Source organism: Aquibium sp. ELW1220 (assembly GCF_030398385.1).
In the GTDB taxonomy this organism is placed as follows: Bacteria; Pseudomonadota; Alphaproteobacteria; order Rhizobiales; family Rhizobiaceae; genus Aquibium.
This window is the reverse complement of sequence record NZ_JAOAOQ010000026.1, coordinates 1-53,171: the sequence shown is the minus strand read 5'-3', so window position 1 is coordinate 53,171 and position 53,171 is coordinate 1. Positions and strand designations below refer to the sequence as shown.

At 66.7% G+C, this 53,171-nt stretch carries 63 protein-coding genes (1 of these 63 running past the window's edge); 38 read left to right on the top strand and 25 right to left on the bottom strand.

Annotated elements, in window-relative coordinates:
* The 4 genes from N1F91_RS20765 to hemN all read right to left on the bottom strand — a co-directional run.
* Positions 1-53 carry the beginning of an HlyU family transcriptional regulator gene (locus N1F91_RS20765; protein WP_289995104.1) on the bottom strand. It extends 241 nt beyond the left edge of the window, so 53 of the gene's 294 nt are visible here — the first part of the coding sequence; the start codon lies at positions 51-53; its stop codon lies off the left edge, out of view.
* Positions 54-179: 126 nt separating this feature from the next.
* Positions 180-689 (bottom strand): GNAT family N-acetyltransferase, encoded by a 510-nt coding sequence (locus N1F91_RS20760; RefSeq protein ID WP_289995102.1) that lies wholly within the window; start codon positions 687-689, stop codon positions 180-182.
* Positions 686-1,108, bottom strand: coding sequence for a secondary thiamine-phosphate synthase enzyme YjbQ (locus N1F91_RS20755; RefSeq protein WP_289995100.1), 423 nt, complete (start codon positions 1,106-1,108; stop codon positions 686-688). Before N1F91_RS20755 ends, N1F91_RS20760 begins: the two co-directional genes overlap by 4 nt.
* Before the next feature lie 70 nt (positions 1,109-1,178).
* Positions 1,179-2,546: an oxygen-independent coproporphyrinogen III oxidase gene (gene hemN / locus N1F91_RS20750; RefSeq protein WP_289995099.1), complete on the bottom strand. Its 1,368-nt coding sequence runs from the start codon at positions 2,544-2,546 to the stop codon at positions 1,179-1,181.
* Positions 2,547-2,691: 145 nt separating this feature from the next.
* On the opposite strand from hemN, the gene N1F91_RS20745 reads away from it, so the two are divergent.
* On the top strand, positions 2,692-3,417 hold the full coding sequence (locus N1F91_RS20745; protein WP_289995143.1) for a Crp/Fnr family transcriptional regulator: 726 nt from the start codon (positions 2,692-2,694) through the stop codon (positions 3,415-3,417).
* Positions 3,418-3,532: 115 nt separating this feature from the next.
* Positions 3,533-3,961 (top strand): hypothetical protein, encoded by a 429-nt coding sequence (locus N1F91_RS20740; RefSeq protein ID WP_289995098.1) that lies wholly within the window; start codon positions 3,533-3,535, stop codon positions 3,959-3,961.
* 22 nt (positions 3,962-3,983) lie between these two features.
* Here N1F91_RS20740 and N1F91_RS20735 read toward each other — a convergent pair whose 3' ends face one another.
* Complete coding sequence (locus N1F91_RS20735; RefSeq protein WP_289995097.1) at positions 3,984-4,520, bottom strand: hemerythrin domain-containing protein; 537 nt, start codon at positions 4,518-4,520, stop codon at positions 3,984-3,986.
* A 187-nt stretch (positions 4,521-4,707) separates the two neighbouring features.
* Between N1F91_RS20735 and ccoN the strand changes: the two genes are divergently transcribed.
* The 4 genes from ccoN to ccoP are packed head-to-tail and all read left to right on the top strand — an operon-like array spanning position 4,708 to position 8,106.
* The gene (gene ccoN, locus N1F91_RS20730) at positions 4,708-6,336 is read left to right on the top strand and encodes a cytochrome-c oxidase, cbb3-type subunit I (protein ID WP_289995096.1); all 1,629 of its coding nucleotides are present in this window, start codon (positions 4,708-4,710) and stop codon (positions 6,334-6,336) included.
* A gap of 12 nt (positions 6,337-6,348) precedes the next feature.
* Complete coding sequence (ccoO, locus tag N1F91_RS20725) at positions 6,349-7,080, top strand: cytochrome-c oxidase, cbb3-type subunit II (protein WP_289995095.1); 732 nt, start codon at positions 6,349-6,351, stop codon at positions 7,078-7,080.
* Between the two features lie 11 nt (positions 7,081-7,091).
* On the top strand, positions 7,092-7,241 hold the full coding sequence (locus N1F91_RS20720) for a cbb3-type cytochrome c oxidase subunit 3 (protein ID WP_289995094.1): 150 nt from the start codon (positions 7,092-7,094) through the stop codon (positions 7,239-7,241).
* Position 7,242: 1 nt separating this feature from the next.
* A complete protein-coding gene (ccoP, locus tag N1F91_RS20715) occupies positions 7,243-8,106 on the top strand; it encodes a cytochrome-c oxidase, cbb3-type subunit III (RefSeq protein ID WP_289995093.1) in 864 nt (287 codons plus the stop codon).
* On the opposite strand, the gene N1F91_RS20710 is transcribed toward ccoP, so the two are convergent.
* The 3 genes from N1F91_RS20710 to N1F91_RS20700 all read right to left on the bottom strand — a co-directional run bounded on the left by N1F91_RS20710 (position 8,076) and on the right by N1F91_RS20700 (position 9,215).
* The gene (locus N1F91_RS20710) at positions 8,076-8,525 is read right to left on the bottom strand and encodes a PIN domain-containing protein (protein WP_289995092.1); all 450 of its coding nucleotides are present in this window, start codon (positions 8,523-8,525) and stop codon (positions 8,076-8,078) included. The genes ccoP and N1F91_RS20710 overlap by 31 nt on opposite strands.
* Positions 8,515-8,796, bottom strand: coding sequence for a ribbon-helix-helix protein, CopG family (locus N1F91_RS31160; protein ID WP_354670555.1), 282 nt, complete (start codon positions 8,794-8,796; stop codon positions 8,515-8,517). The genes N1F91_RS20710 and N1F91_RS31160 overlap by 11 nt, the downstream gene beginning before the upstream one ends.
* A 101-nt stretch (positions 8,797-8,897) precedes the next feature.
* Positions 8,898-9,215, bottom strand: a complete 318-nt coding sequence (locus tag N1F91_RS20700) for a ribbon-helix-helix protein, CopG family (protein WP_289995089.1) — start codon at positions 9,213-9,215, stop codon at positions 8,898-8,900.
* A gap of 171 nt (positions 9,216-9,386) precedes the next feature.
* On the opposite strand from N1F91_RS20700, the gene ccoG reads away from it, so the two are divergent.
* The 5 genes from ccoG to N1F91_RS20675 all read left to right on the top strand — a co-directional run bounded on the left by ccoG (position 9,387) and on the right by N1F91_RS20675 (position 14,157).
* Positions 9,387-10,964: a cytochrome c oxidase accessory protein CcoG gene (gene ccoG, locus N1F91_RS20695; protein WP_289995087.1), complete on the top strand. Its 1,578-nt coding sequence runs from the start codon at positions 9,387-9,389 to the stop codon at positions 10,962-10,964.
* Positions 10,961-11,458, top strand: coding sequence for a FixH family protein (locus N1F91_RS20690; RefSeq protein ID WP_289995086.1), 498 nt, complete (start codon positions 10,961-10,963; stop codon positions 11,456-11,458). Before ccoG ends, N1F91_RS20690 begins: the two co-directional genes overlap by 4 nt.
* On the top strand, positions 11,455-13,728 hold the full coding sequence (locus N1F91_RS20685; RefSeq protein ID WP_289995084.1) for a cation-translocating P-type ATPase: 2,274 nt from the start codon (positions 11,455-11,457) through the stop codon (positions 13,726-13,728). The genes N1F91_RS20690 and N1F91_RS20685 overlap by 4 nt, the downstream gene beginning before the upstream one ends.
* Positions 13,725-13,868, top strand: a complete 144-nt coding sequence (gene ccoS, locus N1F91_RS20680; RefSeq protein WP_289995083.1) for a cbb3-type cytochrome oxidase assembly protein CcoS — start codon at positions 13,725-13,727, stop codon at positions 13,866-13,868. The genes N1F91_RS20685 and ccoS overlap by 4 nt, the downstream gene beginning before the upstream one ends.
* Positions 13,869-13,938: 70 nt before the next feature.
* Complete coding sequence (locus tag N1F91_RS20675; RefSeq protein WP_289995082.1) at positions 13,939-14,157, top strand: DUF2945 domain-containing protein; 219 nt, start codon at positions 13,939-13,941, stop codon at positions 14,155-14,157.
* Positions 14,158-14,178: 21 nt separating this feature from the next.
* On the opposite strand, the gene N1F91_RS20670 is transcribed toward N1F91_RS20675, so the two are convergent.
* The gene (locus N1F91_RS20670) at positions 14,179-14,964 is read right to left on the bottom strand and encodes a transglycosylase SLT domain-containing protein (RefSeq protein WP_289995080.1); all 786 of its coding nucleotides are present in this window, start codon (positions 14,962-14,964) and stop codon (positions 14,179-14,181) included.
* Positions 14,965-15,214: 250 nt separating this feature from the next.
* Between N1F91_RS20670 and parE the strand changes: the two genes are divergently transcribed.
* Positions 15,215-17,284 (top strand): DNA topoisomerase IV subunit B, encoded by a 2,070-nt coding sequence (gene parE, locus N1F91_RS20665; RefSeq protein WP_289995079.1) that lies wholly within the window; start codon positions 15,215-15,217, stop codon positions 17,282-17,284.
* Between the two features lie 135 nt (positions 17,285-17,419).
* Here the strand turns inward: parE and N1F91_RS20660 are convergent, their stop codons facing one another.
* Together N1F91_RS20660 and N1F91_RS20655 are read right to left on the bottom strand one after the other, a co-directional pair.
* Positions 17,420-18,214, bottom strand: a complete 795-nt coding sequence (locus N1F91_RS20660) for a DUF533 domain-containing protein (RefSeq protein ID WP_289995077.1) — start codon at positions 18,212-18,214, stop codon at positions 17,420-17,422.
* 233 nt (positions 18,215-18,447) lie between these two features.
* Positions 18,448-19,590, bottom strand: a complete 1,143-nt coding sequence (locus N1F91_RS20655) for a DUF2336 domain-containing protein (protein WP_289995076.1) — start codon at positions 19,588-19,590, stop codon at positions 18,448-18,450.
* Positions 19,591-19,764: 174 nt separating this feature from the next.
* On the opposite strand from N1F91_RS20655, the gene N1F91_RS20650 reads away from it, so the two are divergent.
* Together N1F91_RS20650 and N1F91_RS20645 are read left to right on the top strand one after the other, a co-directional pair.
* Positions 19,765-20,217: a MaoC family dehydratase gene (locus N1F91_RS20650; RefSeq protein ID WP_289995075.1), complete on the top strand. Its 453-nt coding sequence runs from the start codon at positions 19,765-19,767 to the stop codon at positions 20,215-20,217.
* Positions 20,217-21,083 carry a CoA ester lyase gene (locus N1F91_RS20645; RefSeq protein WP_289995074.1) on the top strand — a complete coding sequence of 289 codons (867 nt, stop codon included), beginning with the start codon at positions 20,217-20,219 and terminating at the stop codon, positions 21,081-21,083. The genes N1F91_RS20650 and N1F91_RS20645 overlap by 1 nt, the downstream gene beginning before the upstream one ends.
* 10 nt (positions 21,084-21,093) lie before the next feature.
* On the opposite strand, the gene N1F91_RS20640 is transcribed toward N1F91_RS20645, so the two are convergent.
* The 6 genes from N1F91_RS20640 to N1F91_RS20615 all read right to left on the bottom strand — a co-directional run bounded on the left by N1F91_RS20640 (position 21,094) and on the right by N1F91_RS20615 (position 24,725).
* Positions 21,094-21,390 carry an AzlD domain-containing protein gene (locus N1F91_RS20640; protein ID WP_289995073.1) on the bottom strand — a complete coding sequence of 99 codons (297 nt, stop codon included), beginning with the start codon at positions 21,388-21,390 and terminating at the stop codon, positions 21,094-21,096.
* Positions 21,390-22,145: an AzlC family ABC transporter permease gene (locus N1F91_RS20635; protein ID WP_289995071.1), complete on the bottom strand. Its 756-nt coding sequence runs from the start codon at positions 22,143-22,145 to the stop codon at positions 21,390-21,392. Before N1F91_RS20635 ends, N1F91_RS20640 begins: the two co-directional genes overlap by 1 nt.
* Before the next feature lie 127 nt (positions 22,146-22,272).
* Positions 22,273-22,593: a YnfA family protein gene (locus N1F91_RS20630; protein WP_289995070.1), complete on the bottom strand. Its 321-nt coding sequence runs from the start codon at positions 22,591-22,593 to the stop codon at positions 22,273-22,275.
* Between the two features lie 25 nt (positions 22,594-22,618).
* A complete protein-coding gene (locus N1F91_RS20625; protein WP_289995069.1) occupies positions 22,619-23,230 on the bottom strand; it encodes a pyridoxamine 5'-phosphate oxidase family protein in 612 nt (203 codons plus the stop codon).
* A gap of 37 nt (positions 23,231-23,267) precedes the next feature.
* Positions 23,268-24,227: a hypothetical protein gene (locus N1F91_RS20620; protein WP_289995068.1), complete on the bottom strand. Its 960-nt coding sequence runs from the start codon at positions 24,225-24,227 to the stop codon at positions 23,268-23,270.
* Positions 24,228-24,371: 144 nt separating this feature from the next.
* A complete protein-coding gene (locus tag N1F91_RS20615) occupies positions 24,372-24,725 on the bottom strand; it encodes a DUF971 domain-containing protein (RefSeq protein ID WP_289995067.1) in 354 nt (117 codons plus the stop codon).
* 197 nt (positions 24,726-24,922) lie between these two features.
* Between N1F91_RS20615 and moaA the strand changes: the two genes are divergently transcribed.
* From moaA to N1F91_RS20565, 10 genes are all read left to right on the top strand, one after another.
* Entirely contained in the window at positions 24,923-25,918 is a 996-nt protein-coding gene (gene moaA, locus N1F91_RS20610) for a GTP 3',8-cyclase MoaA (protein WP_289995142.1), read from the top strand.
* A gap of 11 nt (positions 25,919-25,929) precedes the next feature.
* The gene (locus N1F91_RS20605; protein WP_289995066.1) at positions 25,930-26,397 is read left to right on the top strand and encodes a hypothetical protein; all 468 of its coding nucleotides are present in this window, start codon (positions 25,930-25,932) and stop codon (positions 26,395-26,397) included.
* 91 nt (positions 26,398-26,488) lie between these two features.
* Positions 26,489-27,409: a DMT family transporter gene (locus tag N1F91_RS20600; protein WP_289995064.1), complete on the top strand. Its 921-nt coding sequence runs from the start codon at positions 26,489-26,491 to the stop codon at positions 27,407-27,409.
* Between the two features lie 10 nt (positions 27,410-27,419).
* Positions 27,420-28,667 carry a multidrug effflux MFS transporter gene (locus N1F91_RS20595; protein ID WP_289995063.1) on the top strand — a complete coding sequence of 416 codons (1,248 nt, stop codon included), beginning with the start codon at positions 27,420-27,422 and terminating at the stop codon, positions 28,665-28,667.
* Between the two features lie 107 nt (positions 28,668-28,774).
* Complete coding sequence (gene mobB, locus N1F91_RS20590; RefSeq protein WP_289995141.1) at positions 28,775-29,281, top strand: molybdopterin-guanine dinucleotide biosynthesis protein B; 507 nt, start codon at positions 28,775-28,777, stop codon at positions 29,279-29,281.
* Positions 29,282-29,440: 159 nt separating this feature from the next.
* Entirely contained in the window at positions 29,441-30,226 is a 786-nt protein-coding gene (locus tag N1F91_RS20585; protein WP_289995062.1) for an ABC transporter substrate-binding protein, read from the top strand.
* A 94-nt stretch (positions 30,227-30,320) separates the two neighbouring features.
* On the top strand, positions 30,321-31,034 hold the full coding sequence (locus N1F91_RS20580; protein WP_289995061.1) for an ABC transporter permease: 714 nt from the start codon (positions 30,321-30,323) through the stop codon (positions 31,032-31,034).
* Positions 31,031-31,858, top strand: a complete 828-nt coding sequence (locus N1F91_RS20575; protein WP_289995059.1) for an ABC transporter permease — start codon at positions 31,031-31,033, stop codon at positions 31,856-31,858. The genes N1F91_RS20580 and N1F91_RS20575 overlap by 4 nt, the downstream gene beginning before the upstream one ends.
* 358 nt (positions 31,859-32,216) lie before the next feature.
* Positions 32,217-33,086 carry an NAD(P)-dependent oxidoreductase gene (locus tag N1F91_RS20570; protein WP_289995058.1) on the top strand — a complete coding sequence of 290 codons (870 nt, stop codon included), beginning with the start codon at positions 32,217-32,219 and terminating at the stop codon, positions 33,084-33,086.
* Between the two features lie 6 nt (positions 33,087-33,092).
* Positions 33,093-33,824 (top strand): DNA alkylation repair protein, encoded by a 732-nt coding sequence (locus N1F91_RS20565; protein ID WP_289995057.1) that lies wholly within the window; start codon positions 33,093-33,095, stop codon positions 33,822-33,824.
* On the opposite strand, the gene N1F91_RS20560 is transcribed toward N1F91_RS20565, so the two are convergent.
* From N1F91_RS20560 to N1F91_RS20545, 4 genes are all read right to left on the bottom strand, one after another.
* Positions 33,814-34,788 carry a hypothetical protein gene (locus N1F91_RS20560; RefSeq protein ID WP_289995056.1) on the bottom strand — a complete coding sequence of 325 codons (975 nt, stop codon included), beginning with the start codon at positions 34,786-34,788 and terminating at the stop codon, positions 33,814-33,816. The two genes, N1F91_RS20565 and N1F91_RS20560, sit on opposite strands and share 11 nt — an antisense overlap.
* 50 nt (positions 34,789-34,838) lie before the next feature.
* Positions 34,839-35,333 (bottom strand): Lrp/AsnC family transcriptional regulator, encoded by a 495-nt coding sequence (locus N1F91_RS20555; RefSeq protein ID WP_289995055.1) that lies wholly within the window; start codon positions 35,331-35,333, stop codon positions 34,839-34,841.
* A 97-nt stretch (positions 35,334-35,430) separates the two neighbouring features.
* Positions 35,431-36,057, bottom strand: coding sequence for a uracil-DNA glycosylase family protein (locus N1F91_RS20550; protein ID WP_289995054.1), 627 nt, complete (start codon positions 36,055-36,057; stop codon positions 35,431-35,433).
* An 8-nt stretch (positions 36,058-36,065) separates the two neighbouring features.
* Positions 36,066-36,677 carry a glutathione S-transferase gene (locus N1F91_RS20545; protein ID WP_289995053.1) on the bottom strand — a complete coding sequence of 204 codons (612 nt, stop codon included), beginning with the start codon at positions 36,675-36,677 and terminating at the stop codon, positions 36,066-36,068.
* A 121-nt stretch (positions 36,678-36,798) separates the two neighbouring features.
* On the opposite strand from N1F91_RS20545, the gene N1F91_RS20540 reads away from it, so the two are divergent.
* Positions 36,799-38,313 carry a HAMP domain-containing sensor histidine kinase gene (locus N1F91_RS20540; RefSeq protein ID WP_289995052.1) on the top strand — a complete coding sequence of 505 codons (1,515 nt, stop codon included), beginning with the start codon at positions 36,799-36,801 and terminating at the stop codon, positions 38,311-38,313.
* Between the two features lie 25 nt (positions 38,314-38,338).
* Here the strand turns inward: N1F91_RS20540 and N1F91_RS20535 are convergent, their stop codons facing one another.
* Positions 38,339-39,328 (bottom strand): nicotinate-nucleotide--dimethylbenzimidazole phosphoribosyltransferase, encoded by a 990-nt coding sequence (locus tag N1F91_RS20535; RefSeq protein ID WP_289995051.1) that lies wholly within the window; start codon positions 39,326-39,328, stop codon positions 38,339-38,341.
* Positions 39,329-39,497: 169 nt separating this feature from the next.
* Between N1F91_RS20535 and N1F91_RS20530 the strand changes: the two genes are divergently transcribed.
* Both N1F91_RS20530 and N1F91_RS20525 read left to right on the top strand, forming a co-directional pair.
* Positions 39,498-39,737 (top strand): DUF1289 domain-containing protein, encoded by a 240-nt coding sequence (locus tag N1F91_RS20530; protein ID WP_289995048.1) that lies wholly within the window; start codon positions 39,498-39,500, stop codon positions 39,735-39,737.
* The gene (locus tag N1F91_RS20525) at positions 39,737-40,438 is read left to right on the top strand and encodes a TIGR02281 family clan AA aspartic protease (protein WP_289995047.1); all 702 of its coding nucleotides are present in this window, start codon (positions 39,737-39,739) and stop codon (positions 40,436-40,438) included. The genes N1F91_RS20530 and N1F91_RS20525 overlap by 1 nt, the downstream gene beginning before the upstream one ends.
* Before the next feature lie 7 nt (positions 40,439-40,445).
* On the opposite strand, the gene N1F91_RS20520 is transcribed toward N1F91_RS20525, so the two are convergent.
* The 3 genes from N1F91_RS20520 to dusA all read right to left on the bottom strand — a co-directional run bounded on the left by N1F91_RS20520 (position 40,446) and on the right by dusA (position 44,496).
* Positions 40,446-41,279 (bottom strand): sulfite exporter TauE/SafE family protein, encoded by an 834-nt coding sequence (locus N1F91_RS20520; RefSeq protein WP_289995046.1) that lies wholly within the window; start codon positions 41,277-41,279, stop codon positions 40,446-40,448.
* Between the two features lie 161 nt (positions 41,280-41,440).
* Positions 41,441-43,348 carry a methyl-accepting chemotaxis protein gene (locus tag N1F91_RS20515; protein ID WP_289995045.1) on the bottom strand — a complete coding sequence of 636 codons (1,908 nt, stop codon included), beginning with the start codon at positions 43,346-43,348 and terminating at the stop codon, positions 41,441-41,443.
* Positions 43,349-43,482: 134 nt separating this feature from the next.
* Positions 43,483-44,496, bottom strand: coding sequence for a tRNA dihydrouridine(20/20a) synthase DusA (dusA, locus tag N1F91_RS20510; RefSeq protein ID WP_289995044.1), 1,014 nt, complete (start codon positions 44,494-44,496; stop codon positions 43,483-43,485).
* Positions 44,497-44,609: 113 nt separating this feature from the next.
* Between dusA and N1F91_RS20505 the strand changes: the two genes are divergently transcribed.
* The 11 genes from N1F91_RS20505 to N1F91_RS20455 all read left to right on the top strand — a co-directional run.
* On the top strand, positions 44,610-45,704 hold the full coding sequence (locus tag N1F91_RS20505) for a tyrosine-type recombinase/integrase (RefSeq protein ID WP_289995042.1): 1,095 nt from the start codon (positions 44,610-44,612) through the stop codon (positions 45,702-45,704).
* Positions 45,705-45,810: 106 nt separating this feature from the next.
* Complete coding sequence (locus N1F91_RS20500) at positions 45,811-46,026, top strand: helix-turn-helix domain-containing protein (protein WP_289995040.1); 216 nt, start codon at positions 45,811-45,813, stop codon at positions 46,024-46,026.
* Positions 46,023-46,604: a DNA N-6-adenine-methyltransferase gene (locus N1F91_RS20495; RefSeq protein WP_289995038.1), complete on the top strand. Its 582-nt coding sequence runs from the start codon at positions 46,023-46,025 to the stop codon at positions 46,602-46,604. The genes N1F91_RS20500 and N1F91_RS20495 overlap by 4 nt, the downstream gene beginning before the upstream one ends.
* Before the next feature lie 89 nt (positions 46,605-46,693).
* Positions 46,694-46,951, top strand: a complete 258-nt coding sequence (locus N1F91_RS20490) for a hypothetical protein (protein WP_289995037.1) — start codon at positions 46,694-46,696, stop codon at positions 46,949-46,951.
* Positions 46,932-48,242, top strand: coding sequence for an AAA family ATPase (locus N1F91_RS20485; RefSeq protein ID WP_289995035.1), 1,311 nt, complete (start codon positions 46,932-46,934; stop codon positions 48,240-48,242). The genes N1F91_RS20490 and N1F91_RS20485 overlap by 20 nt, the downstream gene beginning before the upstream one ends.
* A gap of 248 nt (positions 48,243-48,490) precedes the next feature.
* Positions 48,491-48,703 carry a hypothetical protein gene (locus N1F91_RS20480; RefSeq protein ID WP_289995031.1) on the top strand — a complete coding sequence of 71 codons (213 nt, stop codon included), beginning with the start codon at positions 48,491-48,493 and terminating at the stop codon, positions 48,701-48,703.
* 17 nt (positions 48,704-48,720) lie between these two features.
* Complete coding sequence (locus N1F91_RS20475; RefSeq protein WP_289995029.1) at positions 48,721-49,179, top strand: hypothetical protein; 459 nt, start codon at positions 48,721-48,723, stop codon at positions 49,177-49,179.
* Positions 49,180-50,123: 944 nt separating this feature from the next.
* The gene (locus N1F91_RS20470) at positions 50,124-50,777 is read left to right on the top strand and encodes a hypothetical protein (RefSeq protein WP_289995028.1); all 654 of its coding nucleotides are present in this window, start codon (positions 50,124-50,126) and stop codon (positions 50,775-50,777) included.
* Positions 50,778-52,007 carry a phage portal protein gene (locus N1F91_RS20465; protein ID WP_289995025.1) on the top strand — a complete coding sequence of 410 codons (1,230 nt, stop codon included), beginning with the start codon at positions 50,778-50,780 and terminating at the stop codon, positions 52,005-52,007. It abuts the gene before it with no gap.
* Complete coding sequence (locus tag N1F91_RS20460; protein WP_289995024.1) at positions 52,008-52,514, top strand: HK97 family phage prohead protease; 507 nt, start codon at positions 52,008-52,010, stop codon at positions 52,512-52,514.
* A gap of 14 nt (positions 52,515-52,528) precedes the next feature.
* On the top strand, positions 52,529-53,171 hold a 643-nt coding region (locus tag N1F91_RS20455; RefSeq protein ID WP_289995021.1), incomplete at its 3' end, for a phage major capsid protein.

The following is a 53,171-nucleotide window of genomic DNA, read 5'->3' as shown; positions in this document are numbered from 1 at the left end:
CCGCTGCCCTCGCCGCCGCCACCGATGCCGAACAGTTTCTTCAAAAAGGACATCGTCTAGTCTCCCGGTTCCAGGCACCGGCCTTCCGCCGCGCGATCACCACGCAACCTAGCCTCCCGCCGGCGCGGGGACCAGTCCCGACGGACCGAAAGGCGCGGTCACGGCAGCAAGCAGCGCGTTCAGTCGCCGCCGCCGAGATGACGTTCGCCCTCGTCTGCAAGCGACTCGAAGGGATCGAGCGTCAGCGCGAAGACTGTCGACGGCACGCGGACGTTGGCGATCGAGCGGTACCATGTCTCGGCTGCGTGGTTGGCTGTATCGACGCCCCACCAGATGTGCTGGCGACCGGCGCGGCGTGTCTCGGCCGCCATGGCGGCGAGCAGCGCCCGCCCGAGTCCGGCACCGCGATGCTCGGCATCGACATGAAGGTCGCTGAGATAGAACCCCGGAGAGGCGTAGCCGGACTCGTGCGTGGGCGAGGCCGCAGCATAGCCCGCGATCGCGCCATCCGGCGCTGCGGCCACCAGAACGACCATCGGCAGGTCGGGTGCGAGGAAATGCGCCGCCACGTTCTGCGGCGTGATCGCGCCCGGATCATATCCATGGTGAGTCGCGAGCGCCTTCACCTGCCGGTAGAGTTCGTCCCGATCGGCCGGACCGGCCCTGCGAATCGCAAAAGGTCCGGTCATGGCGATAGATGCAGCACGATCTCGCGCCGGTGCGGGCGCCGACGATGCTCGAAGAGATAGATGCCCTGCCACGTCCCGAGCAGCATGCGTCCACCGGATACCGGGATGGACAGCGAGGTCGCCGTCAGCGCCGCCTTGATGTGCGCCGGCATGTCGTCGGGACCTTCGGTGGTATGGACGATCCAGTCCATCGAAGGCGCGTCGGCCGGGGGCACGAGCCGCGCGAAGAATGCGTCGAGGTCGCGCCGGACGTCGGGATCGGCGTTCTCCTGGATCAGAAGCGAGCAGGAGGTGTGGCGCACGAAGACGGTCAGGAGCCCCTCGTCCACGCCGCATGCGCGCACGAAATCGGCGGCCCTGCCTGTGAACTCGGTGAGGCCGGATCCATCGGTATCGATCGTCAGGCGCGTCTGCGGCATGTCGGTTCCCGTTCGAGCGTCGTCTTGCACGGCGCCGACGGGGCGTGTCAACGCGGGCGGCGCATCCGCATCAGACCGCTGCGGAGTGGCGGGCCTGCCCGGTTTCGAGATAGGCGTCGAAGCGCGCGGCGATCGTGCGCACGAGCGGGCGGTGATCCTCCGGAACGACGAACAGATCCTCCTCGCGCCGCAGCACCGGATCGGGTCCCGCCTGGGCCAATCCGGCCGCGATCGCCACCAGCGGCGTCGCGGTCGCGCCGAAGCGCTGCCTCGCCTCGCGCGCGTCGAAGGCGAAGTTGCACATCAGGTTCTCGATCACCCAGCCACGGGCGCGATCCTCTTCCGTGAAGGCGACCCCGCGAACCGTGGCTAGCCCGCCGTCGTCGACCATCCGCTGATAGAACCCGGTCGCCGGCTGGTTCTGCGCATGTCCCTGTCGGAAGCGGCTGATCGACGAAGCTCCGAGGCCGATCAGCGTCTCGCAGGCATCTTCCGTATAGCCCTGGAAGTTGCGCTTGAGGCGTCCGTCGCGGGCGGCAACCGCCATGCCGTCATCCGGCCGGGCGAAATGGTCGAGGCCGATCCGCTCGTATCCGGCGGCCTCGATCATGCGGGCCGCCATCAGCGACTGCTCGTAGCGCGCCTGCGCGCCGGGCAGCGCCTCTTCAGGGATCATCGTCTGGTGCTTCTTGAACCAGGGCACATGCGCATAGCCGAACAGCGCGATTCGATCCGGCAAGAGGCTCAGCGCCTGCGCCACCGTCGCGGCGAGCGTGTCGCAATCCTGGTGCGGCAGGCCGTAGAGGAGATCGAGGTTGACGGAGCCGACGCCCCGCGCGCGCAGCCCTTCCACCACATCGCGGGTGCTTTCGAAGCTCTGCTCGCGGTTGATTGCCGCCTGCACCTTCGGATCGAAATCCTGGACGCCCAGGCTCGCCCGCGTCATGCCGATGCCGGCGAGCGCGTCGAGGCGGTCGGCCGTCATGTCGTTGGGGTCGATCTCGACGCTGATCTCGGCATCGGCCGCGAGGATGAAGCTCCGTCGCAGCGTATCGCCGAGCCTGTGCATGTCGGCCGGAGAAAGCATGGTCGGCGAGCCGCCACCGAAGTGGATCGCGCCCACCCTTGCCCGGCCGGAAACGAGCGCGCCGACTGTCGCGATCTCGCGGCAGAGCGATGTGACGTAGGCGGCCACAGGATCATACTGGCGGGTCTGCTTGGTGTGGCAGGCGCAGAACCAGCACAGGCGATCGCAGAAAGGCACATGGAGATAGAGCGACAGGCTGTCGCCGTCCGGGATGGCGCCGATCCACGCACGCACGGCCTCGCCCGTGACGCCCGCGTGGAAATGCGGCGCCGTCGGATAGCTCGTGTAGCGCGGCACCGCCTCGTCGAGGCGGACGTCCTTCCTGTTCTGCATCGCTGGCCCGTCTTGCATCGCTGGCTCCAATCCGTCGGGCGAAATCTGACAAAGGAGGGCCGTGCCGGCCTTGATTTCGGTCAAGACGGTTGCGGATGAGACAATCTGGCGCGAGATTGGTCCGGCGATCTCCGCTATGGAGGTGGCAGCTTCGGGCGGCGAGATGACAGACAGGCTGGATATCCATACGAGCGGCATCCCCGCGCTCTGCGCTGCCTGCGAGGCGCGGCATCGCGGCGTCTGCGGCGCGCTGGAGCCCGAGCAGCTCGTGGCGCTGTCGAGGACGTCATCGAAGCAGCGCGTCCAGCCGGGCGCCGAGCTCGTCGGCGACGAGGAGACCGTCGACCATTATTCCAACATCCTGTCGGGTGTCGTGAAGCTGACCAAGACGCTGTCCGACGGGCGCCAGCAGATCGTCGGGCTGCAGTTTGCGCCCGATTTCCTGGGGCGACCGTTCCGGACGGAAAGCGCCGCCAATGCCGAAGCGGCGACAGAAGTCTCGCTCTGCTCCTTTCCGCGCGCCACGATCGAGCGGATGCTGCGCGAGAGCCCGCAGCTCGAGCACCGCATCCTGACCCAGACCCTGAAGGAACTCGACGAAGCCCGAGACTGGATGGTCACGCTCGGTCGCAAGACGGCGGCCGAGAAGGTGGCGAGCTTCCTCCTGCTGATCGCCCGCAACATCGATCCAGGCCGTTCAGCCGGCCATGCCGTCAGCTTCGACCTGCCGCTGACGCGCGCCGATATTGCCGACTTCCTCGGCCTGACCATCGAAACCGTCAGCCGGCAGCTGACGCGGCTGCGCACCGACGGCGTGATCTCGATCGAGCACAACCGACAGGTCTCGGTCGCCAATCTGTCGCGGCTCGAGGCCCGATCCGGAATCTGACCTTTTCAAGATGGATCACCCCCGGCCCGTCACGACAACGTGTCGGAGCCCTATGCCGCGGGCCCCGTTGTCCTCCCAGCCACGAGGCTAAACCTCACAACAGGGAGAAACTTACATGAAGATTCATATTCTTGCCGCCACCGCACTGGTGGGCATCGCAGGCGTCGCGCACGCCCAGAACAACGCGAACTCCTCGGCCCAGACAGGCCCGCAGATCGATGCGGTCGACGCCATGATCGAAGGCAACCGGATCACGAACATAACGGTCGAGATCAACCGTCCCGGCTATCTCGTCATCCACAACGACGGCGTCGGCGCTCCGCCGGCCTCGCTCGGCCATATCGCCCTGACGCAGGGGCGCACTGGCAACATCAGCATCGAGGCCGACGGGCCGCTCGACCCGGCCAGCAATCTGACGCTCATGCTGCACTACGAGACCAACGACAACCAGACCTACGATTTCGGTCCGGGCAGCACGGACGTCGACACCCCGGTGATGAACGGCGACGCCGCGGTGGTGGTCCCCGTCAAGCCGGCGATGTAGTCGGTACCGACCACAGCGAAATCTACGGGCGCCCTCGGGCGCCCGTTCTCACGTCCGCACGCCATTCGTCCGTCATCACCCCGATCGCCGGCAGGACGTGGTCGCGCTCGAAGGCGACGTGGCGGCGGACGGCTTCGAAGAACGCCCGCAGCATGAATCCCACCGCCTCCGGATTTTCGATCGGATCACCGTGGCCGATCGCCAGCAGAACCTCCGAGAGATCCTGAGCGGCGCATTCGTCCTCGACATGCTCCGTCTTCAGACGGCTCACGGTGGCGAGCGAGCCGCTCGCGCGGGCCTGCGCCGCCTCGAAGGCCGGGTAGACCACCTCCTCCTCATATTCATGGCAGCGCCGGAGAAGCGGCACCAGCGCGCTGGCGATCTCGAGGCAGCGGAATCGGTCGACGTCATCCGGAAGTCGATCCGCGATATCCTCGAGGGCCTCGCACAGCCGCAGCTTCGAGTGGTGCGCGTTGGTCATCTCCACGCAGGGCGTCAGTCCGTCGCGCCCGCATGCGCCCGAAACCGGGCACGTCTGCGGCAACTCGCACGCTTCCATGGCAGGCCTCCTCTCCTCCTCGGTTACTGTCCGGTCTCGCGTCTGCTGCATGACGGTGATCCTGTCAGAGCCACACTCAGACGGTATTGACCTGGATCAAGGCACCTCGACCCCCGAATGCGCGACACGGAAGGCGGAGCGGCTCCTCAGAGTCGCACGTCCGTCAATAGCGCAAGCGGGGATCGAAATGAGATACGGCGCGGAAATCGTGGGGATAGGCGTCTTTGCCTTCCTGGCGTTGCTCGGCGCGGCCTTTGCGGCCGACGTCGCCTTTCAGCAACATATGTGGGTATTGTTCGCCGTGCTGGTCATCAGCGCGGCGATCCTGATGAGAAACATCTCCTTCGCGCCGAAGGCGGCGGCCAGCATCCCCTTCCGCGAAGGGGACACGGCCTACATGGACGACGTGGTGCGCTACGGCACCATTGCAACCATGTTCTGGGGTGTCGTCGGCTTGCTCGTCGGCGTCGTTGTGGCGCTGCAGCTCGCCTACCCGGACCTCAACATCGAGCCCTGGTTCAATTTCGGCCGCATGCGGCCGCTGCACACCTCGGCCGTCATCTTCGCCTTCGGCGGCAACGCGCTGATCGCAACCTCCTTCTACGTCGTTCAGAGGACGTCCAGGGCCCGGCTCTTCGGGGGAAACCTGGCCTGGTTCGTCTTCTGGGGCTACCAGCTGTTCATCGTCATGGCCGCGACCGGCTACCTGCTGGGCATCACCCAGAGCCGCGAATATGCCGAGCCTGAATGGTATGTCGACCTGTGGCTGACGCTCGTGTGGGTCGCCTACCTGCTGGTCTTCCTCGGAACGATCATCAAGCGCAAGGAACCCCACATCTACGTCGCCAACTGGTTCTACCTGTCCTTCATCGTGACGATCGCGATGCTGCACGTGGTGAACAACCTGGCGATGCCCGTGTCGTTCGTCGGCTCGCAGAGCTACTCGGCGTTTGCCGGCGTCCAGGACGCGCTGACGCAGTGGTGGTACGGCCACAACGCGGTGGGCTTCTTCCTCACGGCCGGCTTCCTCGGCATGATGTATTACTTCGTGCCCAAGCAGGCCGGACGCCCGGTCTATTCCTACCGGCTGTCGATCATCCACTTCTGGGCGCTGATCTTCCTCTACATCTGGGCCGGTCCGCACCACCTGCACTACACCGCCCTGCCCGACTGGGCGCAGACGCTCGGCATGGTCTTCTCCATCATGCTGTGGATGCCCTCCTGGGGCGGCATGATCAACGGCCTGATGACGCTCTCGGGCGCCTGGGACAAGCTGCGCACCGACCCCATCATCCGCATGATGGTGCTGGCCATCGCCTTCTACGGCATGTCGACCTTCGAGGGTCCGATGATGTCGATCAAGGCGGTCAATTCGCTCAGCCACTACACGGAATGGACCATCGGCCACGTTCATTCGGGCGCGCTCGGCTGGGTCGGCATGATCTCCTTCGGCGCCATCTACTACATGGTCCCGAAGCTGTGGCAGCGCGAGCGGCTCTATTCGCTGCGCCTCGTGACCTGGCACTTCTGGCTCGCAACCCTCGGCATCGTGGTCTACGCGGCCGTGATGTGGGTCGCCGGCATCCAGCAGGGCCTGATGTGGCGCGAGTACGACGATCAGGGCTTCCTAGTCTACTCCTTCGCCGAATCCGTCGCCGCGATGAAGCCCTACTACATCGTCCGCGCCATCGGCGGCCTGATGTATCTCGCCGGAGCCATCGTCATGGCCTGGAACGTCTACATGACCATCCGCGGCTACCAGCGCGAGGAAGAGCCGATCGGCGGCTACGTTCCCGCTGCCCAGCCGGCCGAATAAGGAGAAGCGACAATGGCATTGCTCGACAAGCATGCGATCCTCGAGAAGAACGCGACCCTGCTCCTTGCAGGGTCCTTCCTGGTGGTCACCATCGGCGGCATCGTGGAGATCGCGCCGCTCTTCTACCTGGAGAACGTGATCGAGAAGGTGGAGGGGATGCGTCCCTACTCGCCGCTCGAACTGGCCGGCCGCAAGATCTACGTCCGGGAGGGCTGCTACGTCTGCCACAGCCAAATGATCCGCCCCTTCCGCGACGAGGTCGAACGCTACGGCCACTACAGCCTGGCGGCGGAATCCATGTACGACCACTCCTTCCAGTGGGGCTCGAAGCGGACGGGGCCCGACCTGGCCCGCGTCGGCGACCGCTACTCCAACGAATGGCATGTCCAGCATCTGATCGAGCCGCGCTCGGTCGTGCCGGAATCGATCATGCCCAGCTACGCCTTCCTCAAGGACACGCCGCTCGCGGTGAACGAGTTCGAGACGCATCTCGTCGCCAATGTCCGCGTCGGCGTGCCCTATACCGAGGACATGCTCGCCAATGCCCGCGCCGACCTGGTCGCACAGGCCGACGTCAACGCCGACACGTCCGCGCTCCTGGAGCGCTATCCCAAGGCGAAGGTCGGCGACTTCGACGGCAATCCGAATGCGCTGAGCGAGATGGATGCACTCGTCGCCTATCTCCAGATGCTCGGCACGCTGGTCGACTTCTCGACCTATGACGAAGCCGCCGGCTACCGCTGAGGAGAAGCGCGATGGACTATCACACGATGCGTGAATTCGCCGACAGCTGGGGGCTGCTCTTCCTGACCCTGTTCTTCGTCGGCGTCGTGCTCTTCGCCTTCCGGCCGGGCAGCAAGAAAAGCGCCGAAGAGGCCGCCCAGATCCCACTCAAGGACGACTGACATGAGCAAGGAACATATCGATGAAGTCTCCGGCGTCTCCACGACCGGACACGAGTGGGACGGAATCAGGGAACTGAACAACCCGCTGCCGCGGTGGTGGGTGTGGACCTTCTACGCCACCATCGTCTGGGCGATCGGCTACATGATCTTCTATCCGGCCTGGCCGCTGATCAATTCGGCCACCACCGGTGTGCTCGGCTACTCAAGCCGTGCGGAAGTTCGCGCAGAGCTCGACGCCGCGCAGGCGGCCAAGGGCGACTACGTGGCCGCGATCCAGTCGATGGATCTCGCCGGCATCATGGCCGACGACAACCTGCGCCAGTTCGCCACCGCGGCGGGTGCTGCGGCCTTCAAGGTCAACTGCATCCAGTGCCATGGTTCGGGCGCGCAGGGTTCGCCCGGCTATCCCAACCTGAACGACGACGAGTGGCTGTGGGGCGGCGACATCGAGGCGATCCACCAGACCATCACGCATGGCATCCGTTTCGCGGCTGACGACGACACCCGCCTCTCGGAGATGCCGGCCTTCGCCGACATCCTGGAACCCGACCAGATCAAGCAGGTCGCAGCCTATGTCGTGTCCCTCACCGGCACGCCATCGGATGCCGCCCTGGCCGAAACCGGCCAGACGGTCTTCGCCGAGAACTGCGCCGCCTGCCATGGCGACGACGCCACCGGCATGCGCGACCTCGGTGCGCCGAACCTTGCCGACGCGATCTGGCTCTATGGCGGAAGCGAAGCCGAGATCGCGCAGCAGATCCGTGCGCCGAAGCATGGCGTCATGCCCGGCTGGACCGCCCGCCTCGGCGACGCGACGGTCAAGGAACTCGCCGTCTACGTCCACTCGCTGGGCGGCGGGGAATAGGGGGGCGTCTCTTCAGAAAGATGACGCAACGCAATTCCGGCCGGGGCGCGAATGCCCCGGTCGTTCGTCAGCAGCACCTCGCACCGGAGCGCTTCCGCAGTCGCGACGTGGAGAGCATCAAGCAGCTTCATCCTGAGGGCTGCTCCGAGTTCGGCGGCACGCCGCACGAGCGGGCGCGTCACGTCCGCCACCTCCAGCAGTTCCGTACGGTCAAACAGATCGAGATAGGTCTGAGCGAGCCTTCGATCCTGCCGCAGAGCGCCTGCAAGGCATTCACCGACCGTCAGTTCGCTCGTCACCAGCACATGCCCTTCCCGAATCAGCCCCTCGAGCGCTGAAGCCGCACGCGTCTTCAGCGGTGCCACGCCCTCAATGAAGTAGATGATGACGTTGCTGTCGATGTAGGCTCTACCGCCCATGGCCGCGGTCGCCCCGGATGGCAGCCAGGTCCGCGTCAATGTCGACCTGCGTTCGCTGCCGTCCGAGTTTCTCCGCTCGCTCCGCCACCGCGTCGAGGACGGCGAGGCGCCTTTCGATGGCAGAGGCGTCGGCCGAAGACTCCCGCGGCAGGTGACCTTCGAGGGCATCGATGACGATCTTTCCGCGCGACCGGCCGGTCCGGGCAGCGGCACGGTCGACCCGCGACAGAAGGTCATCGTTCAGTTCGATCTCTAGCCGACGCGCGCACATGGACGTCTCCTTCACCGGCCAGGATAGCGCATCTGCGGTTCGGGAGCCAGAATGTGCGCGACACCGGGCCTGACAGCGGATGTCAGCTGCCGGACCGGGCGCTATTCGCGATCCGGTCCGCGATCGTCCCGATCCAGGCGGTCGAGAACGGCGAGCGCGGCAGGAACGTCGGCCGTGGCAGCAAGCGCACGAAACCGCGACTCGGTGTCGAACGAGGCGATCGCCTCGCAGGCCATGCGTTCCACCAGCTTGTTCACGCTCATCCCGCGCTGCTTTGCCAGGCCTTTTAGCCGCTCCGCGGCTTCGTCCGGAAGTCGGATGGTCAAAGAGCTCATCGCAGATGCTCCAGAGGCGCGCGACGCACTCCTCCAGCCCCCCAGCCCGGAGACGGACAGGCTGGTATCCAGCACGATATCCATCGTTTTATGATGGCACATGTGCCGGCATTCGCGAACAGGCCCGAGGAAGGCCGATGGTCCGTCCGCGCGCCGTGCGACATCCGCACCCTCCCCCGTTTGACACCGATCAAGGCCCGGACCCGAACTGCATGGGAGAAGCCGGTCAAACAGGCCAGCTCAGAGTGCCCGCCGATGAACGTGATCGCAAAGAATCCTGCCTCGTCAGAGGCGATCGAACGGCTCGATGCCGAAGCCGTCAACTCCGCGAAGGTGCGCCAGCCGCTCTACGCGCCGCGCAAGAAGATCTTCCCCAAGCGGGCCAGCGGCAGCTTCCGCCGCTTCAAGTGGCTGATCATGCTGGTGACGCTCGGCATCTACTATGTCACGCCATGGCTGCGCTGGGACCGCGGCGCCTACGCACCGGACCAGGCCGTGCTGGTCGACATCGCGAACCGGCGATTCTATTTCTTCTTCATCGAGATCTGGCCGCAGGAATTCATCTATGTGGCGGGGCTGCTGGTGATGGCCGGCGTGGGCCTGTTCCTCATCACCTCGACGGTCGGGCGCGCCTGGTGCGGCTATACCTGCCCGCAGACGGTCTGGGTCGATCTCTTCCTCGTGGTCGAACGCGCGATCGAAGGCGATCGCAACGCGCGCATCAAGCTCGACGCAGGACCCTATTCTCTCGACAAGATCGGCAAGCGCGTGGCCAAGCACGCGATCTGGATCGCCATCGCGGTCGCCACCGGCGGCGCCTGGATTTTCTACTTCGCCGACGCGCCGACCCTGCTCGTCGACGTCGTGACTGGGCATGCGGCGCCGGTTGCCTACATCACCGTCGCCGTCCTGACCGCGACCACATACGTGTTCGGCGGGCTGATGCGCGAGCAGGTCTGCACCTACATGTGTCCGTGGCCGCGCATCCAGGCGGCCATGCTCGACGAACATTCGCTGACCGTCACCTACAACGACTGGCGCGGCGAGCCCCGTTCGCGCCATTCCAAGAAGGCCGCGGCGGCGGGCGATGTCGTCGGCGACTGCGTCGACTGCAACGCCTGCGTGGCGGTGTGCCCCATGGGCATCGACATCCGCGACGGCCAGCAGCTCGAATGCATCACCTGCGCGCTGTGCATCGATGCGTGCGACAGCGTCATGGACAAGACCGGCAAGGAGCGCGGCCTGATCTCCTACGCCACGCTCAGCGACTACAACGCCAACATGGGCATCGCGACCGCTGGCGGCACGGCGGCGATCAACCCCAGGCTCGTGCGCGACGAGACCGGCAGGCTGGGTGACAAGGTCGCCCATTTCCACCTGCGCAAGATCTTCCGGCCGCGCACCTTCGTCTATTCCGGTGCCTGGGCGCTGATCGGCATCGGCCTCGTGGTGGCGCTGCTGTCGCGCGACCGGCTGGAGGTCAACGTGCTGCACGACCGAAACCCGCAGTTCGTGACGCTCTCGGACGGGTCGATCCGCAACGGCTACACGGTCAAGCTGCTCAACATGATCCCCGAGCCGCGCGTCATCGTCGTGTCGATCGACGGGCTGCCGGGCGCCGTGATGACGGCCACGGGCATCGATCAGCCGGAAGGCCGGTCGATGGCGGTTCCGGTCGAGCCCGACCGGCTGCGTACCATCAGGGTCTTCGTGACCCAGCCGCAGGACCAGGTCGACGGGACCGCCCAGTCCTTCCGCTTCGTGGTCGAGGACAAGTCCAGTTTCGAAGCAGACACATACACGGCGAACTTCTACGCCCCGGAGACACGATGATGCGTCAGCCCGCTCCTTCCGCCGAATTCACCGGCCGCCACATGCTCCTGGTCATGCTCGCCTTCTTCGGCGTGATCATCGCCGTGAACGTCACCATGGCGACGCTTGCCAACACGACGTGGTCGGGCCTCATCGTCAAGAACTCCTACGTCGCCAGTCAGCATTTCAACGCCCAGGCGCAGGCTGCCCGCGCGCAGACGGCCCTCGGATGGACCGGGACCATGGGCTACGAGGCAGGAACCTTCCGCTACACGCTCGCCGACGCCGCCGGCGCGCCGGTCGGGATCGACGCCTCGGAGGCCTTCTTCCGCCGCCCGGTCGACGACCGTCACGACCAGACGATCCCGATGGCGCCCGCAGGTCCCGGCGCGATCGCCGGAACCGTCGACCTCAAGGACGGGATCTGGATCGTCGAGATCGCCGCCGCAGCCGGCCTCGACACGCCCTACCGCGAGGTGAAGCGCATCGCGGTCAAGGGGGGCGTCCTGCAATGAGCTGCTGCGCGCCCGGAACGGAAGCAGCCGGCGAGATCGACCGCGCCGAGAGCGCAGGTCCGTCCGCGGAAGAAGTGATGCTGTCCAGCCGCGAGATCGGCCAGGGGCTGCGGCAGACCGACCTGTCGGTGCCCGGCGTCCACTGCGGCGCCTGCATCCACGCGATCGAAACGGCGCTGGGCAAGCTCGACGGGGTGGAGACGGCGCGAGTGAACCTGTCCGCCAAGCGCGTCTCCATCCGCTGGCGCGAAGGCAGGCTGCCGCCGCTGGTCGAGACGCTGAACCGGCTCGGCTACGCCGCCCACCTCTTCGACGGTTTCGGCGAGACGAAGGACGGCGAGTTCTCCCGGCTGGTCCGCGCCACTGCGGTCGCGGGCTTTGCGGCCGCCAACATCATGCTCCTGTCCGTTTCGGTCTGGTCCGGAGCCGAGGACGCCACACGCGACCTGTTCCACTGGCTATCGGCGCTGATCGCCATTCCCGCGCTCGTGCTCGCCGGCGGCATCTTCTACCGCTCGGCCTGGAACGCGCTGAAGCACGGCTCGATGAACATGGACGTGCCGATCGCGCTCGGCGTGACGCTGGCCTACGGCCTCAGCCTCTACGAGACCATCAATCACGGCCACCACGCCTATTTCGACGCCGCCGTGTCGCTGCTCTTCTTCCTCCTCATCGGACGCACCCTCGACCACGTCATGCGCGAGCGCGCCCGCACGGCCGTCACCGGCCTTGCACGCCTCGCCCCGCGCGGCGCCATGGTGATCCGCACGGATGGCAGCCGCGACTACCTGCCCGTCGGCGAGATCGAGCCCGGCATGCGCCTGCAGGTCGCTGCCGGCGAGCGCATCCCGGTCGACGGCGACGTCGACAGCGGGGTGTCCGATCTGGACTGCTCGCTGGTCACCGGCGAAAGTGCGCCGCAGCCGGTCCGCGCCGGCGAGCCGCTGCGCGCCGGCATGCTGAACCTCACCGGCCCGCTGGTCATGACCGTGACCGCGCGGGCACAGGATTCCTTCCTCGCCGAGATGATCCGCCTGATGGGCGTGGCCGAGGGCGGGCGGGCGCGCTACCGGCGGATCGCCGACCGCGCGTCGGCACTTTACTCGCCGGTGGTGCACCTGACGGCGCTGCTCACCTTTGTCGGCTGGCTCCTCGTCTCGGGCGACCTGCATCGCGCCACCACCATCGCCATCGCGGTGCTGATCATCACCTGCCCCTGCGCGCTCGGGCTCGCGGTCCCGATCGTCCAGGTTGTCGCCGCGCGGCGGCTGTTCGAGGCGGGCATCATGGTCAAGGACGGTTCGGCGATGGAGCGGCTTGCCGAGATCGACACGGTGGCCTTCGACAAGACGGGCACGCTCACCATGGGACGCGCCAGACTGGCGAACCGCGCCGAGATCCAGCCGGCGACACTGGCGATCGCAGCGGCGATCGCCGCGCATTCGCGCCATCCGCTGTCGAAGGCGATCGCCTCGGCGGCAGCCGGGCTGCCCGCCTCGACGCCGGCCTTCGACAGGATCGCCGAGGTTCCCGGCTGCGGCGTCGAAGCCCGCGACTCGACCGGCACCTGGCGGCTCGGACGCGCGGCCTGGGCGCTGGACGGCGCCGCGGACGACGATCGAGGCGCTCATACCGTGCTTGCGTTCGACGGAAAGCTGCTCGCCTCCTTCCGCTTCGAGGACCAGACCCGACCGGACGCGCAGCACGCTGTGGACGAACTGGCGGCGGCAGGCTGCGGCGTGGAAATCCTCTCGGGCGATGCGGAGGGTCCGGTCGCCGGCCTCGCCGCGCGGCTCGGCATCGCAGCGTTCCAAGCCCGGATGATGCCCGCCGAAAAGGCAGAGCGCCTCGCCGAACTGGCCGCGGAAGGCCACAAGGTTCTGATGGTAGGCGACGGACTGAACGATTCGCCCGCGCTTGCCGCCGCACATGTATCCATGGCGCCGTCGACGGCCGCCGACGTCGGCCGCAACGCCGCCGACTTCGTCTTCCTGCGCGACAGTCTCGGCTCGGTTCCGCACGCCCTGACGATGTCGCGGCGCGCGGGCGTGCTGATCCGGCAGAACCTCTGGCTCGCGGTCGTCTACAACGCGATCGCCGTGCCGATCGCGATCCTCGGCCACGTCACGCCGCTGGTCGCGGCGATCGCCATGTCCGCGTCGTCGATCCTCGTCATCGCCAACGCCATGCGGCTCAATGGGGGATCGACCCGGTTCTCCCTTCGTCCCGCCCGCAGCGCCGCCGCGCCACTGTCTGCGAGGATCGCATGACCGGCCTCGTCTACCTGATCCCGATCGCGCTGTTCCTCGGCGCGCTCGGCCTTGCCGGCTTTCTCTGGAGCATCAGGAGCGGCCAATACGACGACATGGATGGTGCCGCGGAACGCATCCTGCACGACGACGAGCCGTGACGTCGGAAAGCCGCCTGCCGGAACATTCCAGCACGCGGACGCTTTCTGCTGGAAACCGGCAGGAGCCAACATGGACCGATACGAAAAAGGTACACGCGTTTCGTGGCGGTGGGGTGCCCATACGGCGAGAGGCCGTATCGCCCGCATCTTCGAGCATGACGTCTCGCGCACCATCAAGGGGACGCAGGTGAAGCGGCATGCTTCAGCGGACGAACCGGCCTACATGATCGAGCAGGAAGACGGTGCGCGCGTCCTGAAGAGCCACTCGGAACTCAGCAAGCTCGCGTGAAGACGACAGGCGGGCGGCGGCTCAGCCCGGCTGGCGCCGACGCACCCGATCGCGGCCGAGGCCGGTCTCGTCAAGCAGCCCCGCCCGCTTGGCATCGTAGTAATAGCCGCGCGAATAGAGGCGGATGGCGTGATCCTTGTCGCCGCCGGCGACGAGATAAGCGCCGCGAAGGTAGCGTACCGCATAGCGGAGGTTGGTTTCGGGATCGAGCAGGCCTTCCGGCTTGCCCTGGTAACCGAGACCTTTGGCCGTCGCATGGCGGATCTGCATGAGACCCCAGTTGCCGCTGTTGTAGGCGGTGGGGCGATAGTTGCTCTCGCGCCGGACGACGCGATGCACCAGGTCCTTCGGCACGTCATACGCGTCGGCATAGTGGGAAATCAGCCGGTCGAGCTTGGCGCGTTCGTCGGATAGCTGCCCGGCCTTCGGCGCATAGGCCACCTCGACCGCCGGCTTGGCCGGGGCGGGCTGGACGAAGGCATTGGCGGCAGGGTCCGGCGCGGCTTCCTTCGCCGGGGTCGGCGACGGCACCTCGGCAACACCCTTCACGGCCGCGACGGCGGCCTTCGCTGCATCGGAGGCCAGCCTGGCGGCATCGGTCGTCACCGCCGCGAGAGACACCGGCTGTGACGCCTCGGCGGCGGGCTCTCCGGCGGGCTGTTCGGAGGCAACCGCCATTTCCTGGGGAGCCTCCACGGGCGCGAGCGTCAGCATGTCGGACGCGCTGATGCCAGACGTGGAGCAGGCCGTCAGCGCCGTCGCAGCCACAAGACAGGCGCTGAGCGCGGCTAGTCGCGATGGCGTCATCGCCCATCAAACCTCGTGTTTCGCGTCCCTGCGGCCTGCTTAGCGGACGCACGGGCGGCCGGCAAGCACCGCCGAATCGCCCGGAAATCGGGGCGGTACCGTGCCATGGCGCCGGACCGGTTAGCGGATCGTCAACACAATGCCACGAAATGTCGGGGACAAGAAGCCGAACGGAACGGGAACCGATATCGTCGGAGGGGCGGTCCGTGGCAGTATTGAATGTGATTCGCTGACCGGATATCTCCAAGGCATGGACGACAGCACAGACCTCTTCGCCGCGCTCGACCGGGCGCAGCCGCAGGACAAGATGGCCATCGAACGCCGACCGACCGCGCCCCGGCCCACCGCCGCGCGCCCGCAGACGACGGCGCCGAAAGATGCCAGCGACAACTACAGCGCCGCCGACATCGAGGTGCTGGAGGGGCTGGAGCCGGTGCGGCGCCGGCCGGGCATGTATATCGGCGGCACCGACGACAAGGCCATGCACCACCTCTTCGCCGAGGTGATCGACAATGCCATGGACGAGGCGGTGGCCGGCCACGCGACCTTCATCGAGGTGGAACTCGCCGCCGACGGCTACATCACCGTCACCGACAACGGCCGCGGCATCCCCGTCGACGCGCATCCGAAGTTCAAGGACAAGTCGGCGCTCGAGGTCATCATGACCACGCTGCATTCGGGCGGGAAGTTCGATTCCAAGGTCTACGAGACCTCGGGCGGCCTGCACGGCGTCGGCGTCTCAGTGGTCAATGCGCTGTCGGACGATCTCGAAGTGGAAGTGGCGCGGGGGCGGAAACTCTACCGCCAGCGCTTTTCGCGCGGCGTTCCCCAGGGCGGCCTGGAGTTCCTCGGCGACGTGCAGAACCGGCGCGGCACGCGCGTGCGCTTCCATGCCGACGAGCAGATCTTCGGCCAGGGCGCGAAGTTCGAGCCGGCGCGGCTCTACCGCATGGCGCGGTCGAAGGCCTATCTGTTCGGTGGCGTCGAGATCCGCTGGTCCTGCGCGCCGGAGTTGATCCCGGCCAAGGACCCGACACCCGACAAGGCGGTGTTCCACTTCCCCGGAGGCCTGAAGGACTATCTGCAGGCTTCGCTCGGCGACGACTTCCAGGTCACGCGCGAAATCTTCGCCGGCAAGACCGAGAAGACCGGCGGCCACGGTGCGATGGAATGGGCGGTCACCTGGTTCGGCGGCGACGGCTTCGTCAATTCCTATTGCAACACCATCCCGACGCCGGAAGGCGGCACGCACGAGGCCGGTTTTCGCGGCGTTCTGACGCGCGGCCTGCGCGCCTACGCCGAACTCGCCGGCAACAAGCGCGGCGCGATCATCACCTCCGAGGACGTGATGATCTCGGCGGCCGGCATGCTGTCGGTGTTCATCCGCGAGCCGGAATTCGTCGGCCAGACCAAGGACCGGCTGGCGACGATCGAGGCGCAGCGCATCGTCGAGAACGCCATCCGGGATCCCTTCGACCACTGGCTCGCCGCCAATCCGCAGGAAGCCTCGAAGCTGCTCGAATGGGTGATCGCTCGCGCCGACGACCGCGTCCGCCGCCGCCAGGAGAAGGAAGTCTCGCGCAAGAGCGCGGTACGCAAGCTGCGCCTGCCGGGCAAGCTCGCCGACTGCTCGCAGAACGCGGCCGCAGGCGCGGAGATCTTCATCGTCGAGGGCGACTCGGCCGGCGGCTCGGCCAAGCAGGCGCGCGACCGCGCCAGCCAGGCGGTGCTGCCGCTGCGTGGCAAGATCCTCAACGTCGCCTCGGCCGGCTCCGACAAGCTCAATGCCAACCAGCAGATCTCCGACCTCGTCCAGGCGCTCGGCTGCGGCACGCGCTCGCGCTACCGTGACGACGATCTGCGCTACGACCGCGTGATCATCATGACGGACGCCGACGTCGACGGCGCCCACATCGCCTCGCTGCTGATCACCTTCTTCTACCAGGAGATGCCCGACCTCATCCGCGGCGGCCATCTCTATCTCGCCGTGCCGCCGCTCTACCGCCTCAGCCAGGGCGGCAAGGTCGCCTATGCCCGCGACGACGCGCACAAGGACGAACTGCTGCGCAGCTTCTTCACCGGCAAGGGCAAGGTCGAGATCGGCCGCTTCAAGGGTCTGGGCGAAATGATGGCGGCGCAGCTGAAGGAGACCACCATGGACAAGAAGAAGCGCATGCTGCTGCGCGTCGAGATTTCGACCGAATATCCGGCCGAAACCAAATCCATGGTCGATGCCCTCATGGGCACCAAGCCCGAAGCCCGCTTCCGCTTCATCCAGGAACGGGCGGAGTTCGCCCACACGGAAGAACTGGACATTTGAGGGGGCCGCACCCACGACTCCGCTAGTCGAGGTAGCGCGCCCGGTTACACGCCGGATTGTTCCGCGATGCGCGTCATTGCGGCTGAGAGACCGGCATCCAATGCAGACCGGGGACGGCCCTTGCCGTTTCCGGGATCAGGCAGGGCCGGCGGCCAGCGCTTCGATCTCCGCCGCGTCCTGTTCAGCCAGACCGAGCCGGTCGCGCAACCTGGCGAGATAAGCGCGGTTGGCACTGGTTTCGCCATCGACCGCCATGCGGGAGGAGAGATAGAATTCCTCCGCCGTCTCCGTGTCCCGAACCTGGCCGAGCAGCTCTTCCAGCGGCCGGGGCGCGGCAAGCTCGCGTTCGAGCTTCCGGCGATCGTCGGCGTCCTCCGCCTGGCTCATGATCCGCGACCGTTCTTCGGCCGAAATCTCGCCATCGGCATGGGCAGCCGTGATCATCGCGCGCAGGAGAAGCAGCGCCTTGTCCTCGCCGAGCTCATCGGCCGCGCGCTCGTCCTCGGCCGTGAAGGCCTGCGCCGTCGATGGCTGCGCCGAACCGGACGCGCTGCGTCCTGTCGCCTGATCCTGCGTGCCGACACCGCCCAGGGCGTCGCTCACCGATTTCATGACGCCGCCGAGCAGGCCGCCGAGACCGGCGCCCGAAGCGCTGCCGCCCGGGTGAGCGCTCCCGGCGTCGGCTGCGGAGGTGCCGGCGCGGTCGTCCCTGCCTGCGGATTTCGCCTGGTGATCCTGGTAGGCGCGGTAGGCCATGTAGCCGAGCGCGGCGAGACCCGCCTTGCGGCCGAGGCCGCCGCGCCGTCCGCCGATGAGGCCTGCGGCAGCCAGACCGCCGACGCCGCCGCCCGCAAAACCACCGCGGCCGCGCATTCCGCGTCCCGCCATCCGGCTCGCCAGCATCATTCCCAGAACGCGCTTCATGCTCATTGGATCGTCCCTGCTCCTGATTCCGAGCAGGTCAGACGCCGTCGCCGGTCTGCCGTTCCCTTTCCGGGGTAGCACGCGCGAACGGCCGGGGATCGGCGACGCCGGACAAGGTCGGCTCGAAACCGAGTGGCAGCTTGGCCGGACGATCGATGGCGCAAGCAGTCAGAACCTGGCAGATGGGCTTGCCGCCAGAACCGCGGGGATCGGTGACAGGATGCCCCCTCGCCGCTCGCTCACGCCGCCGCGATCGCCAGGGCGTGTTCCCGTGCGTTCTCCCGCAGCGCGTCCAGGTGGATCGCCTTCAGCAGCCCCGCCAGCGCGTCCTTGTCGTCGATGACCGCGCCGGTCCGCACCGCCTCGTCGAGATCCCGCAGCATCAGGAAGGACACTTCCTGCGTGCCCGCCACGCGGCGGCCGTTTGCCACCTCGCGCCAGACGGTCAGCGCGCGCAGGATGACGCGGCCGGCGGACTGGGGGAGCCGGGCCTGGCGGAACAGGGCAGCGAGCGCGACGTCGCGGCCGGACGACAGCAGCGAGCTTACCCGGCTCTGGTCGAGCCCCGACAGCGCCACGAGGGCCGCGCCGAAAAAGTCGATCCGGCCATGCGCGACCACCCGCACGAGGAAACCGGTCGTCAGTTCGCCGCGCAGGCGCAGATGCTCGACGAGCGCTGCGTGCTCTTCCGCTCCCGTATGTTCGATCAGGGTCAGCGACGCCTTCATGCAGGCCTCGCGCAGCATCCGGTCGGCGCGCGCCTGGGTCATCAGCGCCCGCACCAGCGGCGACTGGCGCAGCGCGTCGCCCACCTTCAGGAGCAGCATGTGGCGGATGTCGCAGGGCAGCCGCCGGTCGGCGATCAGCGCCTCGCGCATCGCAGCATCGTCGCCCAGCCGCTCGGCCATGCGGCGCAGGCTGATCGAGGCGATCTCGGCCCCCGAATTGCCGAGCACGGCCGCGCAGGCGGCCGGACACGCGACCTCGGCGATGGCGGCCGACAGGGCCATGGAAACCTGCGCGCGGGTGGCGATCAGCACCTGCGCCTCCGCCTCGCCCGCCGCCATGTGCTCGATCAGTTCATTGTCGGACAGCAGCGGCGAAAGCGCCAGCACGGGCGCGGCGACCTCCGGCTGGTCGGCCGCGAGTGCGGCGACGATCTGCTGCGGCGCGCGGGCAGAGAGCGAGAAGGGTTCGGCCATCGCCAGCCGCACCTTGGGCGAAGGATCGTCGAGCAGCATGGTGAGCGCGGCCTCGGCCGCGCAGCGCTCGTCGAAATCCATCGGGGAAAGGATGTAGGCGCGGGCCAGTGCATTGGCGGCTGCGGCCCTCTCCGCCACCCTTGCCGTCGCGACCCACCGGATGAAATGCTCGACTATCATGACGCCCCGCACGCTTCTACCGGACCGACCTTAGCGGCAAGTGGTTTACGAACGGTTCACCATGATCGTTAGCCGGCCGCTAACCATGCCGACCTGCAGCCACCTGCACGCGGGCGCTTGCGGTGCCCTGCCCGCGCTTCTATCAACGGCCAGTCCATCAGGCGGGAGGTTTCGTTGGCAGGGCTCTATCTCGAGGAATTCAAGCCGGGCCTGGTGATCCGGCACGCGCTGACCAAGTCGGTCACCGAGAGCGACAACATGCTGTTCTCGGTCATGACGCTCAACCCGCAGCCGCTGCACATCGATTTCGACTTCGCGGCGAAGAGCGAGTGGGGCAGGCCGCTGGTCAACTCGCTGTTCACGCTGGGGCTGATGATCGGCATCTCGGTGCACGACACGACGCTCGGCACCACGATCGGCAATCTCGGCATGACCGACACCACCTTTCCGCATCCGCTCTTCCACGGCGACACGGTGCGAGTGGAAACGGAGGTGAAATCGGTGCGGGAATCGAAGTCGAAGCCCGATCGCGGCGTGGTCGAGTTCGAGCATCGCGCCTTCAACCAGCATGGAACGCTGGTCGCGCGCTGCGTGCGCCAGGCGATGATGCTGAAGAGGCCGGCCTGATGCGCTCGCTGCTGTTCGTGCCGGGCGAGTCGGAGCGCAAGCTTGAAAAAGGCCTGGCATCCGGTGCCGACGTGCTGATCGTCGACCTCGAAGATTCCGTGGCGCCGGCGCGCAAGGCGGCAGCACGCGCGATGGCCGCGGCGTTCCTGGCGGACCGCTCAGGCGAAGCAGGCCCCCTGCTCTACGTCCGCGTCAACGACTTCTCGACCGGCCTCACCGACGAGGATCTCGCCGCCGTCGCGAAGGCGGCGCCGCACGGCATCATGCTCCCCAAGGCGGCCGGCGGCGCCGACGTCGAGCGCCTGTCGGCGAAGCTGCGGGTGCACGAGGCCGAGGCCGGGCTCGCGGACGGCGCCATCCACATCCTGCCGATCATCACCGAGACCGCCGCGGGCCTTCTGGCGGCCGGCAGCTATTCGTCCACCCTGCCCCGGCTTGCCGGCGTCACCTGGGGCGCGGAAGACCTGTCGGCGGATATCGCCGCGCGGTCTGCCCGCGACGAGACCGGCCGCTACACCGACGTTTTCCGTCTCGCCCGGGCCATGACCGTCCTTGCCGCGGCGAAGGCGCAGACGGCGGCGATCGACACGGTCTTCGTCGATTTTCGCGACATGGAAGCGCTGCGGCGCGAATGCCTGGAGGCCGAGCGCGACGGCTTCACCGGCAAGATGGCGATCCATCCGGCGCAGGTGCCGGTCATCAACGAGGCCTTCACGCCCTCGCCGGAGGCCGTCGCCGAGGCCCGCGCGATCACGGCGGCCTTCGCCGGTGCCGGCGACGTCGGCGTGGTGGGGATCGATGGCCGCATGTACGACCGGCCGCATCTCAGACGCGCCGAACGGCTGCTCGCCCGGGCCGGCGGCTGACGGACAGCCGTCAGCCGAGCAGGTAGCGGCCGGCGATCAGCACCAGTCCGCCGCCCAGAAACACCGGAAACATGCCGCCCCGCAAGCCGAGCAGGGCTGCGACGACGAGCGCCAGCGCTTCGGCCGGAGTAGCGTTCATGGCGGCCGGAGCGACCAGCGTGGTGAAGACGGCGGCCGGAACCGCGTTCAGCCCGGCCTCGACGCGCGGATGGATCCGCCGGAACCGCGACAGGACGAGGTGCCCACCTGCTCGCGTCAGATAGGTCATCGCCGCAGCGGCGAGCACGATCCAGCCGATCTCGCTCATCAGCGGCCTCCCGCCCTGTCGCCACTTTCGGCGTAGGTCTTCCGCGCTTCGTCGCCAACCGGCATGGCGGCCGCCAGCACGACGCCGGCGAGCGCGCCGATCGAGACATGCCAGGGAGAACCGACGAAGGCATGGGCGACCATGGCGGCAGCGCCGCTGGCGATCACCACCGGAAGCCAGAGCGGCCGCTTGCGGAAGCCCATCAGCAGCCCGACGAAATAGATCGGCAGCAGGAAATCGAGCCCGAGCGCATGGGTGTCGGGGATCAGCCGTCCGAACAGCGCGCCGAGCCACGCATCGACGACCCAGAACAGGTACATCGGCAGGCCGATGCCCAGATACCAGGCAAAGCCGATCGTCTCGCCGGCCTCGGCCTTGCGTTCGGTCTCGGCATATTGCGGATCGGCGAGGAAGAAGAAGCCGAGCGCGCGCTGCCAGCCCGTCCAGTGGCTGGTGCGGCGGCCGAAGGAGGCCGAATAGAGCACGTGGCGGAAGTTCACGGCGAAGACCGACAGCACGATCATCCAGGCCGGGATCGCCTTGCCGAACAGCTCGATCCCAACCATCTGGCTGGCGCCGGCGAACACGGTCGCGCTCATCATCACGGCTTCGCCGACGGTGAAGCCGTTCTGCACCGCCAGCGCGCCGAACAGCACGCCGAAGGGCGCGGATGCGACGATGATCGGGATGCCCCTGCGCGCGCCGCGCCAGAATTCGGAAGCGAAAGCTCTGCGTGCGGATGGGACGACGGACAACCGGACCTCCTCGGGACGGCCGGTCTATAGGTCAGGCTCCCTGCCCTGTCAGTTCAATTCGGTTGAGCCACATCATGACGTTGGCTGAGCCGTGCCCGCAAGTGGCACTCCTTGTCGGGCCGCATCGTCATCGCGGAGCAGCGATGATGATGGCAGCACCCGCCAGGCACACCGCCGCCCCGACGAGGTCCCAGCGGTCCGGCGCGAACCCCTCCACCAAACGCAGCCAGGCGAGCGACGCCGCGATGTAGACGCCGCCATAGGCGGCGAACAGGCGGCCAGCGGCCGGCGCGTCGACGAGGGACAGAAGCAGGGCGAAGAGCGCCAGCGACGCCATGCCCGGCACGAGCCACAGCGCCGACCGGTCGAGCCGCATCCACATCCAGAAGGCGTAGCAGCCGACGATCTCGGCTGCGGCAGCACCGGCATAGAGGGCCAGTGTCCTCATGCCGCGGCGGGAGCGGCTGACCGCCTCACCACATCGTCGCCTTCGCCCGCGACGGCCATTCGGCGTCGTAGGCATCGCCGTCGATGCCGCGCCGGCTCGTCGTCTCGAGGATCTTTCCCGGCGTCGGCAGGCTCTTCGGGTCGACCTGACGGTCAGGGTTCCACAGTTCGGAGCGGACGATCGCGCGGGCGCACTGGAAATAGACCGCCTCGACCGCGATCACCAGCACCGAGCGCGCCGGCTTGCCCTCCATGGCGAAGGAGGCGCAGAGGTCGGCGTCGATCGAGATGGTCGCGCGGCCATTGACCCGCAGCGTCGTGCCGGAGCCGGGGATCAGGAACAGCAGGCCGACGCGGTCGTCGCGCAGCACGTTCTTCAGCGAATCGGCACGGTTGTTGCCCCGCCGGTCCGGCATCAGCAGCGTGCGCTCGTCACGCACCCGCACGAACCCCGGCACGTCGCCGCGCGGCGAGCAGTCGAGCCCCTCCGGCCCTGCGGTCGCGAGCGCCACGAAGGGCGACGCGGCGATCAGCGCCGCATATTCGGGAATCAGGTGGTCGAGTTCCTTGACGAGCGACGTCTCGCCCGGAAGGCCGTAGAGCGCCTCGAGTTCGGCGACGCTGGTGAGGGTGGTCATGAGCGGTGCGATCCGGTTGCGCGCGCACTATGCCGGATCAGAGGTGACGCGCAAGCACGCTGGACACGTCCAGGTGGAACGGCAGCCGCGCATTGAGGTGATGCCAGGCGCCGGGAACGAAGTCGGCGCGCTTGAACGGCCGGGAATTGAGCCCACCGAAACCATCGAGCGAGCCGATGACCTGCACGACGTTGTCGTAGCCGTCGGGAAACTCCACCACGGCGCCCAGCGTCAGCACACGCGCCGCCCAGGCTTTCCCGATCGCGTCGGCATCCTTCAGCCACGCCAGCGCCTCCAGCGCGAAGGCGATGCTGAGGCAGCCCTTGCTGTGACCGACGAGCAGGTCGACGCGCCGTTCCGGCTCCGTCAGAAGCCGCAGGACCGTCATGGTGTCGGGGCTGAACCCGGCCGCGACCTGCGATGCCGTCGCCAGTTCCTCCGGCGACAGCGTGCCGCCGCGCATGGCCGACAGCGTCGCGGCGACCGCCTCCGCCCGCTCCGGCCGGGCCGCCGCGCCTCGATGCAGGCGGTTCAGTGTGGCGTTGACGGCGCCGAAGAAGAACCAGCCGCCCATCGCCTCCGAGAGGAGATCGGCCATGCCGTACCCGGCGACCACCGCGCCGACGGGCTGGCCGGTGTGGTCGGCGACGTTGCGGGCGAGCGCCGCGGCGCCGACGTCGGAACTGCCGACGCCCGAGACGACGAAAGCATTCAGCTTCCGTCCGGGTGCGCTGCACAGGTCTTCGTAGGTGTCGAACTTCTGCAGGCTGACCGCGCCCCGCGCGCCGCGCGGATGGACCACGAGGATCGCCCCCTCGGCATTGTCCTCGGCCAGAAGAACGCCGCGTTCCTCGGGCGTCAGCGCGCCGACGTCGTAGAAGAGCCAGTCGAGCGCGGCATTGCGCAGCCGCGCGCCTTCCGAGACCATCCTCTGCGCGATGTCGGAAGGTGTGCCGTCGGGCTTCTTCTCGAGTGAACGAACGATCTGCTTGCGCATCGGCCAGATCCTGCATCGTTTGTGCGGCGCACAATACCATGAAAGCTTGGCTTCGGGAAAGAGCGACAGCCGCGATTCTCGCCTAGACTGCAGGGCAGTTCGGGCGGTGCCGCGGACCGGCGCGTCCGGCCGCGCGTCCGGTCGTCACCGGTCCCGGCTCAGCCCTTTGGTGGCGAGCTCGTCGAGGTAGGCGCCCCAGCGCGTCTCGCGCTCGTCGCCCAGCTGGCGCAGGTAGGACCAGGTGAAGATGCCGGTGTCGTGCCGGTCGTCGAAGGTGATGCGGACCGCGTAGTTGCCGACCGGCTCCATCTTCAGGATCGTCACGTCCCGCTTGCCCGGCACCGTCACGCGCTGTTCCGGCGAATGGCCCTGCACTTCGGCCGAGGGCGACGTGACCCGCAGATATTCGGCGTCGAGCGCAATGGGGTCGCGACCGGCGAAGGTGACCGTGAGCAGTCGGCGGTCTTTCGACACGCGCAGTTCGGTGGGGGCGTTCATGGCAGAGTCCTGCGTCGGATGCGAAGCCGTTCATTCTAGCCGCGATATGTTGCTCCGACTATAGCGATGGTGCTAGTTTCGCTCCGTCGCCTTGACGATGCCGGTGCCGGGCACGACATTCGACCGGCAAGCACCGCGGCCAGACGGTGCGCAAAAGGAAGAGCACGATGACCTTCTCCGAGCCGATGCCGAACGGGATGCAGATGATCGACCCGTTCGGTCGGGCCATCGAGTATCTGCGCGTGTCCGTCACCGACCGATGCGACTTCCGCTGCACCTACTGCATGGCGGAGGACATGACCTTCCTGCCGAAGAAGGACCTCCTGTCGCTGGAGGAACTGGACCGGCTTTGTACCGCCTTCGTCGAGAAGGGCGTGCGCAAGCTGCGGCTGACCGGCGGCGAGCCGCTGGTTCGCAAGAACGTGATGCATCTGGTGCGCCAGCTCTCGCGCCATCTCGACAGCGGCGCGCTGAAGGAACTGACGCTCACCACCAACGGCTCGCAGCTGTCGCGCTTCGCCGCCGAGCTCGCCGCCTGCGGCGTGCGACGCATCAACGTCTCGCTCGACACGCTCGATGCGGACAAGTTCAAGACGATCACGCGCTGGGGGGAGCTTTCGCGCGTCATGGAAGGTCTGGACGCCGCGCAGACGGCCGGAATCGCCGTCAAGATCAACGCCGTGGCGCTGAAGGGCTTCAACGACCAGGAGATTCCGGACCTGCTGCGCTGGGCCAACGGGCGCGGCATGGACCTCACGGTCATCGAGACCATGCCGATGGGCGAGATCGACGCCGACCGGACCGACCAGTACATGCCGCTGTCGCTGCTGCGGTCGCAGCTGGAGCGCCAGTTCACGCTGACCGAGATTTCCTACCGCACCGGCGGACCCGCCCGGTACGTCGAGGTGGCCGAAACAGGCGGGCGGCTCGGCTTCATCACGCCGATGACGCATAATTTCTGCGAAAGCTGCAATCGTGTGCGGCTCACCTGCACCGGCACGCTCTACATGTGCCTCGGCCAGGAAGACGCAGCCGACCTGCGTGCGCCGCTGCGCGCCTCCGAAGGCAACGAACTGCTGTCACAGGCCATCGACGAGGCGATCGGGCGCAAGCCGAAGGGCCACGACTTCGTCATAGACCGCCGCACCAACCGTCCCTCCGTCTCGCGCCACATGAGCGTGACGGGCGGGTGAGGATCGGCAGGATGCTCCGCCCGGTCCTCGTCGCGCTGACCGTCGCGCTCGCCTCGTCGTACGTGCTGGCCGACCCGCTGACCTACCGCAATGATCGCTTCGGGACGACCCTCACCTTTCCGGCCGAGGTGTTCTCGCAGCCGATGGAGCCGCCGGCCAATGGCGACGGCATGACCTGGCTGTCGGCGGACGGCGCCAGCCTCTCCGCCTATGCGTCCTACAACGCCCTGATGCTGTCGCCGCGCGCCTTCGCGGACCAGGCGAGCCAGGGCAATGGTCGCTTCGAGGTGACATACCGCCGGGTCGCCGATCGTTGGGTGGTCCTGTCTGGCTACGAGGACGGCGACATCTTCTACTATCGCTTCGAGTTCGGCGCCGACGACGTCATCCATTCCATGCTGCTGCGCTATCCGACGGCGCTGCGCGAGCGTTACGACCCCCTGACCGGTCCGATCGGCCGTTCGCTCGACGGCCCATAGACGGCATTCGACGCGCCGACTGGCCCAGTCGTTTCAGGTTGCCTCTCCAGGTTTCGGTGCTACATCCGGTGGAAAAAGAATCGGATCCGTCTTGGCCATCTCTCCCAATCTCCGTGGTGCGCTGTTCATGGCCATTTCGATGGCCGGCTTCACCATGAACGACGCCATCTCGAAGTTCGTCGGCGAATCGCTGACCATGGCGCAGATCATGTTCATCCGCGGCGGCTTCGCCACGATGCTGGTCGGCGCCATCGCCTGGCACCGCGGCGCACTCAGGCTGCCGGCGGGCGCTCTCGACCTGATGATCGTCCTGCGCGTCGGCGGCGAGGTCCTGGCGACACTCTGCTTCCTGACCGCGCTTGCCCACCTGCCGCTCGCCAATGTCTCCGCCATCCTGCAGGCGCTGCCGCTCGGCGTGACGATGGGCGCGGCGCTGTTCTTTTCCGAACCGGTCGGCTGGCGGCGCTGGCTGGCCATCGGGGTGGGGTTCAGCGGTGTCCTGATCATCGTCCGGCCGGGGCTCGACGGCTTCAACGCCTATTCGCTCTACGTTCTGGGCTGCGTCTTCTTCTGCGTGGTGCGCGACCTGGCAACCAAGCGCGTCAACGCCGAGATTCCCTCGCTCTTCATCACCACCGCCACGGCGGCCGCGGTCACCGTGGCGGGCGGCGCCCTCATCGTCCCCTATGGCGGCTGGCATCCGGTGGGAGCGAACGACGCGCTGCTGCTCCTCGGGGCCGCAGCGCTGGTCGTCATCGGCTACCAGTTCATCATCATGGCGATGCGGATCGGCGACATCTCCTACATCGCGCCGTTTCGCTACACCGCGCTCCTGTGGGCGATCCTGCTCGGCTATCTCGTCTTCGGCAACGTGCCGGACACGGCGATGACGATCGGCGCCTTCGTGGTCATCGCCTCCGGGCTATATACGCTCTACCGGGAACAGATCGTCGGCCGCACGCGGCCGGTCACCAGCAGCACCGCGCCCGGCATGGCGCCGGACGGATTGTGAGAACGACACGATGACGACGCCCCAGAACGCCGCAGGCGCTTCGGCGCGTCCGCGCTCGCCGCACATCCTGACGCTGGTCATCGCGACCGCGTCGAGCGCGCTCGCCATGAACGTCTTCCTGCCGTCGCTGCCGTCGATCGCCCGCGACCTGAACACCGACTACGCGGTGGTGCAGCTGATGGTCTCGATCTACCTCTTCGCCACCGCGGGCCTGCAGCTCGTCATCGGTCCGGCATCCGACCGGCTCGGCCGACGGCCCGTGCTGCTCGGCTGCCTCGCCATCTTCGTGGTCAGCAGCCTGCTTGCCGTCTTCGTCCAGACCATCGAGATGCTCCTGGTCCTGCGCTTCTTCCAGGCCTTCGCGGCCGGCGGCATGGTCATCTCGCGGGCAGTGGTGCGCGATACGGTCGACAGCGACGAAGCGGCCAGCCGCATCGGCTACATCACCATGGGCATGGCACTCGTGCCGATGGTCGCACCGGCCTTCGGCGGCATCCTCGACGAGTATTACGGCTGGCGGGCCACCTTCGTCCTGACCCTCGTCTACGGCGTGGTGGCGATCCTCGTCGTCTGGTTCGACCTCAACGAGACCAACAAGACGCCCACCCGAAGCCTCGGCGCACAGTTCAGGGTCTATCCCGAACTGATCGCCTCGCGCCGCTTCTGGTCCTACACGCTCACCGCGGCCTTCACCGCGGGCGCCTTTTTCGCCTTCCTCGGCGGCGGTCCCTACGTGGCGAGCGAGATGCTTGGCATCGGGCCGTCGGCCTACGGCTTCTATTTCGTGCTCGTGTCGATCGGCTACATGGCCGGAAACTTCCTGACGGGGCGCTTTTCGACGCGCGTCGGCCGAAACAAGCTGATGATCACCGGCAACGTCGCCGCCACCATCGGCGGCATCCTCGGCGTCGCCTTGTTCGCGCTCGGCTTCGACCATCCCGTCAGCCTCTTTCTGCCGACCGGTCTGGTCGGCATCGGCAACGGCATGTCGCTGCCGACCGCCTATGCCGGCATCGTCAGCGTGCGCCCCAAGCTCGCCGGCTCGGCATCGGGCCTCGGCGGCGCCATCCAGATGGGCGGCGGTGCCGTGCTGTCGATCCTTGCCGGCTCGATGCTCTCGCTGGAGAGCGGTCCCTACCCGCTCTTCGCCGTCATGATCGCATCGTCGGTCCTGGCGATCTGCGCAACGCTCTACGGCATGCATGTCGACAGGGTCGCAGGACCGCTCGGCGATTCGGACCACCCGACGGCTGGCTGAGCACCGTCGACCGGCCGGCAGGGCTTCCGAGCCGCGATACACGGTGCTACGCGGATCCCGGAGGCGGACCGGGCGCCGGAACTTCAGCGGAGACCAGAGCCTTGACCATGCAGCGGCGCATCTTCGGCATCACCGGATGGAAGAACTCCGGCAAGACGACGCTCACCGAGCGGCTGGTGGCCGAATTTCGCCGCCGCGGCAAGACGGTCGCCACGGTCAAGCACGCGCATCATGATTTCGACATCGACCACGAAGGCACGGATTCCTACCGTCACCGCGCCGCGGGTGCGGCAGAAGTGGCGATCGTGTCGGGCCGGCGCTGGGCGCTGATGCACGAACTCGACGGCGCCGCCGAACCCACGCTCGACGAGGTGATCGCGAGACTCGCGCCCTGCGACATCATCCTCGTCGAGGGCTACAAGCGGAACGATCACCGCAAGATCGAAGTGCGCCGCCTCGAGGCCCGCGAGACGCGCCCGCTCGCCTCGACCATTCCAAACGTCGTGGCGATTGCCGCCGACCATCCGATCGTCGGCGGGCATCTGCCGTCCTTTTCGCTGGACGACGTTGCGTCAATAGCCGACTTCATCGCCGCCTCGACCGGCCTGGGTTGAACTGCCCGTTAATTTGGCACCGCAGGCAGGTGCTTTGCAGTTGCGTTTCGCGCGGAAACAGTGGGAGTATCGTTGCAAGGCCGGGGCAATTCCACCGGACCTCAAAGGGAACGAGGCGGAAACCCGCCTTCAGAACACAAGAACGATATGAGGAGACCCATGCAGATCAACAAGCGTTTCGCGCTCGCCCTGTCGGCTGCAGCGCTCGCCCTGTCGATCGGCGCTGCCGATGCACAGGAGAAGATGAAGCTGAAGATCGGTACCGAGGGGGCTTATCCGCCCTTCAACAACCTCACATCCGACGGAAAGCTCGAAGGCTTCGACATCGATATCGCACGTGCGCTCTGCGAGGAGATGAACGCCGACTGCGAGTTCGTCACCCAGGACTGGGACGGCATCATCCCGGCTCTCCAGGCGGGCAAGTTCGACGCCATCATCGCCTCCATGTCGATCACGCCGGAGCGGGCCGAGAAGGTCGATTTCTCCAACAAGTACTACAACACGCCACCCGCGATCGCAGCGCCGAAGGACACCGACATCACCGGCGTCACCACCGAAGCCCTCGCCGGCAAGACCATCGGCGTCCAGGGATCGACCACCCATTTCAACTTCTCGGAAGCGACCTACACCGACAGCGAGATCCGGGCCTACCCGACGGCACAGGAGTACCAGCTCGATCTGGCGAACGGGCGCCTCGATGCCGTCAATGACGACATCGTCGTCGTTTCCGAATGGCTCGCCACCCCGGAGGGCGAGTGCTGCAAGATCGTCGGCACCATCACACCGGTGGAGGAAATCCACGGCCAGGGCGCCGGCATCGCCGTGCGCAAGGGCGAGACCGAGCTTGCGGAAAAGTTCAACGCCGCCATCGACGCCATCCGCGCCAACGGCAAGTACAAGGCCATCAACGAGAAGTATTTCGACTTCGACGTCTATGGTGGCTGAGGCACGGCCGACAGCCCGACCATCGCCCGGCGGCGCCATCCGCCGCCGGCGCGACCGGCCCGGTCTTTCGCCCGGCCATGACGGTTCCTGAGCGATGCAGAGCGTCTGGACATTGCTGAGCTGGGGGCCCGAGGGCTGGCTCGACGAGATCGCCTCGGGCGTCCGGGTCACGATCCTGCTTGCACTCGCGACGCTTCCACTCGGGCTGCTCGCCGGCTTCTTCGTCGCCATCGCCAAGCGGTCGGAAGAGCCGATGCTGCGTCTCGCCGGCAGCATCTACACCACCATCTTCCGTGGTCTGCCGGAACTCCTGACCCTGTTCGTGGTCTTCTACGGGGCCCAGATCGGCGTGCAGCAGGTGGTGCGCTTCTTCAGCCCCGACGCCTATGTCGAGATCAACAGCTTCGTGGCGGGCATGATCGCGCTCGGCGTGGTCTTTTCGTCCTATGCCAGCGAGGTCTTCCTCTCCGCCTTCAAGGCCATTCCCCAGGGCCAGTACGAGGGCGGCTATTCCGTCGGCCTGTCGAAGGGACAGACCATGCGGCTGGTGGTGCTGCCGCAGTTGATCCGCGTCGCTCTGCCCGGCCTGTCGAACCTCTGGCTGATCCTGCTCAAGGACACCGCTCTCGTCTCGGCGATCGGGCTTTCCGACATCCTGCGCCAGGCCGGCATCGCGGCGCGGGTCACCAAGGAAGCGTTCCTGTTCTTCGCCGTCGCCTGCCTGATCTATCTCGTGCTTGCAATCATCTCCTCCTTCGGCATCGGCGCGATCGAGCGCCGGTTCGGCCACAAGGAGGCCGCGCGATGAGCGAGGTCGCGACGGTCACGACCGTCGAGAAGCCGCCGGCGCCGCCGCGACCCTGGACCGGGGAACGCATCGCCGGCGCCGTGCTGCTCGGGCTGTGGGTCCTCTGCGGCGTCGGCCTCGCCGCCTACCTGCTGGCGGCCTGGAACCCCGAACTTTTCGAAAAGTACCTCCCCTACTACCTCTCCGGTCTCGTCGTGACGTTGACGCTGGTCGGAATCTCCATCGTCCTGGGCGCGCTCCTGTCCGTCCCCGTGGCCTGGATGCGCTTGTCGAAAAACAGGCTCGTTGCGGGTTTCGCCTATGGTTATGTCTATTTCTTCCGGGGTACCCCGCTGCTCGCGCAGACCTTTCTCATCTACTACGGCCTCGGTTCCTTCCGGCCGGAACTCCAGGCGCTCGGCCTGTGGACCTTCTTCCGCGAGGCCTGGTACTGCGCGATCCTCGCCTTCACGCTCAATACCGCCGCCTACCAGGCGGAGATCCTGCGCGGCGCCATCGCCAGCGTGCCGCGCGGCCAGTGGGAAGCCGGCTCGGCGCTGGGTCTGTCGAAGCTGCAGACGCTCTGGAAGATCGTCCTTCCGCAGGCACTGATCGTGGCGCTGCGGCCTTATGGCAACGAGATCATCCTGATGATCAAGGGCTCGGCCATCGTCGCCATCATCACCGTCTACGACCTGATGGGCGAGACGCGCCGGGCCTACTCGCGCACCTTCGATTTCCAGACCTACATCTGGGCCGCCATGATCTATCTCACGATCGTGGAACTGCTGCGCAACGTCGTCGACTGGATCGAACGGCGCATCACCGTGCACCTGAAGCGGTGAGAGGGGCAGCCCTGTCCTCTCCACCCGCAAGGGGGGAGAGGTGGCTCGGGCGAAGCCCGAGACGGAGAGGGGGAGCCGCCGCGGGGGAGTTCTGCGACATCAGATCAATCCGATCCGACGCTGGCAAAAATCTTCTCGGGGACTGCGCCCTCCCCCTCGCCGTCACCGCTTCGCGGTGCCACCTCTCCCCCACTTACGTGAGGGAGAGGACAGGCACCCGCCCTGCGACGTCGCGCTGAATACTGCTCGCCGTCCGTCGTGCTCATCCACCAAGTCCCGCTCGATCCGCGCTTGACCTTCGCCCCCCTTCCCTTAGACCTTCTCCCCCGAACACAGCAGATGAACGGGAGGCTTTCCGATGGCCAATATCGCATTCCTGGGACTGGGCGTCATGGGCTATCCCATGGCCGCGCACCTGATGCACAAGGGCGGCCATGCCGTCACGGTCTACAACCGAACTGCCGCCAAGGCGGCGAAGTGGGTCGAGCAGCATGGCGGGGCCATGGCCTCGACCCCTGCGGACGCGGCGCGCGACAAGGATTTCGTGTTCTGCTGCGTCGGCAACGACGACGACCTGCGCTCGGTCACGGTCGGACCGGACGGCGCCTTCGCGGCCATGAAGAAGGGCGCGATCTTCATCGACAACACGACCGCCTCCGCCGAAGTCGCGCGCGAACTCGACGAGGCGGCGCGCGCAGCCGGTTTCGGCTTCGTCGACGCGCCCGTGTCGGGTGGCCAGGCCGGAGCGGAGAACGGGGTGCTCACCGTGATGTGCGGAGGCGAGCCGGACACGTTCGAGAAGGCCCGCCCGGTCATCGAGGCCTATGCCCGCATGGTCGGGCTGATGGGGCCGGCAGGCAGCGGACAGCTGACCAAGATGGTCAACCAGATCTGCATCGCGGGGCTCGTCCAGGGACTGGCTGAAGGCATCCATTTCGGCACCAAGGCTGGCCTCGACATGGAGAAGGTGATCGAGGTCATCTCCAAGGGCGCTGCCGGTTCGTGGCAGATGGAAAACCGGCACAAGACGATGATCGCCGGCAAGTATGATTTCGGCTTCGCGGTCGACTGGATGCGCAAGGACCTTGGGATCGTGCTCGACGAGGGCGACCGCAACGGCGCGAAGCTGCCCGTCACCGCGCTCGTCGACCAGTTCTACAAGGACGTTCAGGCGATGGGCGGCAAGCGCTGGGATACGTCCTCGCTGCTGGCCCGGCTCGACAAGTAGGCCCCCATGCCGGCGCCCTCGCCCGGCTGGGGCGTCGACGAGATCGTCGCTCATCTGCGTGCACTTGGCAGCGACGAGAACCGTGCCGGCATGGCCCGGTTCGGCATCGTCACGGACCGCGCCTTCGGCGTCGGCAACACCGCGCTTCGGCCCCTCGCCCGCCAGTTGAAGCGCGATCACGATCGGGCGCTGACGCTCTGGGAGACCGGCTGGCGCGAAGCCCGCCTGCTTGCGGCCTTCACCGACGAGCCAAAGCGGGTGACGCGCGAACAGGCGTGCCGCTGGGCGGGCGATTTCAACTCCTGGGAGATCGTCGATACCGTCTGCGATCTCTTCGTCGAGGCCGGCCATCTCGATCTGATCCCGGTGTTTGCCGCCGACGAGCGGGAGTTCGTCCGCCGGACGGCCTTCTCGATGATGGCCTGGGCCGCCGTGCATCGGAAGTCCGAGCCGGACGCGACCTTCCTCGCCTGGCTCGACCTGATCGAGCGCCACGCGAGCGACCCGCGCAACTTCGTGCGCAAGTCCGTCAACTGGGCGCTGCGCCAGATCGGCAAACGATCCGCCGCGCTGCACGGCCCTTCGCTCGCGCTGGCGCAACGCCTGGCCGGCAGCGCCGATCGCACCATGCGCTGGATCGGCCGGGACGCCGCGCGCGAACTGTCCGACCCGAAGACGCTGGCGCAGATGGAGAAGCGGGCCGCCCGGCGCACTGCGCCCGCCGCGATCAGGCGCTGAGCCTGGCGCGCAGGGGGGCAAGCCAGGCGCGAGGGTCGAGCCTGGCCTGAACGGAGGCAGCGTTCGCGAGTGGCCCGAGCGTCTCCAGCCACGTCCTCAACAGCGCGACGTCGCGGACCTGGCGCCAGTCCTCCACGATCGCGACCGGCAATCCGCGATACAGCGGGTCGAGCGACGACGTCTTCACGATCGGAATGCAGCCGAGGCAAAGCACCTCCCATGTCCGGTGGCAGTCGAGCCCGTTGCCATGCGCCGACATCACGAAAGGATAGGAGGCATAGCGGCGCCAGATCCCGATCCGGGAAACTCTGGTCGTGGCGAGATCGACATGCGCGCAACCGGCAACCGCCGCATGCGCCTCGCGACGCGCGTCGGTGAGGGCAAGTCCGAGATCGCTGAAAACGCGCAGCGGGCGCGACTCAGCAGGCGACGCGGCGATGCCCATCTGCTTGAGCGTCACCAGGAGGCGCGGCGGTGTCGTCCATGGCACCGGGGTGTGGATGTCCAGACCGATCGGAAAGGGAAACACGTCGGGGTCGCTGCCGTCGGCGTTCTGGCTGTGCCAAGCGACCATCATCGGATGCGCCTTCAGCGCGGCAACCGTCTCGGGCCGCAGTTGCGAAGGTACCGACAAATCGCCGTCCGTCGTGATCAGGACGAACGGCTTCGTAACGCTCGGCAAGGCCGTCTTGACGAACCTGTCGAGGTCGCAGGGACGGCCATCGCGTGCCACGGTTCCGAGCCGAACCCAGACCAGCCCATGCGCACCGGCATAGGCGCGACGGAAAAACGCGTCCGTCTGGGTCGCTTCGGTCCACTCGGTGCGATAGGACCGGCTGCCGGCGACATCGCAGAAGTCGCCGATGCCCTTGGACCAGAGGATGTCCGCCGGCCTCATCCGGCGAAGGCTCAGCGCGAAGACGAGCTTTCGCAGCAAAAGCAGTCTCGACAACAGTCTGGCCAACGCCCCGTCCCCCTGACGGCCCCCGACCGGTCAGGCTCGACCGCGTCCGGTCAGCTTCCTGCACCGGCGCCGCCGTCCTTGTCGAGCACCATGTAGTCGAGCGGAAGCTGGGTTGTGTACTTGATCTGCTCCATGGCGAAGGCCGAGGACACGTCGCGGATCTCGATCTTGGCGATCAGCTTCTTGTAGAAGGCGTCGTAGGCGGCGATGTCGGGCACCACGACACGGATCAGATAGTCGACATCGCCGCTCATGCGATAGAACTCGACCACCTCCGGGAACTCCTGCACCACCTCTGAGAACCGCTTCAGCCATTCCAGGCTATGGGAACTGGTGCGGATCGAGATGAAGACGTTGACCCTGGTGTTGACCTTCTCCGGGCTCAGCACCGCCACCCGTCGCTGGATCACCCCCTCCTCCTCCAGCTTCTGGATGCGCCGCCAGCACGGCGTCGTCGACAGCCCCACCTTCTTTGCGACGTCGGCGACGGCGAGCGTGGCGTCCTCCTGCAGCAGGCGCAGGATCTTCTTGTCGAGGCGGTCCATCAGGCGGGCTCCGGAACGGTTTTGCCGAATCTAGCGGCAACAGGCGAAGCCGCAAGAAATGTTTTCTCCCACGGAGCGGCAATCGGCTGCGCGCGTGCTAACTTTTCGACTGGATACGGATGGCGATTTCGTGGCGGAGCACCGGCAGGAGCTCTGCCTCGAACCACGGATGGCGTTTCAGCCAGCCGGTGTTGCGCCACGACGGGTGCGGCAATGGCAGTTGCCGCGGGAGGCCGGTCGCCGAGAAGATCGCCCGCCAGCCGGCGACGGTCTGCGTCATCGAGGCTCCACGCGCGCCGCCGAGGTGCCAGGCCTGCGCATATTGGCCGATCGTCAGCACCAGTTCGATCTGCGGCATCGCCGCCAGCAGGGCGGCGCGCCAGGCCGGCGCGCATTCGCGCCGCGGCGGCAGGTCGGATCCCTTCGCATCGTACCCCGGAAAGCAGAAGCCCATCGGCACGATGGCGAAGTTCGAGGGATCGTAGAACGTCTCGCGCGTCACGCCGAGCCAGTCGCGCAGGCGGTCGCCGGAACGGTCGTCGAAGGGAATGCCGGTCGCGTGGACGCGCAGGCCGGGCGCCTGCCCCGCGATCAGGATCCGTGCATTGGACGACGCCACCACGACCGGCCGCGGCTCGTGCGGCAGCGGCCGCGTCCGGGGAGCGTCGCGGCAGATCCGGCAGGCGCGGATTTTCGCGACGAGATCGTCAAGTCCGGCGTCCAAGGCGCCGGTCAGGCGCCGGCGCTCGGCCGGGCCGAGACGGCGGCATACCAGCGCTTCACGTTGACGAGTTCGTCCGGCAGCGGAATGCGGGCCGGCTTCATGAAGTCGATGCCGATCATGCCGGTGATGTCGGCGATGGAAAAGGCGTCGCCCGCGACGAACGCGCGATCGGCCAGGTCAGCGTCGAGGATGCGCAGGAACTCGACGGCGCGCGGCTTGTTGGCCTCGCCCCATTCCGGGATCTGCGGCACTTCCCATTCCTTCATTGCCGGATGGATGTGGCGGAAGGCGTTGCCGACGGCGCCGAGGAAGTTCAGTTCCATGCGCCGCTGCCACATCTCCACCTGCGCCCGTCCAAGCGCGCCGGTGCCGAACAGCGGCGGCTCGGGATGCAGTTCCTCGAAATAACGGCAGATCGCAACTGATTCCGTCAGGATCGTGCCGTCGTCGAGTTCGAGCACCGGCAGGCGCTGCAGCGGATTGCGGCGCGTGATCTCGGGGTCGCGATGCCCGAGCGCCGTCATGTCGACGGGCACCAGCGGGACCTCGATGCCCTTCTCGGCCAGGAAGATGCGCACGCGACGCGGATTGGGTGCCTTGCCGCCGTCGAACAGTTTCATGATCGTCCCTCCCGGATTGCGGCAGCCGCCGAGCCCATCCAAAGGCCGCCTGAAGGGTCTCTTAACCAATCGGAAGTAATTTTCCAGCCGAACCTGTCGCTCCAACACGCAACCGGCCCGGATGGCTACCAGACGCTCCACCTCGGCGGACAAGAACATCGTGGACCGCACGAAGACGCGTCGCAATCCGGACGTGTCTCGAACCGTGCGCGAAGCGCGCGACCGGCTGGCGCAGCAGCCCGGAAATCCGGTCTTCGATCGCGAGATGCTGAAGCTGCACGCCCGTGCGCTGACGGGCGGCGCCGTGGTCGTTCCGCTGTTCACGGTGGCGGTCGCGCTCGGCGGCCTCTTCGCCGGCATGGGCATCATCGTCATCATCTGGGCGGCGACTGCCGCCGTGCTCTACGCGGGATTGGCCGCCTATGCGCACCGCGTGGGCCGCGCGGCCGGACTGGACGAAACGTCCGTCCGCATCCGCTTCCTGGCGCTGCACGCGGCGACGGGCCTGTGCTGGGCCTGGTTCGCCGGTCTCGGCTGCGAGACCTGCCAGATCGAGCAGTTCCCCATCATCAAGGCCGTCATCCTGCTGCTCGCCATCGCCGCGACCGCCATCCTCGCCTATTCGCTGCGCGGGGCGCTGCTGGCGACGTTTGCCGTGCCGGTCATGGTATACCTCTTCCTCGCGGTCCGGCTGGGTGAGCCCGTCCAGATCGTCATGGCCGGGTTGCTTGCCGCCTCGCTGCCCTTCTTCGCCTACGTGTCGTCGCACCTGCACCGTTCAACCATCATGCTCCTTTCCTTCCGCACCGAGAAGGACGGGCTGATCGCCGAACTCGAGACCGCGAACGCGATCTCGGACGAGGCCCGTCGCCGCGCCGAGGAGGCCAACCTGGCGAAGTCACGCTTTCTGGCCTCGATGAGCCACGAACTGCGAACGCCCCTCAACGCCATCCTCGGCTTCTCCGAGGTCATGGCGGACGAGGTGCTGGGGCCGATGCAGAACGCGACCTACAAGGATTATGCGCGCGACATCCACGAGTCCGGCAAGCATCTGCTCGATTTGATCAACGAGATCCTCGACATCTCGCGCATCGAGGCCGGGCGCTACCAGATCAATGCGGAGCCGATGCAGCTCGCGGACGTGGTCGAGGAATGCTGCCATCTGGTCGCGCTGCGCGCCCGCAACAAGGACATCCACGTCACGCAGGACTTCGAGCCGGATCTGCCGCCGCTGCTGGCCGACGAGCGCGCGGTGCGCCAGATCACGCTCAACCTTTTGTCCAACGCGCTGAAATTCGCTCCCTCCGGTGGGGCGGTCCGTGTCTGTGTGGGATGGACGGCCGGCGGAGGCCAGTATGTCTCGGTCAAGGACAATGGCCCGGGCATTCCGGCCGACGAGATCCCGGTCGTGCTCTCGGCCTTCGGCCAGGGCTCGATCGCCATCAAGAGCGCCGAACAGGGCACCGGGCTCGGCCTGCCGATCGTCCAGGGGCTGATCGACCTGCACGGCGGCAAGTTCGATCTCCGCTCCAAGCTGCGCGAGGGCACCGAAGCCTTCGCGATCTTCCCGGCGTCCCGGGTGCTCGAACCCGCCCGCGCGCCTGTCGTGCCCGTCAAGCTAGCCGCGGCGAGCTGAAGCCGGAGCTGCCGCCACCCGTCGGCTACTGGAGCGCGACCGGCAGCGGCTGGACATTGGCGAGACAGAGTGCCGCCGCCCGCACGCTCGCCACCGCCAGCGCCGCCGCGGCGCCTTCGGTGAGATCGACGTCGAGCGTCAGCACCGCGCGAAGACCGAGCCGCTCGGCCGCCTTCGCAAGAACCGGATCCGCCGGCTGCGCCGCCAGCCGGCAGTGATCGAGCGCGGCGGGGTTTGCAGCAAGGAGCAGGCTTGCCGCAGCAAGCGCCTGGTCGCCGTCGAGCAGAACGGGGATCGTCTGCGCCCGCGCGGCGAGGATGGCGCCGGCGATCGCCGCGATCTCCCGCCCGCCCAGTCGCCGCATCGCCTCCAGCGGATCGGCGAGGTGGCCGCGATGCGTGGCGAGCGCCTGGTCGGCCAGGGCCGCGCGTTCGCCCGCAAGCGCGTCCGCGCCGGCCGTCCAGTCGCTGGCCTTGCCTCCCGCCATCGCGGCGAGCACCGCGGCCGCGGCGATCTCGCCGCCGACGCCGACGGAACCGATGCAAAGCAGGTCCGTGCCGCCCGCCGTCGCTTCCATGCCGAAGGCCATGGTCGCCGCACAGCCGCGCTCGTCCAGCGCCGGACCGGTGCTGATGTCGCCCGTCGGCATGTCGAGGGCGAGGTCGTAGACCCTCAGCCCGACATCGTTGGCAACGCAGATCTGGTTCACCGGCATGCCGCCGGCCGCGCAGTGCTCGACGATCGCGGCGGTGGCCGAGGCCGGCCGAAGCGTCGCGCCATGCCGCGCCACGCCATGATTGCCGGCAAAGACGACGAGTTGCGGCCGGTTCACCGACGGCGGCGTGCGGCCGCTCCAGTCGGCCAGCCAGACGGCGAGGTCGCCGAGCGGGCCGAGCCCGTTGTCCGGCGCGATCCGCGCCAGGCGCCGCCGCGCGGCCGCGCCAGCCGCCTCGTCGGGTCCCGGAAGACGCGCCAGGAGCGCACGGTAGTCGTCGAAGGGCAGTCCGGTGGTCATCGCGTCATCCGTTCGAGGAGCTCGCCCGCAACGCAGGCCATTCGTGGGCGGAAATAGACCGATGCGGCGGCCACCACAACGGTTACGATCTTGTCATGAGGACGCGGGCGCCGTTCCCTTGCACGGGGGCCGGCATTCCACCATCTGAAGCCATGGCCGGAAGGACAACATGAGCGCGATCGAATCCCCCTGCATCCTCGTCTGTTCGATCGATCGGACGACCGGCTACTGCTTCGGCTGCGGCCGCACGCAGGTGGAGATCGGTCGCTGGATCGCCATGGCGCCGGCGGAGCGCCGCGCGGTGATGGCCGAACTCCCCGCCCGGCTGGAAACGGTGGAGCGCCGCCCGCGCCGCGAGACGCGGCGGACACGCATGGCGCGCGAGCGCGGAACGGCGGAGACCGACTGATGCGACTGTTCTGGATCGCCATGGTGATCATCGTCGGCGGCCTGATCCTGCTGGTGATCAACCATGACGCGGGCACGGTGATGGGCGTCCAGAGCGATGCCTTCGCCAGCATCATCCAGCTCTCTGCGTTGGCGCTGGTCATCGGGGCTGGCGTGGTCTTTTCCAGAGCGCGCCTGGGCAGCAGCCTCAAGATGGCGGCCGGCTGGCTCGTCGTCCTGCTCGTCCTCGTCGGCGGCTACCAGTACCGCTACGAACTCCAGGACGTCGCGCATCGCGTCACCGCTGGCCTCGTGCCCGGCAGCCCGCTGTCGATGACCTTCGGCGATGCCGACGCGGCCGTCCGCCTCGACATGCTCTCCAACGGCCATTTCGGCGCGAGGGCCGTCGTCGACGGCGTCCCGGTCGACTTCATCGTCGATACCGGCGCCACGTCCACCGTCCTGTCGGCCGAGGATGCGCAGCGCGTCGGCATCGATCCGCAGGCGCTGGACTACGGCATTCCCATTTCGACGGCCAACGGCGTGGCGCGGGCGGCGCGCGCGACGGTCGACGAGATCGGAGTGGGTTCGATCGTGCGCCGCCGCCTGCCGGTTCTCGTCGCCGCGCCGGGCTCGCTCGGCCAGAGCCTGCTCGGCATGAACTTCATCGGCTCGCTGTCCGGCTTCGACGTGCGCCGCGACGTCATGATCCTGCGCGACTGAGCGGGGATCAGCCGTATAGGCTCCAGAAGAATCGGGCCGACACGAAGAGCAGGAACGCGCCGAAGGCGATCTCGAGGTGCCGTTTCTTCATCGCATGCGCGAGCTTGACGCCGAAAGGCGTCACCAGAAGCGTGATCGGCAGGATCAGCGCAACCGCGATCCAGTTGACGTAGCCGGTCGAGGCCACCGGCAGTCGCGGATCGCCCCAGCCGGCCCAGATGTAGCCGATCGTCCCGGGTATCGCGATCAGCACGCCGACGCCGGCCGACGTGGCGACCGCCTGGTGCATCGGCCGCCCGAACAGCGACATGAAGGTGTTGTTCATAACGCCGCCGCCGATGCCCATCAGGGTCGACAAAAGCCCGATGACGAAGCCGATCGCCGCGCGCCAAGGGTTTCCCGGTATCTCCGTCCCCAGCCGCCAGGACTCGCGGTTGAAGGCGAGACGCAGGCCGACGGCAAGCGCGATGATGGCGAAGATCAGCCGCAGCCCGTCGCTGGAGATCGATGCGGCGATCATCGTGGCGACGAGGACGCCGAGCGGTACCGGTATCAGGAAGCTGCGCAGCAGCGCCATGTCGACGACGCCGCGGGCGTGGTGCCCCTGGAACGAACGCAGCGAGGTCGGCACGATGATGGCGAGCGACGAGGCCACCGCGACATGCATCCGCACGGCCTCGTCGACGCCGAGCGATGTCATGACCTGATAGAAGACGGGAACCAGCACGGCCCCGCCGCCGATGCCGAACACCCCTGCCAACACGCCGGACACGGCGCCTGCCACGGCGACGCCTGCGGCGAAACTGGCGATCTCGCCCATCGGCATTTCGGTCGGAAGCATGCAAGGCCCTCTCGACCGGCTGGCTAGCGGGTCAGCTCGCGGATGTAAACCGCGTCGTCTGCGGTTCGGGACAGGCGCCGCGGTCGATGGAATGGGCGCAAAACGAAACGGCCGGGCTCTGGGCCCGGCCGATGACATGTACTGGTCGCAGCGGAAGTCGGTCAGAACTCTTCCCACTCGTCGGCATCCTGCTCGACCTGCACCTTGCGGGCGGCGTTGCCGTCGGACGTATAGGAGACACTGACCGCAGGTCTCCCACCACGCGGCGCAGATGCCCCGGAGGATGCCGAGCCCTGGCCGGAGATGCGGAAGCGCCCGACCAGCGCGGCAAGCTGTTCGGCCTCGCGTGCCAGCTGGTGGCTCGCGGCCGTCGTCTCTTCCACCATGGCAGCGTTCTGCTGGGTCACCTTGTCCATCTGGTCGACGGTGGTGTTGATCTCGCCGATGCCGCTCGCCTGCTCGCGGGCCGAAGAGGCGATGTCGGAAACGATGCCGTTGACCTTGCGGACCTGCTCGGCGATGCGCGTCAGCGCCTGGCCGGTCTCGCCGACGAAGTCGACGCCGCGGTTGACCTGCTCGGTCGACGACGAAATCAGCGACTTGATCTCCTTGGCGGCTTCCGCCGAGCGCTGGGCAAGCGCACGCACTTCCTGGGCGACGACGGCGAAGCCGCGCCCCGCCTCGCCGGCCCGGGCCGCTTCGACACCCGCGTTCAGCGCCAGCAGGTTGGTCTGGAAGGCGATCTCGTCGATCACGCCGATGATCTGGCCGATGGAGCCCGACGACTTCTCGATGCCGCTCATGGCCTCGATGGCCTGGCGGACGATGTCGCCGCTGCGGTCGACCTCACTGTTGGCGCTGCGCACGGAGTCGTGCGCCTGCTGGGCGCCGGAGGACGTGCGGTTGACGGTTTCGGTGATCTCGCCGATCGCCGCGGCCGCTTCCTCCAAGCCGCTCGCCTGCTGCTGCGTGCGCAGCGACAGGTCGTCGGCGGCGCGGGAGATCTCGCCGGAGCTGCTGCGGATCGCGGCCACCGAGGCGAGGATCGCCGCGATCGTCTCGGACAGCGAGCCGACAGTCGCGTTGAAATCGTGGCGAAGCTTCTCGTAGGAGCTCGGGAAGGCCTGGTCGAGCCGCACCGTGAAGTCGCCCCGCGACAGGCTGGCCAGCCCGTTCGCGATGGTGGAGACGACCTGCGTCTGGGCCTGTTCGGATTCCGCCCGAAGCTGTTCGTTGCGCGCCCGTTCCGCCTCCAGCGCCTCGCGCTGGTCGGCGGCCTGAAGCTCGGCCTGGCGCGCCACGACGGCCTTGTGGAAGGCGTCGAGCGCATGGTTCATCTTGCCGATCTCGTCGCTGCGCTGCGCCTTCGGCGGCTGCGCCGAGAGGTCGCCCCGCGACAGTCGTTCCAGCACCCCCGTCACCTCCAGCAGAGGCTTGACGACCTGGCGGCGCGACATCACCACGATGGCGCCGCACAGGAGGATGCCGAGCGCGAGCAGCCCCAGCATGGTGTACTGGCCGATTGCCGCGCCCTCGACCGCGCCCTGCGCCTCGCGGTCCGCGGCGGCCTGGATCTTGTCGTAGGCCTCTTCCATGGCGGTCTCGAGCGTATCGAACTGCGCCTTGAAGGCCGGATACATTTCCTGCGCGCCGAAATTCGACCGTCCGGTCTCGTCGAAGATCTTCGCGGCGAGTTCCTGGTAGGCCTTCAGCGGCTCCGTGACATGGTCGAGCGCCGCGATCGCTTCCGGATCGGTTGCCAGACGTCGCGCGGTTTCGATCGACTCCGTGAAGGTGGCAGAATGTTCGAGGAACTCCTGCTTGATCTCCTTGGCGTCGAAGCCGATGCTGATGGAGGAGGCCTGGATGGCGGAGACCACGTCGCCGCGCAGCGCGTCATGCATCATATCCGCCTGCATGTGATGCCGCAGCACCTCGGCCGACTGCAGCGCACTGTTCAGTTCGCCGCCGAGATTCCTGGCGACATAGACGCCGGTTCCCGCCGTCAAGGCGCAGACAAGTCCGGACAGCGCGACGCCGCCCGTGATCTTCGTGTTCAGCGAAGCCATCGGTTCCCCTTCAAAGCCCACCCGCAAATCCGAGTCGTCCTAGGGTTGCCGATTTTCCTTAACGACTGGTTCCCGCTCCCGCAGATCGCGCAAGGTCGTCGCGGCTTCTCAACCGGCGGGGTGTCGCCGGGGCATCAGGCAGCGGCGCTGGAGGGACCTTCCGCAACGGCCGCAAAGGCTTCGCGCAGGATATCCGGACCCGCGCCGGGACGGGTCGCGTCGGTGGAGAGGATCTGCCGGTAGCGCCGCGCGCCCGGGCGACCGTGGAAGAGGCCCACCATGTGGCGCGTCACGTGTGCCAGCCGCCCGCCGGCCGCGATGTGGCGCTGCCCATAGGCGGCCATCGCTTCGACGACATCGACCAAGGTCGGATGGCCCGCCTCGCCGCCGGTCAGAAGGTCGTCCACCCCCGCCAGCAATCCGGGCGTGTGATAGGCCGCGCGGCCGAGCATCACACCATCCACGCGGCCGAGATGGGCGGCCGCTTCATCCAGCGAGTTTATTCCACCGTTCAAACCGATGAACCAGTTGGGATATCGCGCCTTCAGCCGATACACCCGATCGTAATCGAGCGGCGGGATGTCGCGGTTTTCCTTGGGGCTGAGCCCTTCCAGCCAGGCCTTGCGCGCATGGACCCACAGGGCGTCCGCGCCGCGGGCGAACACGCCGTCGGCGAGTTCGTCAAGCGCCGGTTCGATGTCCTGGTCGTCGACGCCGAGCCGGCATTTGACCGTTACCGGAATCAGGACCGCCTGCTTCATCGCGTCGACGCAGTCGGCGACGAGCGCCGGCGACTTCATCAGGCATGCGCCGAATGTGCCGGACTGGACCCTGTCGGACGGGCAACCGACGTTCAGGTTGATCTCGTCATAGCCGAACCCGGCCCCGACCCGCGCCGCCGCCGCGAGCTTTTCCGGATCGCTGCCGCCGAGCTGCAGCGCGACGGGATGCTCCGCCGGATCGAAACCCAGCAGCCGCGACCGGTCGCCATGGATCACCGCATCCGCGACCACCATCTCCGTATAGAGCAGCGCCCGCCGGCTCAGCTGCCGGTGAAGGAAGCGGCAATGCCGATCCGTCCAGTCCATCATGGGTGCGACGGCGAACACCGGTTTCAATGATTTGGCTCTATTTTCGTACAGATTCAACGGTTTAGCTCTATCCAATTGGTTCCTGTCGTGTCAGTCTTTTTCCCACAGTTGCGGCGTTTTTCAACCCGTAGTACAACAATGTCGTACCTCTCCGGGAGAATGTTGTACCCATGGGCACTATCACGGCGCGCAAGCGCAAGGACGGCTCGCACGGATATACGGCTCAGATAGTGAAAAAGCGAGGCGGGCGGATCGTTTGGCGGGAAGCCAAAACGTTCAGCAAAGAGCGTGAAGCAAAGGCTTGGGCCGCTTGGCGGGAGGCTGAACTAGACAAACCCGGCGCGATAGAGGCCCTGCAAAAGCCGGAAACCACCCTTGCGGACGCAATCGACAAGTACCTTTCCGAGCGGCGGACTATCGGCCGAACCAAGGAACAGGTTCTACGCAGCATCAAGGGCTATCCCATAGCCGCACAAGACTGCCGTACGATCCGCAGCGCCGATATCGTGGGGTTCGCTGACGACCTTCTGGCGGGCGATCGGAAGCCGCAGACAGTCGCGAACTACATCTCGCACCTGGCCGCCATATTCCGTGACGCCAAGGCAGCGTGGGGAATCGACTTGGACTACGCAGAGATGCAGGCGGCGCAACGCGTCCTCACTCGCCTTGAGAAGACGAGCAAATCTTCGAAGCGCGACAGGCGCCCTACCCTGCTCGAGCTTGACTTGCTGATGCAGCATTTTGTCGATCGGCAAGAGCGCGCTCCGCAATCAGCGCCGATGCACAAGATTGTGCCGTTCGCGATCTTTTCCACCCGCCGCATGGAAGAGATTACGCGTATCCTTTGGTCGGATCTTGATCCCGCACATAGCCGCATCCTCGTTCGTGACATGAAGCACCCCGGCCAGAAAGCCGGCAACGATGTTTGGGTGGAGCTACCAGAAGAAGCTCTTGCGATCGCGCACTCGATGGCGCGGGGACGCAAGGAGATTTTTCCGTTTAGCACTGACGCCATCGGGGCTGCGTTCACTCGTGCTTGCAAGGTGCTTGGAATAGTCGACCTGCACTTTCACGATTTGCGGCACGACGGCGTTTCCCGCTTGTTTGAGATGGCGCGCACCATCCCGCAGGCCGCTTCGGTTTCCGGTCACAGGTCTTGGTCAAGCCTGCAACGCTACACGCACATTCGCGAGACCGGCGACAAGTATGCCGGCTGGAAATGGCTGCAGATCGCCACGGCCCAACCAGGCGCGGAAAAAAGTTGAAAAAAAACCCTTGCCGCTGGGCGCGCTCGCAACCTTTATAGTGCTGTGCAACCGGCAACGCCGGAGCGAACCCCACATCTGAATGAACCCACGGAAGGACAGCTTCATGCTGACCACGAAGGATGCTGCCGCGCGCATTGGAAAATCAGTCTCGTGGCTGAACAAATCGAGGATGCGCGGCGACGGCCCTGTCTACTTGAAGAACGGCGGAAGCGTTCGATACATGCCTGAAGACCTTGACGCATGGCTCGCCGCAAACCGCCGCACCGCAGTTTATGACTTTGCCAACGACAATGGTCGGGCCGAGAGGACGGCTGCATGAGCGCCGGCCTAGTCGTTGCGAACGATAACCAACCGCACACCCATCGCACCCGCTTTACGGGGAACGACGAATGGTACACGCCGGCCCGCTATGTTGAGATGGCGCGTGAGGTCATGGGGCAAATTGACGTCGACCCGGCGTCAAACGAACACGCGCAGAAGACCGTGAAGGCAGCAACCTTCTACACCGCGGAGACTAACGGGCTCGATAAAGAATGGCACGGGCGCGTGTGGATGAATCCGCCATACAGCCGTGCACTAATTGGACGCTTCATCGGAAAACTTCTTGCGGAGTATGAGGCGGGGAGAACTACAGAGGCCATCGTTCTCACGAACAACAGCACAGACACGGCTTGGTTTCACGCCATGACGGGAGAGGCTTCTGTCTGCTTTCCTCGCGGGCGCATCCGCTTTGTGAAGCCGTGCGGTTCGCTGGGGCGAACCCCGCCGATGGGGCAGGTATTCACATATCTTGGACGGCAGCACCGGCGCTTTGAGGAGGTGTTCTCCGCTGTCGGCTTCGTGGGCACAACTCTGGCGACCAACGATAACCGGCGCGACCTCTTCCGCGCAGCCTGACCCCCACCCGCCCGGCAAGCGCCGCGGGCGGGCACCAAGCAAGACCGGCGCCAAGCCGGCGAACCCTTTACAGAAACGGGAAAACGAATTTGAAAATCCTAGCAATCCGGCCGGCGCCACCAGGCACCGGGCGAACCGTCGCGCACTTCGATTTGCAGCTAACCGACGACATCCGCATGTTCGGAATGAAGCTCGTGCAGGCCGAGGACGGGCGTTTTCTGACATACGCCCCTAGCTCGCACGGCGCGCGCGCCGCGACCTTCTCGACGCCGCTGAATGACACCATTACGCGCGCCGCGTGCGCAGCCTTTCGCGAAGGATTCGCCAGTGACCGCACTAGCCGCTAGCACCGCGGAAAGCAGGGCCGACCGCGCCGCAGAATACGCTTCGAAATGGGGTGGCATTCTGGTTGAGCAGTCGGACGGCGATTGGCTAGTAATCGGCGCAATCACAACGCGCGGCACGCCGGTCACTATCCGCTTCACAGCAAGCGGAATCGCCCGGCTGGACGTTCCGCAAGGGCCGCTTTCGAAGGAGCAGCCGCAAGCCGCGAATGACAACCTGCCGCTCGTCAACCCTTCCGACTGGCAAGGGAAGTCCGTTCCGGAACGCCGCTGGTTTGTCGAGGGGCTTATCCCCATGCGGCAGGTGACAATCCTGGCCGGCGACGGCGGCGTGGGCAAGTCCCTTCTGGCGTTGCAACTTGGCGCAGCTAGCGCGCTTGCCGTCGACACATTGGACATGCACCCGCAAGGCGGGCGCGTCGTCTACATGGGCGCCGAGGACGAGCCGGCCGAGTTCCAGCGACGGCTTGCCGATATCCTCGCGGCGCACGGACGCGACTTCGCGGACCTTGCCGACTTCCGCCTCGTACCACTTGCCGACGTTGACGCGCTGCTATCGGTTCCCGACCGGGCCGGGATAATGCGCGCGACTCCGTTGTGGGAGGCGGCGGCAACTTACTGTCGCGACTATCGCCCGTCCTTCATTGTGCTGGACACGGCCGCGGACTTGTTCGGCGGCGACGAGATCAAGCGCGCACAGGTGCGCCAGTTCATCGCCATGTTGCGGACGCTGGCAATCGAGATAGACGCCGCGATCGTCCTGCTTGCTCACCCGTCCGTTGACGGCATGCGCAGCGGCAGCGGCTCGTCGGGCAGCACGGCATGGAACAACAGCGTCCGTTCCCGGCTGTATCTCACCGCGGCCGGTGGCGACGGGGCCGACCCTGACTGCCGAATCCTGACGACCAAGAAGAACAATTACGGGAAGTCGGGCGGGGAAATCCGGCTGCGCTGGCAAGACGGCGCTTTCGTCCTGGACGACGGCAAGGCATCGCCAACGCTGTCGCTTCTAACCCGGCGGCACGACGAGATATTCCGCACGCTGCTTTCCGCTATCACCCGCACCGGCCAACGCGTCGCGCCGACGAAGGGCGTCAACTATGCGCCTTCCGTCATGGCGGAAAGACCCGAGGCGGCTGGCGTTACGAAGAAGCAGCTAGAGGGCGCCATGCACCGCCTGCTTGCCGCCGACCTCGTCCGCGTCAAGTCCGAAGGGCCGCCCTCGAAGCGGCGCCAGCGATTGGTGCTTGCCGCCGAAGACTACGGGCCGGCCGAGGACATGGAGGCGGCGTAGGCGGAGGGGTGTTCCAGCATAATTCCACCCCCCTACCACCCCCCTACCACCCCCCTGCTGCTTCCACCCCCCATACCCCCCATTGGGGTGGAAGCACCCCCCCCCGGCTGGAAGGCCGGGTTGTGCAACCACCCCTAAAGACGTCGCTACGGCGACGACGAGCAACCACCCGCCAACCCGGCAGCGAAGGAGCAACACATGCATGCAGCCCATTCCAGACCGACCGCGCGGGCCTTGAAGGCAGACGAATGTTCGCAATCGACCCTTACACCGCCACCCACCATGCCGTTCACCTGAGCGGCGGGCAGACGATTGAAACCTGGCAGCTGTGCCGTGTTGTCGGCATCGACGCGACGGGAGCGGATCCGAAGTACCTTGTCGAGATAAGAGGCTCCGACGGCAGCTTCTATATCGACCGCGCCGACCTTATCCGAAAGCCCGCCCCGACCGCGGCAGGCTGACAACCGAAGGAGCCCAAATGAGCCAAGCCAACAAAAACCTCCGGCAGGCCATGCACGGCCTTTCGACCGACTATGGCGCGCCGGCATACGAGGCAATGCAGGCCGCAGCGCGTTGGGCCGAAAAACCCTCCCCGGAAGTAGTCACCATCCTTGAGCGGCAAGGTCTAGCCGCGCTGGCCTGTGCGTGCCTCGTGGACGGCATGCCGCTGGAGGTGGCTGGCGAGTGCGGGCCGTACGCTACAGCGTCCCAGCGGCGCGCCTGGGCGGCAGGACGGCTATGCGCCGCGGCGTTCGCCATTCATGCCGCCGAGGCCATGCTCGCCGAGCAGAAGGCCGCGCACGAGCGGGAAGCGGCCTTGCAGCGGAAGGTCGACCGGCTGCTCGTCGAGAACCGGGCCGCCTGGCGCGCGTCAAAGGTGGACGTGCCGTTCAAGGAGCCGCCCCCGCGGTCGGTCGATTGGAGCGTCGCGGGCTAGGCAGGGCACGCGGACGGACCTGACCTCGGCGCAAATTTGCACCGAAGTGGCGTTTGGCCCCGGCGTTGCAAATTTGCGACGTCGGGGAGACGCGGCCCCGAGGGTATCAATTGATACCGACGGGGAATTGGGCCGGCCGCTATGCAATCGCACGCGAAGGCGAAGCACGGGCGCGCAGCAACGCGAACCTGAAGCATTCTGGATCGAGGGTATCAATTGATACCGCCGACAGTTTCGGCAAATCGCGGGACGAGGCGCGGACGCCGGATTCGGGCCGGCCATTCTTAGGAATTGGCACAACTTGTGCCAATTCTATTTCCAGTCAACTCAATCCACCGCGCAACCTGCACGGCGCGTTGCCATCGCTGAAGCCCTTCGCGCCGAGATGGGTGAGCGGCGAGGGCGACCTTCCGCTGATAATGTGCAAAATTTTGCACATTTAGACGGGCGAAAAACCCGAGAAATCGTCGCCGAAAAGGCCGGCTTCGGAAACGCGGAAATCATTGCGCTTTTCGGCGCGGCGTAGATGTTTTCACCGCCAACCGCCACATTCCGCGAATTCGTGGGGAGATAGGTAGAAGGGAAGCATCTTCCCGCCTCCCTATCACCGGATTCGTTACGCTTTTCGTCTTGGCGTATACAGGACCGCAATTTGTGCGCCCCAGATTCCCTTCCGGAAGCGGGAGGGGTAGAGGCAGCGCGTATTGCCGCGCGCCTTCCGAACCACACCATCAGTTTCCCGCGACATGCGCGGGCCGCCCGCGTTAGCCCGGATGTACGGCGACGCGGGCAACAAATCGGCGCGCGCCCCTCCTCGCGTGCTGGTTCCCGGCTGCGCCGCTGCGTCCTGCTTTGAGCCGCAGCCGGTCGAATTCGGCCGCCCTTCGGGGTGGCCTTTTTTAACGCCACCACCACGCAAAACTTAAAAATGAAAGGACGCGTCAATGCCGACCGTCGCCACCCTTACCGATGCCGTTGCGCGGCATTCCGGCCTGCCGGCGTCGCGCGTGCGGTCCGTGTCCCGTCGCCTGCAGGATGCGGGCTTACTGCCGATCTCAATGAACCGGAACGCGCCCGAGCAGATCGATATGCCCGAAGTCGTCGCGCTTGTCGTTGCGCTGCTCACGGACGCGCCGCTGCACAGCGTCGCCGCGCGGACCGAAGAGTTCTTGTCGTTCCGGCTCGACGATGACGACGGCCGGCTAATTGCCGACGAGCTTCTTGCGAAGATGTTCACCGGCCTGGCCAACCTGCAGACGGCGCCCTTGGACGACCTGGTCGTCATGACGATGCGCAGCGCCATTTCCGTTGTTAGCGGATCCCGGCCGGCGCTCGTCATCAGGGCCAGCAATACCGACAACGACCCGGTCGAATGGGCGCTAACCGCGGACGGCACAGCCTGGCGCCCGGAGCTAGCCGCGGCTTGTCAGAAGTCCATGTCGCTTGGCGGCTTCGCGCTGTTGAGGATCATTAGCGACCTTGGACTCGGCATGGAACGGCGCACGGTCCCTTTTCGCGTCGCGTCGGTCGACGGGCGTCCGCTAGCCGACTGGAAGTCCAGTGTTGAAGCCGAGCTTGCCAAGATGGAGGCCGCATAAATGTGGCCGTTCGCACGCAAGACCGCGCCCGTGGCCGCGGCGCCTGCCGTCGAGGAGAAGTCGCTGGCCGCGCCCAACGAGGAACTGCTGGCCGCGCTCGGCGCTACGATCGAGGGCACGGCGGCAGTGTCGGCAAGCGTCGCGTTGACGGTCCCGGCCGTGGCTGCCGCCGTGCGCGTTATCAGCGAAGCCGCGGCGACGCTGGACATCAAAGTCCAGCGCAAAGACGGCACGTCATGGACAGACGACGACACGCACCCGGCAAGCAACCTGCTTCGCGGCGCGGCGAACGATTGGCTTTCCGGCTACGAGTTCATTCGCGACTTAGTCGCCGAGGCACTCGTCCGGAATGAGGGCGGCTTGGCGTACGTCAACCGCGTCGACGGCAAGCCCGCCGAACTGCTGCACTACCGCGAGACCGTTATCTCGGTCGATTACGCGGACACTGGCGAGCCAACCTATCGCCTGTCGGGGCAGCCGGTCGCCATGCGCGACGTCATCCATTTGCGCGGCCCGTTCACCAAGTCGCCTTTGAACTTGGCTGCCGAAGCGATCGGCGTTGCGCACCTCATGGAAAAGCACGCGGCGAAGCTCTTCGCTAATGGTGCGCGGCCGGCGGGCGTTGTTTCCTTCCCGGTGGAATCCAAGATCGGCGAGGACGCGGTAGCCAAGATCAAGGCCGGCTGGCGCGCCGCATTTAGTGGCGCGTCGAAGGGCGGCGAGACGGCTATTCTTTACCAGGGCGGCACGTACACGCCGCTATCGTTCAACTCGGTGGACTCGCAATTCCTCGAATTGCGCAAGCTACAGATTGACGAAATCGCCCGCGCGTACCGCGTGCCGCCTTCCATGATTTACAGCATGGACCGCGTGACGTGGTCGAACGGTGAGCAGATGGGCAGGGAGTTCCTGACTTACTGCCTTGAACCGTGGCTGAAGGCACTTGAGGCGGCCCTTACGCGGGCGCTGATTGAGCCGAGCGACCGGGCGAACTTCCGCATCTGGTTTGAACGCGACGACCTTACGCGGGCCGACCTTGGCAGTCGCGCGACCGCGTATAGCAGCCTCATATCGGCGCGCGTGCTGTCGCCGAACGAAGCGCGCGCATGGGAATCCCTGCCGCCCTACGACGGCGGCGACGCATACGCCAACCCGAACACGGGCGCTAACCAGGCCGGCGCTGCGGCACCGCAACCCGCCAACGACAACCGAAATCGCGAGGCCGCATAGGTGGAGCGCTTATTCATCGAGACCAAATTCGCGACCGACGACAACGGCGCGATTGAGGGCCTTGCCTGGCCCTTCGGAACGCCCGACCGTGTCGGCGACGTCATCGAAAAGGGCGCGTTCGCCGAAGCTGTGCTGCCGCTGCCCATGTTGTTCGGGCACGACGGTAACGACCCGGTCGGCGCCTGGACGGAAGCGGTCGAGGCTGAAGACGGCTTGCGGCTTAAGGGCCGAATTCTGGTCGGCGAAGTGCGGCGGGCCGACGAGGTTCGGGCGCTGGTGAAAGCCGGCGCCGTTCGCGGCATCAGTATCGGCTTCATCACGAGGAAGTCCGGACCCCGTAAGGGCGGCGGGCGAACCATCACGAAATTGGAGCTTCTGGAGGCATCACTAGTGGCCATCCCGATGCATCCGGGCGCGCGTGTTACGAGCGCTAAATCAGCGGTGCAGGCGCTTCAGCTTGCCGCCGCTATCGACCGGACGGCGCGCGCCCTCCGGATTTCCAACTAACAGGATCCTACAACATGCATAACATCAATACCGCCCTTGTGCTCAAGGGCGAAGACGACGACGCGTCCGCAATCGTGACCAAGGCGCTTGCCGACCTGCAGGCATCCGTCGAGACGCGGATTGCCGCGGTCGAAGCCAAGGCCGCGACCGACAATGGCCTTGCTGCTCGGCTCGACAAGCTCGAGGTAAAGCTCAATCGTCCGGCCGTCGTCAAGGGCACCGACAACGAAGTCACGCCAGAACGCAAGGCCTTCAAGTCGTTCCTGCGGCTGGGCGAGCAGCGCATGCCGGGAGAGGAAGCCAAGGCGCTCGTTGTCGCGGACGACACCCGCGGTGGCTATCTCGCGCCAGCCGAGTTCCAGGCGGAAGTCATCAAGAACCTTGTAGAATTTTCGCCAGTCCGACAGGCCGCACGCGTTGGCTCAACCGCGGCCGGAAGTGTCATCCTTCCTCGGCGTACCGGCACGCCGACGGCATCCTGGGTAGGCGAAACCGAGACGCGCACCGGCACCGAGTCGGCGTACGGGCAGATTGAAATTCCGATCCACGAGGCGGCTTGCTACGTCGACGTTTCGCTTCAGCTTCTTGAGGACGCCGCGGTCAACGTCGAGGCCGAAATCGCTATGGACCTGGCCGAAGAGTTCGGCCGGCTGGAAG

What these genes read in the sequence shown, in the direction of transcription:
- N1F91_RS20760 (WP_289995102.1), bottom strand. Translation starts at nt 689, where the DNA reads ATGACCGGACCTTTTGCGATTCGCAGGGCCGGTCCGGCCGATCGGGAC.
- N1F91_RS20755 (WP_289995100.1), bottom strand. Translation starts at nt 1,108, where the DNA reads ATGCCGCAGACGCGCCTGACGATCGATACCGATGGATCCGGCCTCACC.
- hemN (WP_289995099.1), bottom strand. Translation starts at nt 2,546, where the DNA reads ATGCAAGACGGGCCAGCGATGCAGAACAGGAAGGACGTCCGCCTCGAC.
- N1F91_RS20745 (WP_289995143.1), top strand. Translation starts at nt 2,692, where the DNA reads ATGACAGACAGGCTGGATATCCATACGAGCGGCATCCCCGCGCTCTGC.
- N1F91_RS20740 (WP_289995098.1), top strand. Translation starts at nt 3,533, where the DNA reads ATGAAGATTCATATTCTTGCCGCCACCGCACTGGTGGGCATCGCAGGC.
- N1F91_RS20735 (WP_289995097.1), bottom strand. Translation starts at nt 4,520, where the DNA reads ATGGAAGCGTGCGAGTTGCCGCAGACGTGCCCGGTTTCGGGCGCATGC.
- ccoN (WP_289995096.1), top strand. Translation starts at nt 4,708, where the DNA reads ATGAGATACGGCGCGGAAATCGTGGGGATAGGCGTCTTTGCCTTCCTG.
- ccoO (WP_289995095.1), top strand. Translation starts at nt 6,349, where the DNA reads ATGGCATTGCTCGACAAGCATGCGATCCTCGAGAAGAACGCGACCCTG.
- N1F91_RS20720 (WP_289995094.1), top strand. Translation starts at nt 7,092, where the DNA reads ATGGACTATCACACGATGCGTGAATTCGCCGACAGCTGGGGGCTGCTC.
- ccoP (WP_289995093.1), top strand. Translation starts at nt 7,243, where the DNA reads ATGAGCAAGGAACATATCGATGAAGTCTCCGGCGTCTCCACGACCGGA.
- N1F91_RS20710 (WP_289995092.1), bottom strand. Translation starts at nt 8,525, where the DNA reads ATGGGCGGTAGAGCCTACATCGACAGCAACGTCATCATCTACTTCATT.
- N1F91_RS31160 (WP_354670555.1), bottom strand. Translation starts at nt 8,796, where the DNA reads ATGTGCGCGCGTCGGCTAGAGATCGAACTGAACGATGACCTTCTGTCG.
- N1F91_RS20700 (WP_289995089.1), bottom strand. Translation starts at nt 9,215, where the DNA reads ATGGATATCGTGCTGGATACCAGCCTGTCCGTCTCCGGGCTGGGGGGC.
- ccoG (WP_289995087.1), top strand. Translation starts at nt 9,387, where the DNA reads ATGAACGTGATCGCAAAGAATCCTGCCTCGTCAGAGGCGATCGAACGG.
- N1F91_RS20690 (WP_289995086.1), top strand. Translation starts at nt 10,961, where the DNA reads ATGATGCGTCAGCCCGCTCCTTCCGCCGAATTCACCGGCCGCCACATG.
- N1F91_RS20685 (WP_289995084.1), top strand. Translation starts at nt 11,455, where the DNA reads ATGAGCTGCTGCGCGCCCGGAACGGAAGCAGCCGGCGAGATCGACCGC.
- ccoS (WP_289995083.1), top strand. Translation starts at nt 13,725, where the DNA reads ATGACCGGCCTCGTCTACCTGATCCCGATCGCGCTGTTCCTCGGCGCG.
- N1F91_RS20675 (WP_289995082.1), top strand. Translation starts at nt 13,939, where the DNA reads ATGGACCGATACGAAAAAGGTACACGCGTTTCGTGGCGGTGGGGTGCC.
- N1F91_RS20670 (WP_289995080.1), bottom strand. Translation starts at nt 14,964, where the DNA reads ATGACGCCATCGCGACTAGCCGCGCTCAGCGCCTGTCTTGTGGCTGCG.
- parE (WP_289995079.1), top strand. Translation starts at nt 15,215, where the DNA reads ATGGACGACAGCACAGACCTCTTCGCCGCGCTCGACCGGGCGCAGCCG.
- N1F91_RS20660 (WP_289995077.1), bottom strand. Translation starts at nt 18,214, where the DNA reads ATGAGCATGAAGCGCGTTCTGGGAATGATGCTGGCGAGCCGGATGGCG.
- N1F91_RS20655 (WP_289995076.1), bottom strand. Translation starts at nt 19,590, where the DNA reads ATGATAGTCGAGCATTTCATCCGGTGGGTCGCGACGGCAAGGGTGGCG.
- N1F91_RS20645 (WP_289995074.1), top strand. Translation starts at nt 20,217, where the DNA reads ATGCGCTCGCTGCTGTTCGTGCCGGGCGAGTCGGAGCGCAAGCTTGAA.
- N1F91_RS20640 (WP_289995073.1), bottom strand. Translation starts at nt 21,390, where the DNA reads ATGAGCGAGATCGGCTGGATCGTGCTCGCCGCTGCGGCGATGACCTAT.
- N1F91_RS20630 (WP_289995070.1), bottom strand. Translation starts at nt 22,593, where the DNA reads ATGAGGACACTGGCCCTCTATGCCGGTGCTGCCGCAGCCGAGATCGTC.
- N1F91_RS20625 (WP_289995069.1), bottom strand. Translation starts at nt 23,230, where the DNA reads ATGACCACCCTCACCAGCGTCGCCGAACTCGAGGCGCTCTACGGCCTT.
- N1F91_RS20620 (WP_289995068.1), bottom strand. Translation starts at nt 24,227, where the DNA reads ATGCGCAAGCAGATCGTTCGTTCACTCGAGAAGAAGCCCGACGGCACA.
- N1F91_RS20615 (WP_289995067.1), bottom strand. Translation starts at nt 24,725, where the DNA reads ATGAACGCCCCCACCGAACTGCGCGTGTCGAAAGACCGCCGACTGCTC.
- moaA (WP_289995142.1), top strand. Translation starts at nt 24,923, where the DNA reads ATGCAGATGATCGACCCGTTCGGTCGGGCCATCGAGTATCTGCGCGTG.
- N1F91_RS20605 (WP_289995066.1), top strand. Translation starts at nt 25,930, where the DNA reads ATGCTCCGCCCGGTCCTCGTCGCGCTGACCGTCGCGCTCGCCTCGTCG.
- N1F91_RS20595 (WP_289995063.1), top strand. Translation starts at nt 27,420, where the DNA reads ATGACGACGCCCCAGAACGCCGCAGGCGCTTCGGCGCGTCCGCGCTCG.
- mobB (WP_289995141.1), top strand. Translation starts at nt 28,775, where the DNA reads ATGCAGCGGCGCATCTTCGGCATCACCGGATGGAAGAACTCCGGCAAG.
- N1F91_RS20585 (WP_289995062.1), top strand. Translation starts at nt 29,441, where the DNA reads ATGCAGATCAACAAGCGTTTCGCGCTCGCCCTGTCGGCTGCAGCGCTC.
- N1F91_RS20580 (WP_289995061.1), top strand. Translation starts at nt 30,321, where the DNA reads ATGCAGAGCGTCTGGACATTGCTGAGCTGGGGGCCCGAGGGCTGGCTC.
- N1F91_RS20575 (WP_289995059.1), top strand. Translation starts at nt 31,031, where the DNA reads ATGAGCGAGGTCGCGACGGTCACGACCGTCGAGAAGCCGCCGGCGCCG.
- N1F91_RS20570 (WP_289995058.1), top strand. Translation starts at nt 32,217, where the DNA reads ATGGCCAATATCGCATTCCTGGGACTGGGCGTCATGGGCTATCCCATG.
- N1F91_RS20565 (WP_289995057.1), top strand. Translation starts at nt 33,093, where the DNA reads ATGCCGGCGCCCTCGCCCGGCTGGGGCGTCGACGAGATCGTCGCTCAT.
- N1F91_RS20555 (WP_289995055.1), bottom strand. Translation starts at nt 35,333, where the DNA reads ATGGACCGCCTCGACAAGAAGATCCTGCGCCTGCTGCAGGAGGACGCC.
- N1F91_RS20545 (WP_289995053.1), bottom strand. Translation starts at nt 36,677, where the DNA reads ATGAAACTGTTCGACGGCGGCAAGGCACCCAATCCGCGTCGCGTGCGC.
- N1F91_RS20540 (WP_289995052.1), top strand. Translation starts at nt 36,799, where the DNA reads ATGGCTACCAGACGCTCCACCTCGGCGGACAAGAACATCGTGGACCGC.
- N1F91_RS20535 (WP_289995051.1), bottom strand. Translation starts at nt 39,328, where the DNA reads ATGACCACCGGACTGCCCTTCGACGACTACCGTGCGCTCCTGGCGCGT.
- N1F91_RS20530 (WP_289995048.1), top strand. Translation starts at nt 39,498, where the DNA reads ATGAGCGCGATCGAATCCCCCTGCATCCTCGTCTGTTCGATCGATCGG.
- N1F91_RS20525 (WP_289995047.1), top strand. Translation starts at nt 39,737, where the DNA reads ATGCGACTGTTCTGGATCGCCATGGTGATCATCGTCGGCGGCCTGATC.
- N1F91_RS20520 (WP_289995046.1), bottom strand. Translation starts at nt 41,279, where the DNA reads ATGCTTCCGACCGAAATGCCGATGGGCGAGATCGCCAGTTTCGCCGCA.
- N1F91_RS20515 (WP_289995045.1), bottom strand. Translation starts at nt 43,348, where the DNA reads ATGGCTTCGCTGAACACGAAGATCACGGGCGGCGTCGCGCTGTCCGGA.
- N1F91_RS20505 (WP_289995042.1), top strand. Translation starts at nt 44,610, where the DNA reads ATGGGCACTATCACGGCGCGCAAGCGCAAGGACGGCTCGCACGGATAT.
- N1F91_RS20500 (WP_289995040.1), top strand. Translation starts at nt 45,811, where the DNA reads ATGCTGACCACGAAGGATGCTGCCGCGCGCATTGGAAAATCAGTCTCG.
- N1F91_RS20495 (WP_289995038.1), top strand. Translation starts at nt 46,023, where the DNA reads ATGAGCGCCGGCCTAGTCGTTGCGAACGATAACCAACCGCACACCCAT.
- N1F91_RS20480 (WP_289995031.1), top strand. Translation starts at nt 48,491, where the DNA reads ATGTTCGCAATCGACCCTTACACCGCCACCCACCATGCCGTTCACCTG.
- N1F91_RS20475 (WP_289995029.1), top strand. Translation starts at nt 48,721, where the DNA reads ATGAGCCAAGCCAACAAAAACCTCCGGCAGGCCATGCACGGCCTTTCG.
- N1F91_RS20470 (WP_289995028.1), top strand. Translation starts at nt 50,124, where the DNA reads ATGCCGACCGTCGCCACCCTTACCGATGCCGTTGCGCGGCATTCCGGC.
- N1F91_RS20465 (WP_289995025.1), top strand. Translation starts at nt 50,778, where the DNA reads ATGTGGCCGTTCGCACGCAAGACCGCGCCCGTGGCCGCGGCGCCTGCC.